The organism is Actinomadura violacea (assembly GCF_017573465.1).
Lineage (GTDB): Bacteria > Actinomycetota > Actinomycetes > Streptosporangiales > Streptosporangiaceae > Spirillospora > Spirillospora violacea.
Window position 1 is genome coordinate 168,025 of sequence record NZ_JAGEPF010000010.1, and the last position, 52,761, is coordinate 220,785.

The 52,761-nt window shown below is 73.2% G+C and carries 69 protein-coding genes, 1 tRNA gene and 1 other RNA gene (2 of these 71 cut by a window edge); 32 read left to right on the top strand and 39 right to left on the bottom strand.

Features of this window, described 5'->3' with window-relative positions; translation table 11 throughout:
* Positions 1-304 carry the start of an RNA polymerase subunit sigma-70 gene (locus tag J4709_RS17335; RefSeq protein ID WP_208241915.1) on the bottom strand. Its footprint begins 665 nt before the window's first position, so 304 of the gene's 969 nt are visible here — the first part of the coding sequence; it begins with the start codon at positions 302-304; the stop codon falls past the left edge of the window.
* 92 nt (positions 305-396) lie between these two features.
* The gene (locus J4709_RS17340) at positions 397-843 is read right to left on the bottom strand and encodes a nuclear transport factor 2 family protein (RefSeq protein ID WP_208241917.1); all 447 of its coding nucleotides are present in this window, start codon (positions 841-843) and stop codon (positions 397-399) included.
* Positions 844-1,033: 190 nt separating this feature from the next.
* On the opposite strand from J4709_RS17340, the gene J4709_RS17345 reads away from it, so the two are divergent.
* Both J4709_RS17345 and J4709_RS17350 read left to right on the top strand, forming a co-directional pair.
* On the top strand, positions 1,034-1,480 hold the full coding sequence (locus J4709_RS17345) for a group II truncated hemoglobin (protein WP_208241919.1): 447 nt from the start codon (positions 1,034-1,036) through the stop codon (positions 1,478-1,480).
* Positions 1,481-1,555: 75 nt separating this feature from the next.
* Positions 1,556-2,551 (top strand): ketopantoate reductase family protein, encoded by a 996-nt coding sequence (locus J4709_RS17350; RefSeq protein WP_208241922.1) that lies wholly within the window; start codon positions 1,556-1,558, stop codon positions 2,549-2,551.
* Here the strand turns inward: J4709_RS17350 and J4709_RS17355 are convergent.
* Entirely contained in the window at positions 2,536-3,483 is a 948-nt protein-coding gene (locus J4709_RS17355) for a DUF6891 domain-containing protein (RefSeq protein WP_208241924.1), read from the bottom strand. The two genes, J4709_RS17350 and J4709_RS17355, sit on opposite strands and share 16 nt — an antisense overlap.
* A 172-nt stretch (positions 3,484-3,655) precedes the next feature.
* Between J4709_RS17355 and glnII the strand changes: the two genes are divergently transcribed.
* The gene (gene glnII, locus J4709_RS17360; RefSeq protein WP_208241926.1) at positions 3,656-4,669 is read left to right on the top strand and encodes a glutamine synthetase; all 1,014 of its coding nucleotides are present in this window, start codon (positions 3,656-3,658) and stop codon (positions 4,667-4,669) included.
* Between the two features lie 212 nt (positions 4,670-4,881).
* Positions 4,882-5,514, top strand: a complete 633-nt coding sequence (locus J4709_RS17365; RefSeq protein ID WP_208241928.1) for a hypothetical protein — start codon at positions 4,882-4,884, stop codon at positions 5,512-5,514.
* On the opposite strand, the gene J4709_RS17370 is transcribed toward J4709_RS17365, so the two are convergent.
* From J4709_RS17370 to J4709_RS17385, 4 genes are all read right to left on the bottom strand, one after another.
* Positions 5,495-6,364, bottom strand: a complete 870-nt coding sequence (locus J4709_RS17370) for a hypothetical protein (protein WP_307801312.1) — start codon at positions 6,362-6,364, stop codon at positions 5,495-5,497. The two genes, J4709_RS17365 and J4709_RS17370, sit on opposite strands and share 20 nt — an antisense overlap.
* Positions 6,365-6,423: 59 nt before the next feature.
* Positions 6,424-6,876, bottom strand: coding sequence for a universal stress protein (locus tag J4709_RS17375; protein ID WP_208241930.1), 453 nt, complete (start codon positions 6,874-6,876; stop codon positions 6,424-6,426).
* A 34-nt stretch (positions 6,877-6,910) separates the two neighbouring features.
* A complete protein-coding gene (locus J4709_RS17380; RefSeq protein WP_232383625.1) occupies positions 6,911-8,815 on the bottom strand; it encodes a RelA/SpoT family protein in 1,905 nt (634 codons plus the stop codon).
* A gap of 189 nt (positions 8,816-9,004) precedes the next feature.
* Positions 9,005-9,283: a helix-turn-helix domain-containing protein gene (locus tag J4709_RS17385; protein WP_208241932.1), complete on the bottom strand. Its 279-nt coding sequence runs from the start codon at positions 9,281-9,283 to the stop codon at positions 9,005-9,007.
* A 105-nt stretch (positions 9,284-9,388) separates the two neighbouring features.
* Here J4709_RS17385 and J4709_RS17390 point away from each other — a divergent pair, with 105 nt between their 5' ends.
* The 9 genes from J4709_RS17390 (at position 9,389) to J4709_RS17430 (ending at position 11,682) form a co-directional block, all read left to right on the top strand.
* Positions 9,389-9,634 (top strand): helix-turn-helix domain-containing protein, encoded by a 246-nt coding sequence (locus J4709_RS17390; protein ID WP_208241934.1) that lies wholly within the window; start codon positions 9,389-9,391, stop codon positions 9,632-9,634.
* A complete protein-coding gene (locus J4709_RS17395; RefSeq protein WP_208241936.1) occupies positions 9,631-9,888 on the top strand; it encodes a hypothetical protein in 258 nt (85 codons plus the stop codon). Before J4709_RS17390 ends, J4709_RS17395 begins: the two co-directional genes overlap by 4 nt.
* On the top strand, positions 9,876-10,112 hold the full coding sequence (locus J4709_RS17400; RefSeq protein WP_208241938.1) for a hypothetical protein: 237 nt from the start codon (positions 9,876-9,878) through the stop codon (positions 10,110-10,112). The genes J4709_RS17395 and J4709_RS17400 overlap by 13 nt, the downstream gene beginning before the upstream one ends.
* A 29-nt stretch (positions 10,113-10,141) precedes the next feature.
* Positions 10,142-10,486, top strand: a complete 345-nt coding sequence (locus tag J4709_RS17405) for a hypothetical protein (protein WP_208241940.1) — start codon at positions 10,142-10,144, stop codon at positions 10,484-10,486.
* Positions 10,483-10,791, top strand: a complete 309-nt coding sequence (locus tag J4709_RS17410) for a hypothetical protein (protein ID WP_208241942.1) — start codon at positions 10,483-10,485, stop codon at positions 10,789-10,791. The genes J4709_RS17405 and J4709_RS17410 overlap by 4 nt, the downstream gene beginning before the upstream one ends.
* Positions 10,781-10,966, top strand: coding sequence for a hypothetical protein (locus J4709_RS17415; protein ID WP_208241944.1), 186 nt, complete (start codon positions 10,781-10,783; stop codon positions 10,964-10,966). Before J4709_RS17410 ends, J4709_RS17415 begins: the two co-directional genes overlap by 11 nt.
* 264 nt (positions 10,967-11,230) lie before the next feature.
* Complete coding sequence (locus tag J4709_RS17420; protein WP_208241946.1) at positions 11,231-11,398, top strand: hypothetical protein; 168 nt, start codon at positions 11,231-11,233, stop codon at positions 11,396-11,398.
* A gap of 8 nt (positions 11,399-11,406) precedes the next feature.
* Entirely contained in the window at positions 11,407-11,571 is a 165-nt protein-coding gene (locus J4709_RS17425; RefSeq protein ID WP_208241948.1) for a hypothetical protein, read from the top strand.
* A gap of 38 nt (positions 11,572-11,609) precedes the next feature.
* A tRNA-OTHER gene (locus J4709_RS17430) sits at positions 11,610-11,682 on the top strand.
* A gap of 360 nt (positions 11,683-12,042) precedes the next feature.
* Here the strand turns inward: J4709_RS17430 and J4709_RS17440 are convergent.
* From J4709_RS17440 to J4709_RS17530, 19 genes are all read right to left on the bottom strand, one after another.
* A complete protein-coding gene (locus J4709_RS17440) occupies positions 12,043-12,882 on the bottom strand; it encodes a glycoside hydrolase domain-containing protein (protein ID WP_232383626.1) in 840 nt (279 codons plus the stop codon).
* Positions 12,879-13,169: a hypothetical protein gene (locus tag J4709_RS17445; RefSeq protein WP_208241950.1), complete on the bottom strand. Its 291-nt coding sequence runs from the start codon at positions 13,167-13,169 to the stop codon at positions 12,879-12,881. Before J4709_RS17445 ends, J4709_RS17440 begins: the two co-directional genes overlap by 4 nt.
* Before the next feature lie 34 nt (positions 13,170-13,203).
* A complete protein-coding gene (locus J4709_RS17450; RefSeq protein WP_208241952.1) occupies positions 13,204-14,094 on the bottom strand; it encodes a hypothetical protein in 891 nt (296 codons plus the stop codon).
* 2 nt (positions 14,095-14,096) lie between these two features.
* On the bottom strand, positions 14,097-14,441 hold the full coding sequence (locus tag J4709_RS17455; protein WP_208241954.1) for a hypothetical protein: 345 nt from the start codon (positions 14,439-14,441) through the stop codon (positions 14,097-14,099).
* A complete protein-coding gene (locus tag J4709_RS17460) occupies positions 14,438-14,803 on the bottom strand; it encodes a hypothetical protein (protein ID WP_208241956.1) in 366 nt (121 codons plus the stop codon). The genes J4709_RS17455 and J4709_RS17460 overlap by 4 nt, the downstream gene beginning before the upstream one ends.
* Complete coding sequence (locus J4709_RS17465; RefSeq protein WP_208241958.1) at positions 14,800-15,321, bottom strand: hypothetical protein; 522 nt, start codon at positions 15,319-15,321, stop codon at positions 14,800-14,802. The genes J4709_RS17460 and J4709_RS17465 overlap by 4 nt, the downstream gene beginning before the upstream one ends.
* A gap of 10 nt (positions 15,322-15,331) precedes the next feature.
* Positions 15,332-15,898: a hypothetical protein gene (locus J4709_RS17470; protein ID WP_208241960.1), complete on the bottom strand. Its 567-nt coding sequence runs from the start codon at positions 15,896-15,898 to the stop codon at positions 15,332-15,334.
* Complete coding sequence (locus J4709_RS17475) at positions 15,898-16,512, bottom strand: NlpC/P60 family protein (protein WP_208241961.1); 615 nt, start codon at positions 16,510-16,512, stop codon at positions 15,898-15,900. The genes J4709_RS17470 and J4709_RS17475 overlap by 1 nt, the downstream gene beginning before the upstream one ends.
* Positions 16,513-16,518: 6 nt before the next feature.
* Positions 16,519-16,908 carry a hypothetical protein gene (locus tag J4709_RS17480; RefSeq protein ID WP_208241963.1) on the bottom strand — a complete coding sequence of 130 codons (390 nt, stop codon included), beginning with the start codon at positions 16,906-16,908 and terminating at the stop codon, positions 16,519-16,521.
* Between the two features lie 9 nt (positions 16,909-16,917).
* Positions 16,918-17,733: a hypothetical protein gene (locus tag J4709_RS17485; protein ID WP_208241965.1), complete on the bottom strand. Its 816-nt coding sequence runs from the start codon at positions 17,731-17,733 to the stop codon at positions 16,918-16,920.
* Positions 17,734-17,735: 2 nt separating this feature from the next.
* Positions 17,736-18,590, bottom strand: coding sequence for a hypothetical protein (locus J4709_RS17490; protein ID WP_208241967.1), 855 nt, complete (start codon positions 18,588-18,590; stop codon positions 17,736-17,738).
* Positions 18,590-18,745: a hypothetical protein gene (locus J4709_RS17495; protein WP_208241969.1), complete on the bottom strand. Its 156-nt coding sequence runs from the start codon at positions 18,743-18,745 to the stop codon at positions 18,590-18,592. Before J4709_RS17495 ends, J4709_RS17490 begins: the two co-directional genes overlap by 1 nt.
* A gap of 2 nt (positions 18,746-18,747) precedes the next feature.
* Positions 18,748-19,032: a hypothetical protein gene (locus J4709_RS17500; RefSeq protein ID WP_208241970.1), complete on the bottom strand. Its 285-nt coding sequence runs from the start codon at positions 19,030-19,032 to the stop codon at positions 18,748-18,750.
* Positions 19,033-19,147: 115 nt separating this feature from the next.
* The gene (locus J4709_RS17505; protein ID WP_208241971.1) at positions 19,148-19,504 is read right to left on the bottom strand and encodes a hypothetical protein; all 357 of its coding nucleotides are present in this window, start codon (positions 19,502-19,504) and stop codon (positions 19,148-19,150) included.
* A 2-nt stretch (positions 19,505-19,506) separates the two neighbouring features.
* Positions 19,507-20,679: a hypothetical protein gene (locus tag J4709_RS17510; RefSeq protein ID WP_208241972.1), complete on the bottom strand. Its 1,173-nt coding sequence runs from the start codon at positions 20,677-20,679 to the stop codon at positions 19,507-19,509.
* Positions 20,680-20,689: 10 nt separating this feature from the next.
* Entirely contained in the window at positions 20,690-21,127 is a 438-nt protein-coding gene (locus tag J4709_RS17515) for a hypothetical protein (protein ID WP_208241973.1), read from the bottom strand.
* 16 nt (positions 21,128-21,143) lie between these two features.
* Positions 21,144-21,878: a hypothetical protein gene (locus J4709_RS17520; protein WP_208241974.1), complete on the bottom strand. Its 735-nt coding sequence runs from the start codon at positions 21,876-21,878 to the stop codon at positions 21,144-21,146.
* Positions 21,856-22,521 (bottom strand): hypothetical protein, encoded by a 666-nt coding sequence (locus tag J4709_RS17525; protein WP_208241975.1) that lies wholly within the window; start codon positions 22,519-22,521, stop codon positions 21,856-21,858. Before J4709_RS17525 ends, J4709_RS17520 begins: the two co-directional genes overlap by 23 nt.
* On the bottom strand, positions 22,509-22,652 hold the full coding sequence (locus J4709_RS17530; RefSeq protein ID WP_208241976.1) for a hypothetical protein: 144 nt from the start codon (positions 22,650-22,652) through the stop codon (positions 22,509-22,511). The genes J4709_RS17525 and J4709_RS17530 overlap by 13 nt, the downstream gene beginning before the upstream one ends.
* A gap of 177 nt (positions 22,653-22,829) precedes the next feature.
* Here J4709_RS17530 and J4709_RS17535 point away from each other — a divergent pair, with 177 nt between their 5' ends.
* The 5 genes from J4709_RS17535 (at position 22,830) to J4709_RS17555 (ending at position 24,629) form a co-directional block, all read left to right on the top strand.
* The gene (locus J4709_RS17535; protein WP_208241978.1) at positions 22,830-23,030 is read left to right on the top strand and encodes a hypothetical protein; all 201 of its coding nucleotides are present in this window, start codon (positions 22,830-22,832) and stop codon (positions 23,028-23,030) included.
* Positions 23,030-23,443, top strand: coding sequence for a hypothetical protein (locus tag J4709_RS17540; RefSeq protein ID WP_208241979.1), 414 nt, complete (start codon positions 23,030-23,032; stop codon positions 23,441-23,443). Before J4709_RS17535 ends, J4709_RS17540 begins: the two co-directional genes overlap by 1 nt.
* 123 nt (positions 23,444-23,566) lie before the next feature.
* Complete coding sequence (locus J4709_RS17545; RefSeq protein ID WP_208241981.1) at positions 23,567-23,821, top strand: helix-turn-helix transcriptional regulator; 255 nt, start codon at positions 23,567-23,569, stop codon at positions 23,819-23,821.
* Positions 23,818-24,321, top strand: coding sequence for a hypothetical protein (locus J4709_RS17550; protein WP_208241983.1), 504 nt, complete (start codon positions 23,818-23,820; stop codon positions 24,319-24,321). Before J4709_RS17545 ends, J4709_RS17550 begins: the two co-directional genes overlap by 4 nt.
* Positions 24,318-24,629, top strand: coding sequence for a hypothetical protein (locus tag J4709_RS17555; protein WP_208241985.1), 312 nt, complete (start codon positions 24,318-24,320; stop codon positions 24,627-24,629). Before J4709_RS17550 ends, J4709_RS17555 begins: the two co-directional genes overlap by 4 nt.
* A 154-nt stretch (positions 24,630-24,783) precedes the next feature.
* On the opposite strand, the gene J4709_RS17560 is transcribed toward J4709_RS17555, so the two are convergent.
* The 4 genes from J4709_RS17560 to J4709_RS17570 form a co-directional block, all read right to left on the bottom strand.
* A complete protein-coding gene (locus J4709_RS17560; protein ID WP_208241987.1) occupies positions 24,784-24,927 on the bottom strand; it encodes a hypothetical protein in 144 nt (47 codons plus the stop codon).
* Between the two features lie 118 nt (positions 24,928-25,045).
* Complete coding sequence (locus tag J4709_RS17565; protein ID WP_208241989.1) at positions 25,046-25,243, bottom strand: hypothetical protein; 198 nt, start codon at positions 25,241-25,243, stop codon at positions 25,046-25,048.
* Positions 25,240-25,374: a hypothetical protein gene (locus tag J4709_RS54730; RefSeq protein WP_269757329.1), complete on the bottom strand. Its 135-nt coding sequence runs from the start codon at positions 25,372-25,374 to the stop codon at positions 25,240-25,242. The genes J4709_RS17565 and J4709_RS54730 overlap by 4 nt, the downstream gene beginning before the upstream one ends.
* A gap of 37 nt (positions 25,375-25,411) precedes the next feature.
* Positions 25,412-26,278 carry a tyrosine-type recombinase/integrase gene (locus J4709_RS17570; protein WP_208241998.1) on the bottom strand — a complete coding sequence of 289 codons (867 nt, stop codon included), beginning with the start codon at positions 26,276-26,278 and terminating at the stop codon, positions 25,412-25,414.
* A 241-nt stretch (positions 26,279-26,519) separates the two neighbouring features.
* On the opposite strand from J4709_RS17570, the gene J4709_RS17575 reads away from it, so the two are divergent.
* From J4709_RS17575 to J4709_RS17610, 8 genes are all read left to right on the top strand, one after another.
* Positions 26,520-27,632: a polyhydroxyalkanoate synthase family protein gene (locus J4709_RS17575; RefSeq protein WP_208242000.1), complete on the top strand. Its 1,113-nt coding sequence runs from the start codon at positions 26,520-26,522 to the stop codon at positions 27,630-27,632.
* Positions 27,633-27,856: 224 nt separating this feature from the next.
* A complete protein-coding gene (locus J4709_RS17580) occupies positions 27,857-35,338 on the top strand; it encodes a type I polyketide synthase (RefSeq protein ID WP_208242009.1) in 7,482 nt (2,493 codons plus the stop codon).
* On the top strand, positions 35,335-39,588 hold the full coding sequence (locus J4709_RS55605; RefSeq protein ID WP_208242011.1) for a beta-ketoacyl synthase N-terminal-like domain-containing protein: 4,254 nt from the start codon (positions 35,335-35,337) through the stop codon (positions 39,586-39,588). Before J4709_RS17580 ends, J4709_RS55605 begins: the two co-directional genes overlap by 4 nt.
* Positions 39,585-39,866: an acyl carrier protein gene (locus J4709_RS17590; RefSeq protein ID WP_208242013.1), complete on the top strand. Its 282-nt coding sequence runs from the start codon at positions 39,585-39,587 to the stop codon at positions 39,864-39,866. The genes J4709_RS55605 and J4709_RS17590 overlap by 4 nt, the downstream gene beginning before the upstream one ends.
* A complete protein-coding gene (locus tag J4709_RS17595; protein WP_208242015.1) occupies positions 39,859-40,680 on the top strand; it encodes an alpha/beta fold hydrolase in 822 nt (273 codons plus the stop codon). The genes J4709_RS17590 and J4709_RS17595 overlap by 8 nt, the downstream gene beginning before the upstream one ends.
* A gap of 11 nt (positions 40,681-40,691) precedes the next feature.
* Positions 40,692-41,900: a glycosyltransferase gene (locus J4709_RS17600; protein WP_232383627.1), complete on the top strand. Its 1,209-nt coding sequence runs from the start codon at positions 40,692-40,694 to the stop codon at positions 41,898-41,900.
* Positions 41,897-42,658, top strand: coding sequence for a hypothetical protein (locus J4709_RS17605; protein ID WP_208242018.1), 762 nt, complete (start codon positions 41,897-41,899; stop codon positions 42,656-42,658). The genes J4709_RS17600 and J4709_RS17605 overlap by 4 nt, the downstream gene beginning before the upstream one ends.
* Before the next feature lie 29 nt (positions 42,659-42,687).
* Positions 42,688-43,524, top strand: a complete 837-nt coding sequence (locus J4709_RS17610) for a hypothetical protein (protein ID WP_208242020.1) — start codon at positions 42,688-42,690, stop codon at positions 43,522-43,524.
* Positions 43,525-43,529: 5 nt separating this feature from the next.
* On the opposite strand, the gene J4709_RS17615 is transcribed toward J4709_RS17610, so the two are convergent.
* The 5 genes from J4709_RS17615 to J4709_RS17635 all read right to left on the bottom strand — a co-directional run bounded on the left by J4709_RS17615 (position 43,530) and on the right by J4709_RS17635 (position 46,002).
* Entirely contained in the window at positions 43,530-43,889 is a 360-nt protein-coding gene (locus J4709_RS17615; RefSeq protein ID WP_208242022.1) for a hypothetical protein, read from the bottom strand.
* A 107-nt stretch (positions 43,890-43,996) separates the two neighbouring features.
* Positions 43,997-44,272 (bottom strand): hypothetical protein, encoded by a 276-nt coding sequence (locus J4709_RS17620; protein ID WP_208242023.1) that lies wholly within the window; start codon positions 44,270-44,272, stop codon positions 43,997-43,999.
* Between the two features lie 322 nt (positions 44,273-44,594).
* A complete protein-coding gene (locus J4709_RS17625) occupies positions 44,595-45,329 on the bottom strand; it encodes a WXG100 family type VII secretion target (protein WP_208242024.1) in 735 nt (244 codons plus the stop codon).
* Positions 45,330-45,345: 16 nt separating this feature from the next.
* Complete coding sequence (locus J4709_RS17630; protein WP_208242030.1) at positions 45,346-45,615, bottom strand: YbaB/EbfC family nucleoid-associated protein; 270 nt, start codon at positions 45,613-45,615, stop codon at positions 45,346-45,348.
* A gap of 126 nt (positions 45,616-45,741) precedes the next feature.
* The gene (locus J4709_RS17635; protein ID WP_208242032.1) at positions 45,742-46,002 is read right to left on the bottom strand and encodes a YbaB/EbfC family nucleoid-associated protein; all 261 of its coding nucleotides are present in this window, start codon (positions 46,000-46,002) and stop codon (positions 45,742-45,744) included.
* 296 nt (positions 46,003-46,298) lie between these two features.
* Between J4709_RS17635 and J4709_RS17640 the strand changes: the two genes are divergently transcribed.
* Positions 46,299-46,832, top strand: coding sequence for a CGNR zinc finger domain-containing protein (locus J4709_RS17640; protein ID WP_307801316.1), 534 nt, complete (start codon positions 46,299-46,301; stop codon positions 46,830-46,832).
* A 16-nt stretch (positions 46,833-46,848) separates the two neighbouring features.
* Here the strand turns inward: J4709_RS17640 and J4709_RS17645 are convergent, their stop codons facing one another.
* From J4709_RS17645 to J4709_RS17655, 3 genes are read right to left on the bottom strand one after another with little or no spacing between them, the layout of a single operon-like run.
* Entirely contained in the window at positions 46,849-47,247 is a 399-nt protein-coding gene (locus tag J4709_RS17645) for a hypothetical protein (RefSeq protein ID WP_307801317.1), read from the bottom strand.
* Positions 47,248-47,299: 52 nt separating this feature from the next.
* Positions 47,300-47,662, bottom strand: a complete 363-nt coding sequence (locus tag J4709_RS17650; protein ID WP_208242034.1) for a DUF6191 domain-containing protein — start codon at positions 47,660-47,662, stop codon at positions 47,300-47,302.
* A 45-nt stretch (positions 47,663-47,707) separates the two neighbouring features.
* Positions 47,708-48,178, bottom strand: coding sequence for a pyridoxamine 5'-phosphate oxidase family protein (locus J4709_RS17655; protein ID WP_232383629.1), 471 nt, complete (start codon positions 48,176-48,178; stop codon positions 47,708-47,710).
* A gap of 224 nt (positions 48,179-48,402) precedes the next feature.
* Between J4709_RS17655 and J4709_RS17660 the strand changes: the two genes are divergently transcribed.
* The 4 genes from J4709_RS17660 (at position 48,403) to rnpB (ending at position 51,474) form a co-directional block, all read left to right on the top strand.
* Complete coding sequence (locus tag J4709_RS17660; RefSeq protein WP_208242043.1) at positions 48,403-49,224, top strand: Nif3-like dinuclear metal center hexameric protein; 822 nt, start codon at positions 48,403-48,405, stop codon at positions 49,222-49,224.
* Positions 49,221-49,964 (top strand): zinc ribbon domain-containing protein, encoded by a 744-nt coding sequence (locus tag J4709_RS17665; protein ID WP_208242045.1) that lies wholly within the window; start codon positions 49,221-49,223, stop codon positions 49,962-49,964. The genes J4709_RS17660 and J4709_RS17665 overlap by 4 nt, the downstream gene beginning before the upstream one ends.
* Positions 49,961-51,052, top strand: a complete 1,092-nt coding sequence (locus J4709_RS17670) for a bifunctional RNase H/acid phosphatase (RefSeq protein WP_307801318.1) — start codon at positions 49,961-49,963, stop codon at positions 51,050-51,052. Before J4709_RS17665 ends, J4709_RS17670 begins: the two co-directional genes overlap by 4 nt.
* A 30-nt stretch (positions 51,053-51,082) precedes the next feature.
* Positions 51,083-51,474, top strand: an RNA gene (gene rnpB, locus J4709_RS17675) — RNase P RNA component class A.
* A gap of 136 nt (positions 51,475-51,610) precedes the next feature.
* On the opposite strand, the gene J4709_RS17680 is transcribed toward rnpB, so the two are convergent.
* Complete coding sequence (locus tag J4709_RS17680; RefSeq protein WP_232383630.1) at positions 51,611-52,567, bottom strand: GlxA family transcriptional regulator; 957 nt, start codon at positions 52,565-52,567, stop codon at positions 51,611-51,613.
* A gap of 70 nt (positions 52,568-52,637) precedes the next feature.
* Between J4709_RS17680 and J4709_RS17685 the strand changes: the two genes are divergently transcribed.
* Positions 52,638-52,761, top strand: partial view of a cupin domain-containing protein gene (locus J4709_RS17685; protein ID WP_208242051.1) — the 5' portion only. It continues 200 nt past the right edge of the window; only the first 124 of its 324 coding nucleotides appear in the window; its start codon is at positions 52,638-52,640; its stop codon lies off the right edge, out of view.

Consider the following 52,761-nt stretch of genomic DNA (forward strand, 5'->3'; position numbering starts at 1 on the left):
CTGCCGGCTCGTCGGGGGCGAGGGGCGCCCGGTGGTCGTCGGACGGGGCGCCCAGCCCGGACGGCACCGGCCGCCGCGGCCGCGTCTCCAGCGCCGACAGGCAGGTCCGGGTGGCGATCGCGTACAGCCAGCGGCGCAGGGAGGAGCGGCCCTCGAACCGGTCGAAGGCGCGCCACGCGCGCAGGTAGGTCTCCTGGACGAGGTCCTCGGCCTCGTGGATCGAGCCGAGCATCCGGTAGCAGTGGGCGAGCAGCTCCGGCCGGAACGGCTCGGCCAGGGCGGTGAACTCCGTGTCAGATCGCATCGCGGTTCCTCCGGCGGGACGGTCGATATCAAGACCGCGTGCCGGAGGAGAATCCGACGCCCCGATGCTGTGACCTACGTCACGTCCGGTTCCTAGTGGGTGGGAGCGGGGGCGGAGCCGGTGAGGGGGGTCGTGTCCAGGTAGCGGACCTCGTACACGCGCTCGGTGAACTTCCAGCCGTCCGGGGTGCGCCGGTAGCTGTCGTGGTAGACGGCGTAGTTCAGGCCCTCGATGCCGTCGAGGGTGCGGACGACTTCGTGGATGTAGGCGCGGCCGGTCGCGGTGTCGCCGTCGATGCTGACCGCGCCCGGGTGCGTGGTCTGGACGAAGAAGTCCCAGCGGGCCTGGAGCCGCTCGCCGCCGGCGCGGATCTCCTCGCGGCCGACGAGCTCGACGGGGACGTTGGGCATCCGCAGCACGCCGTCCTCGGTGAACAGGGACGCGAGGCGGGGGCGGTCGCGCATCATCGCCGCGTCGGTGAACTCGGCGCGCAGCGCGTCGATCTCGACGCGGTCCGCAATGGCCTGGAAGTCGGTCATCGGTTCTCTCCTTCTGGTGGGTTCCTCAGCCGTATGACGAGACGGGCGGGCGAAATGTGATGCCGCCCTCTGTCTTCGATGGCCGGATTCGGACGGTGAACGGTGCGATTCCCCGGACGCCGCCGTGGACACGACGGCCGGCGGCTGCGATAAACGGCTTGTACGGGACACGGCGAGCCCTGGTGGGATCATGCGGACGCTGTACGAGCACGCGGGCGGCCACGAGGGCCTGCACCGGTTCATTGACGTCTTCTACGCCTCGCTGCTGGCCGACCCGCTGCTGCAGCCGCTGTTCGGCGAGGGACGGCCCACGCACGTCGACCATCTGACGGCGTTCACCGCCGAGACCTTCGGCGGGCCCGACACGTTCTCGCGGGAGGTCGGCTTCGCCCATCTCATCGACGTGCACCGCCATCTGAAGATCACCGAGGAGCAGCGGCGCAGGTTCGTCGAGCTGTACATGGCGGCGGCCGACGCCGTGGGCCTGCCGGACGACGCGCCGTTCCGGCAGGCGCTGCTCGAGCACGTCGAGTTCGGTACCCAGGTCGCGAAGCAGAACTCCCACGCCCAGAGCGACGACGAGCTGCACCCGCTGCGCGAGGTGCCGCACTGGGACTGGCCCTCCGGGACCTCCTGACGCCCCCGGCACGGACGGTGATCTTGACGCTTAGGGTGTGAAGGTCACGGACGTCCAGGTCGAGCGGGGTTTGTCATGCGTTACGTCATCATCGGTGCGGGGGCGATCGGCGGGGCGCTCGGCGGCCGGCTGCGGCAGGCGGGCCAGGACGCGGTGCTGGTCGCGCGAGGTGCGCAGTTCGAGGCGCTGCGCGAGCGGGGGCTGCGGCTCACCGCACCTGACGGCGTGTTCGAGTTGCCCGTGCCGGTCGTCGACGGCCCCGAGGCGCTCGAACTGGCGGAGGACGACGTGCTCGTGCTCGCGGTGAAGACCCAGGACGCGGTCGCCGCGCTGGACGCGTGGGCCGCACGTCCGGTGCTGGGCGGCGGGACGGCGGGGGAGCGCCTTCCGCTGGTCTGCGCCCAGAACGGCGTGGAGGCCGAGCGCCTCGCGCTGCGCCGGTTCCGCCGCGTCTACGGAATGTGCGTGTTCCTCCCGGCGAGCTACCTGGAACCGGGCGCCGTCACCGTCCGCTGCGCGCCCTACACCGGTGCGCTCAACCTCGGCCGGTACCCGTCGGGCGCGGACGAGACGGCCCGCACGATCGCGGACGGCCTGGAGAAGGCGAACTTCCTCGTCCCGGTGACGTCCGAGGTGATGCGCTGGAAGTACGCGAAACTGCTCGGGAACCTCGCGAACGCGGTCGAGGCGGTGTGCGGCTCGCTGGCCGGCGACGAGGCGAAGGCGCTGGTCGCGCGGGCGCGGGCGGAGGCCGTCGAGGTCCTGGACGCGGCGGGGATCGACCGCGCCACCGACGAGGAGCAGCGGGAGCTGCGGGCGGGCCGGGTCGAGGTGCGGCCCGTCGAGGGCGGCGACCCGGCCGGGGGTTCGACGTGGCAGAGCCTGCGGCGCGGCAGCACGTCGGTCGAGGCGGACTACCTCAACGGCGAGATCGTGCTCCTCGGCCGGCTGCACGGCGTCGCGACGCCGGTGAACGAGGCGCTGCTGCGGATGGCGAACGAGTTCGCGCGCTCGGGCCGGGAGCCCGGCTCGATGACGGCGGGCGAGCTGGCGGCTCAGCCGTCCCAGTGATCGACGGCGACGTCCCCCAGCAGCCCGACGGCGACGTCGCCCTCGCGGGCGAGCACCGCCAGCAGGTCCTCCACCTCCGACGGGGTGGCGTAGCGGCCGTGGGAGCAGCGGGCCTCCGCGTCGGGCCTCTCAAGCCAGAGCCGCCGGCCCTCCTCCCAGCAGACCTGCAGGACCCCGCCTGACAGCCCCTCGAAGACGGCGAAGTTGTCCTTCCACGGCGTGAGGGCCGCCAGAACGTCCTTCGCCCCTGCCAGCGTCATCGGGACGTCGTCGTCCGCGTGGCGGCCGCGGTGGTAGTCGCAGAACGTGACGTCGACGCGGTCGCCGGCCGGCGGTTCCGGCGCGGGCTCGCCGGGGCCGGCGGCCAGCCCGCCGAAGCGGCGCCGCCGCCAGGTGAGCGGCACCTCGATCCGTTCGCCGGGGTCGCCGCTCCACTGCACGTCCAGCCCATGGCGCTGCAGCGCGGCGGCGACCTCGCGGCCGATGCCGGCCTGGTCGGCCTGCATCTGCGCGTCGTTGAAGACGCCGTAGGCGATGGTCAGCCCGCCGCCGTCGACGGCGTTCTCCATGTCCTGCCGGTGGCTGAACGCGTAGCCCCGGTACGCGTGCTGCTCGCCGTCGGGCACCTCGCCGCCGATCTCGGCGATGCCGCAGTTCTGGCAGCAGCCGTGGTCGACGCGCGCCACGATCCCGGCCAGGTCGAGGTCGCGGAAGGCGCGGAGGACGCGGTCGGACGCGATCGTCTCGGGCCACGTCCGCTGGTCGGCCAGGTAGGCGGCGAACTCGTCCGCGGTGACGTCCCGCGCGACGCCGTCGGCCCCCGGCGCACCGTCCAGTGACTCGGCCGCGTCGGCGGCGATGGCCTCGTAGTCGTCTTCGCCGAGCGCCAGCAGCAGCCGCACCCGCCCGCGCACCCCGTCCCCGTCGATCATCACCCGAGTATGGCGGTCGCTTGGGGAATGCGCCTCCGTTTCCGCGCTTGACGGGCCTGTTGGGGGTGTTACATGGCGTTCACATTTGGGCAACAGGTGCGAAATGCCTGGTTGGGAGCGTGGTCGGTGCCGGGGGAGCCACAAGGCCCCGCAGTGAGCGAAGGGACCGACGTTGAGCTACAAGGCCGAGTACATCTGGATCGACGGCACCGAGCCCACCGCCCGGCTGCGGTCCAAGACCAGGATCCTGCCCGATGGCGCGGACCTGCCGGACTGGGGCTTCGACGGCTCGAGCACCAACCAGGCTCCCGGGGACAAGTCGGACTGCGTGCTCAAGCCGGTGTTCTCCTGTCCGGACCCGATCCGCGGCGGCGCCCACAGGCTCGTCCTGTGCGAGGTGTTCCTCGTCGACGGCACGCCGCACAAGACGAACACGCGCGCCGAACTGCGCCCGGTCGCGGAGCAGTACGCCGACCAGGACTCCTGGTACGGCATCGAGCAGGAGTACACCTTCTTCAAGGACGGCCGCCCGCTCGGCTTCCCCGAGCGCGGGTACCCGGCTCCGCAGGGCTTCTACTACTGCGGTGTCGGTTCGGACGAGGTGTTCGGCCGCGAGATCGTCGAGCGGCACATGGACGCCTGCCTGGACGCCGGCCTGAAGATCTCCGGCATCAACGCCGAGGTCATGCCCGGCCAGTGGGAGTTCCAGATCGGCCCGGCCGGCCCGCTCGAGGTCGGCGACCACATGTGGGTCGCGCGGTGGCTGCTGTACCGCATCGCCGAGGAGTTCGACGTCTCCGCGACGCTCGACCCGAAGCCCGTCGAGGGCGACTGGAACGGCGCCGGCGCGCACACCAACTTCTCCACCAAGGCGATGCGCGAGGGCTACGACGCCATCATCACCGCCTGCGAGGCCCTCGCAGAGCGCGCGCAGGAGCACGTCAAGGGCTATGGCGCCGACATTGAGCGCCGCCTTACCGGCATGCACGAGACGTCCCCGTGGAGCGAGTTCAGCTACGGCGTGTCGGACCGCGGCGCGTCCGTCCGCATCCCGTGGCAGGTCGAGGTGGACAAGAAGGGCTACATCGAGGACCGCCGCCCGAACGCCAACGTCGACCCGTACGTGGTGGCCCGGCTCATCACCGGCACCTGCTGCGCGGCGCTGGAGAAGGCCGGCCAGGTCTGACGCGGCGACCGGACCGAGCAGGACCCCTGGGGCACGCCCCGGGGGTCCTTGCGTTTCCGGGAACGACGAAAAGGGCCGCGGGGCATCGCTAACGCGATGAACGACGGTATGGCCGGTGACGGGGCCAAACATCTGCAAATTGTTGTGCTTGGGAGAGTTCCCCCTATCGGTGCCGGGTAGCACCTACATCGTTCGCACCGGGGGGAGGGAACATGCCCGACACGCCTTTCGGGCGCTACCCCGGCGGCCTGCCGGGCAGGCACGCCGGCCGTCCTGCGCCACGCCCGTACGAGCGGTCGTTCCGGTGTCCCTCCACGGCGCGGCGGCGCCGGGTCGAGGCTCCGGCGAGGAGGTACCAGGAGTTCGTCGCCCTGCACGAGGAGATCTCGGCCGGGTCGGCGATCCCGCTGCGCCCGCTGTGGTGGGCGGGGACGGCGGCGGCGATGGCCGCCGGCGGCATGGCGTTCGCGGCGGTGATGGGGCTGCGCGGCGTGTTCGGGCTGGAGGTGCCGGTGTTCGCGGGCGGGCACACCGCGGCGGGACCGGCGGCGACGAGCTACGCGCTGTGCGCGATGGCCGGCACGATCCAGGCGACCGCGCTGATGCACCTGCTGCTGGCCACGGCGGCGCGCCCCGTCCGGGCGTTCGCGTGGATCGGCGGGCTCGCCGTGGTGCTGCTGACGATCCTGCCGCTGCTGCTGAACGGCCCGTTCGACGCGGCCGTCGCGACCGCCTGCGTCAACCTCATCGGCGGGACGTCGGTGGTCGTGCTGCTCGCAGGGGTGGTGGCCGCCAGCTCGCGGCCGTTCTGGCCGGACCGGCCGTTCAGGCGCGGCCGACCGTGATGGTCAGCGGCTCCGGCGCGGCCGAGGACGCGACGCGGACGTGCCGGAACCGCCGCCACACCTGCACGTCCACCGGGTCCCCGGGGGCGAGGACGCCGAGCTCGCGGTGCATGCCGGAGAAGCCGATGCACAGCGCGACGTCCCACGTTCCGCGCGGCAGCGGGTCGTCGACGAACGCGCGGGTGACCGGCAGCGCGGCCCGGTAGCCGAGCCGCTCGTCCGACTCCTCCAGCGCGGCGATGACCTCGAAGGTGTCGCGGGTGCGCCGCTCGGTGAGGATCAGCGTCCCGGAGACCGGCATGCTGATCCAGCGCCGGTCGATGTGCCCGGTGATGACGACCTCCTCGCGGCGCTCGTCCCAGGCGACGCCGTCCGCGGCCGTGGTGCCGGCGACGTGCGAGCGGCCGCCGACGTCGATGGACAGCGTCCCGCGCCCGCCGAAGTAGGCGGCGACGGTCACCGCACCGGGCAGGAACCGCCGCTGCGGCGAGGTGTCCAGGCCGGGCGCCCGCTCGGGGCCGAGCTCGAAGACCCGCCCCTCCGGCGGCGACCCGATCGCGAGGTCGACGTCCCACAGCCCGCCGGGCAGCGGCTCGCCGCGCTCGACGGCCGCGACGTCCACCAGCGCCTCGAAGGTGATCAGGCCGTCGTCCGCGGCGGCGGACGCGGGCAGCCGCAGCAGCCCGCCGCCGTCGCGCTCGCGCAGCACCAGCTCCATCTCCGGGACCGCCGGCAGCTCGCCGTCGCGCCTGATCGCGCCGGCGACGCGGAGCGCGGACCCCGACCAGCCGACGTCCGTCAGGTACGGCTCCGCCATCGTCGCCCCCGCCTCGTCCTCCGCACGGTTCACCGGACCACTTCCCCCGCCGCCGCCGTCCAACCTGCCCGCCCCGCCGACCCGCGGCCGGGTCACGGGACGACGGTGACCGGCCAGCGGCCCGTGCGGACCAGCTTCACCGCGACGGAGCCGACCAGCCGGTGCCCGGCCTGCGCGGACGCGCCGACGATCACCGCGTCGGCGCGGGACGCGTCGGCGACGCGGGAGATCACGCTGAACGGGTCGCCCTGCTCGGCGACGAACTCGTAGCGGACGTCGGCGCGCTCGGCGGCACGTTCCAGCTCGCGCCGCAGGTCCCCGGCGACGGCCTCGCCCGCCTCCCGCATCACCGCGGCGCCGCCGGCGGTGAGGGTGGACAGCGCCGCGATCGGCGCGACGTGCACGATGACCAGCCGCGCCCCGCTGCGGCGCGCGAGGCCCCACGCGTACGCGGCGGCGTGCAGGGACGTCTCCGACCCGTCGACGCCCGCCACGATCACCTTCGGCCCGTCCACGCCGTACTCGAACGGTCCCTCGCCGGTCATGCGATCATCACGCGGACCAGGGTAGTCGGGAATGTCAGAGTCGGGTGAAGCGGGCCACCAGGTCGTCGAGGCCGAGCGCGCCGGCCTCCAGCGCGCCGTACATCTGGTCGATCTCGCCGTAGCCGAGGTCGCGGGCGACGGCGAGGGAGTCGCCGCGCGCCTCCGCCGCGAGCAGGTCGAGCTGGCGCTGCGCCAGGGCCCGCACGAGGGTGCGGCGCCCCGCGTCCGCGGCCTCCTCCGCGCGCCGCAGCGCGAGGCTCCGCCGGATGTGCATGCGCGCCGGGACCGTCACGGCGAAGTCCAGCCAGTCCTGTGACGGGGAGCCCGCCGGGTCGGTGAGCACCTCCACCACGTTGCCGCTGCGGACCTGCACCGACATCGGCGCGAGCCGCCCGTTGACGACGGCGCCGATGCAGCGGTCGCCGGTGCCGGCGTCCAGCGCGTAGGCGAAGTCGAGGGCGGTCGCGCCCTCCGGCAGCGGCACGGCGCGGCCGTCCGGGGTGAACGCGGCGAGGTGCCCGGCGGCGAGGTCGGCGCGCAGCCCGTCCAGGAAGTCGGCGGACGGCGCGTTGGACTGCCAGGCCAGCAGCCGGCTCAGCCACGCCAGGTCGCGGCGGCCCGCCACGGCGTCGGCGGTGGCGGCGTCGTCGCGGGCCTGCCGGATGTGCGCGACGATGCCGTACTCGGCGACCGGGTGCATCGCCTCGCTGCGCACGATCACGTCGAACGGGTCGCCGTCCGGGCTGATGACCCGGGTGTGCAGCGACCGGTACATGTTGTCCTTCGGCATCGCGATGTGGTCGCGGACCTGCCCGGCGACCGGGTGCAGCGCGGCGTGCACCGCGCCGAGCGCGATGTAGCAGTCGCGTTCCTCGCCGTCGACCAGCAGCAGGAGCCGCGCCGCCTCGCAGGGCCGCAGCCCGGCGAGGTCGCCGCCGTACGTCACGTGCACCGCGTACAGGTGCGACGGCCTGATCCGGACCCGCGCGCGGACGCCGTGCTCGGCGAGCGCGGCGCGGATCCGCGCGACCGCGGGCGCGAACGCCGGCCCGGCCAGCCGCAGCGCGGCCCGGACGGCGCGCTCGGTCGCGGCGTGCGCTTCGGGGGCGCGCGCGGCGAACGCCAGGTCGTCCATCTCGCGCTTCAGCACGTGGATGCCGAGCCGCTCGGCGAACGGGACGAGCAGCTCCTGCGACGCCTTGGCGTACGGCGCGCGCTTGTGCGCGGGCCGGTAGCGCAGGGTCCGCAGGTTGTGCAGCCGGTCCGACAGCTTGATGACCAGGACGCGCAGGTCGGCCGCCGCGGCGAGCACGATCTTGCGGAACGTCTCGGCCTCGGCGCGCTCGCCCCACCGGGCGCCGTCCAGCTTCGTCACGCCGTCGACGAGGACGGCGACCTCCTCGCCGAAGTCGGCGCGCAGCTCGCCGAGCGTGTAGGGGGTGTCCTCGACGGTGTCGTGCAGCAGCGCGGCGACGAGGGTGGTGGTGTCCATCCCCATCCCGGCGAGGATCATCGCGACGGCCAGCGGATGGGTGATGTAGGGCGCGCCCGACTTGCGGAGCTGGCCGCGGTGCAGGCGTTCGGCGACCTCGTAGCCGCGCAGCAGCTCCGCCTCGTCGCCGCCCGGGCACGCGGACCGGTGCACGGCGAGCAGCGGCGCGACGGCGGGGCGGACGGTCCCGTCCGCGGCGGCGGACCGGGTGCGGCGCAGCGGCAGCCGGATCGGCCCGCGCGGTGCGCGCGGCGCGGTGCCCGGCCCCCGCGCCGGGGCGCCGGGGGCGCGCCGGATCGGCGGGAGCCCGAGCCGGCCGCGCACCGGGGCGCGGGCGCCGGGGGGCGCGGCGCCGGCCTCCGGCGCGGCCTCGGTGGAGACCGTGCCCGCCGGGACCGTACCCGTGGAGGCCGTGCCTGTGGAGTTCACCGGATCGAGGGTCGTCATCGCGCACCCGCCCTGCCGCCCGCCCCGGTAGCGCCCCTGCTACTGGGTGTAACCGACATTATGCGCGACGTCGCGGCGGTGGCGCGAGACCGGGGCGTCCGCGTCGCGCCGGCGCCGCCGGACGGCCGCTGGAGCGTGCCACCGCCGGGCCGGCCCGCACGCCCATTACGGACCCGCCGCGGCGCCCTGTCAAGGCGAATTAACAGACACCGAATCTGCACCCTTCCTCGACGGAGCGTAACCGGAATCCAGGGGCGCGATGAACGTCGAGATCGGGACATTCAGCACGGCGGCAATGGCGGCGAGATCGTTCACGTCCAGCGGTGTCTTTCCGGTCAGCCGGCGGGACATGTAGTGCTCGGTCCAGCCCATCGTCAGCGCCGCCCGGCGGCCACTGATCCTGCGCCTCGCGAGCTGGGCGCGCACCTCCGCCGCAACACTCTCGTGCGGCTGTTCCGTGTGGCTCATAGCGGTGAGCGTATGACGTCCTGCGACCGATGCCTAGCGCTGGACGCGAGATTTAGTTCACGGAGAGGGTTGTGTGACCCTCGCGCTTAGCGCTAGCTTCTGCGCATGGTCGAACAGAACGAGGTCATCGACGACCAGTTCATCGCGTACAAGGTGCGCTACCGGCTGAGCCAGCAGAAGGTCACGCAGGTGGCGCTCGCCAAGGAACTGGGCGTCAGCGAGTTCTACGTCTCGCGGCGCGTCCGCGGCGAGGTCCCGTTCAGCGCCGTGGAGCTGGGCAAGGTGGCGGTCTTCTTGCGCGTGGAGATCGCCTACTTCTTCCCGCCGATCTTGAGCGAGCGTGCGTCGTGAGCGGGGGCCACGACGTGCCCGCGGGCTGGGAGCACGGGCGGCCGGTGATCCCGCCGGACCCGGCCGCCGGCGCGTGCGCGGACTGCGCCGGATGCCCGGTGTGCGTGCGGATGGTCGCGGCGCAGGGCTGCTGCTGCGACCGGCCGCGGGTCCAGCTGCCGGAGGAGTTCCTGACGTCCCGCCGCGGCGTGCGCGTCGGGAACGTGCTCGAGACCGACGGCGCCCCGGACGACGACGAGTGGTGGACGCAGTGAGCTGGCTCGACTGGGTCCCGGCGGCGTGCACGTGGATCGGCCTGCTGATCATCGCGCGCGTCTGGCACGTGCAGGACCGCCGCTTGCGCCGCATGGACCACGAGTTGATCGAGGTGTGGTCGTTGCTCGCGCTGATGCGCCGCGACCAGCAGAAGCGGGACGCCCCGGCGGGTATCCGGGGCGTCCCCCACAACGAGAACCCCTCGGAAGGGGCGACCCCATGATGGCAGAACAGACGAACACCCCGCCGACCATGCGTCAGCGTGTGATGGCGGACGGGATCCGGCCCGGGCAGGTCGCCGCGATCATGGCGCTGCGCGACCTCGCCGAGCGCGAAGACCTCCCGGTGGCGTCGTGGGCGATCGACTCCTGGAGGTCCGAGGACGCGGCGACGCCCACGCTGAACGGCTTCGTGAACCGGCCGGGCGACGAGGAGGCGGCGCGGGAGGCGATCGAGGTGTGGGCGGCGCGGTTCGGTGTCGAGGTGACCGTGCGGCGGCCGCAGACCCACGGCGGACCCACCACGCTCATGGTGAGCTTCATGCACGGCGTCGTGCCGGTCGCCATCGCGGCGAGCGTGCAGGGGCGGGCGCGGTGAGCGCCGACCAGGCGGCGGCCGCGATGTTCGGCGCCGGGATCACCCTGCTGGTGATGGCGGCCGCGGTGGTGTGGGCCGTGGCGCACGTTTACCAGGGTGCGCACGCCGCGCGGCTCGACCGCGAGCGGCGCGACGCGGCCCGGGCCCGCGCCTACCACCGGCTCAGCCCGGACGAGCGCCGGATCTGGCGGACGGGCGAGCACCCGGCCGCGGCCGCGCCGCCGCCCGGGGCGGTGCCGTTCCGGGGCGGTGAGGGGGCGTCCCGGGACGGCGCCGGGAGCTGGAGGACGGCCCATGCTGCGTGACGTGCTGATCTTCGTCGCCGCGCTGATCATCTCGTTCGTGGTGTTCTCGCTGTTCACCGTGCTCGTGCTGATAGCCGCGGCGCGGATGGAGCGGCGCCGGGAGCGCCGGGCGGGCGGCGAGCTGCTCGGCGGCGGCTGGTGGGACGTCGAGGACTCCCGGCCGGACGGCCGATGAAGCGGGCCGCCGGCGCGTTGAATCGCGGCGCGCGCCGGCGGCCGCGGCCCGGGCCGGTAGAGGGCCGGCCCGGGCCGCATTCCAAGACTGCCCGCCCGCGTCATTCCGGCACCAGATCTCCCGTCACGGAGCGCGGGCGGGCTCATCGATGAGGGGCGACATGGAGTGGTTCAGGCGGCGCCGGGTGCCGATCGGGCTCGGCGCGCTGCTGGTGACGATGTGGGGCGCGGCGATCGTCGTGTCCCTGGTGAAGTGAGAGACGAGATGGACGAGAACGAGGCGTTCGAGCGGTACGGCTACCGCGACCCCCACAACGAGCAGTGCGACTACTGCACGTGCTGCAGCCGGGCGCAGTGCTCGTCCGGCCACACGGACGTCTACTGCCCCGAGAACAGCGTCGGGGAGTCCCTCTGCCCGTGCACGTGCGACTAAGGAGCGACATGAAGGCGTACGAGCCGCGGCACGCGCGGCCCGAGCCCGAGCCGGAGCCGGTGAACGTCTGCCCGTTCTGCGAGGACCACCCGGGCTTCGACGACCCGGTGAGCGGGACGGAGTGCCGCCTCTGCGGTGGGAAGGGCTGGCTGCCGCTGCAGCCGGCCGACTGAGCCGGGCGGCCGTCGCCCCCGCTCGGCGGCCACCCTACGCCTGCGTAGCTCAAACGGGAGAGCACCTCCGGGGGGTCGGAGGAGATCCGGGTTCGAGTCCCGGCGCAGGCACGCACACATCACCACGTCGTGCCCGGTGCTGGTTCCCCCTCCACCGGGCCCGCGCGACGGCTGCAACGTCGCGCGGGCGGACAGATAGGGGGCCCTCGTAAGCGAGCCTGCACGAGGGGCGGGCCATCGCCGGCTGATCACCGGCTGATGATCATTAGCGGCAGCCGTGCGGCCATCGAGCCGGACGGCCGGTAGCCGTGGGCGGGTTAGAAAGCGCTTGTGGGTGAAACCCGACCGAGCGAAGCGAGGGAGGGGCCCTCGCCCTGTCCACAGCCCAGGATGCCGCGCCGCAAGATCGTTCGCTATGCAACCGTCCAAATGTGGCTTATGGGACAGGACCCCGTGACGTCGACCGGCGTACTACTGGACGCGCAGGAGCACGGGCCAGGTCGCCGGCCCCACGATCCCGTCCGCGGTGACGTGGCCCCACGCCTGGACGGCCTTGACGGCGGCCGCCGTCGCGGGCCCGAACCGCCCATCGATGGCGACCTCGGGGTGAGAGCGGGCCTGCAGGAGTCCCTGGACGGTCTCGACGGCCTCGCCGTCGTCGCCGGGCTTCACGGTCGGGAGCGCGTGCATGAGGGTCTCCATCCATGTCGGGAGCGCGGCGCCGTCGCCGGCGAGGCGCCATTGCCCGTAGTCCGCGGCCGTCGCGCGGTCGAAGTCGAGGTCGATCCCGGCGATGCGCTCGCCGTTGTCGTACTGCTGCAGCTGCGCGCGCCGGTCCCAGCGGCCGCCCGACCAGGCGTAGGTCTGCCACGCCCAGCGGGCCGCGCCGGCGTCCAGCGCGCGGGAGACGGGCCAGTAGCCGCCGTAGATGCCGACGCGGGCGGCGCCGATCACCGACGCGGCGCCGCGCAGGTAGGCGTTGATCGCGGCCTGCTGGCCGGGCTCGGCGTCGAAGTCGACGGCGAAGTAGATAGGCCGGTCACCGGGCATGCCGCACGCGTGCGCCTGCAGGGCGGCGGCGGCCGCGTCCGCGGCGCCCGCGGCGCGTCCGGCGAGCGCCCGGGTCGCGGTCGATTCCCACACCACGACGATCGCGAGCCCGGCCGCCGAGAGCTCGCGGGCCTCGCCCGCGGTCAGGTTCTTGCCGGTGGTGTCGTGCGAGAGGTACCGGCATGCGAACCGCTTGCCGGCGCGGACGAGCGCGGCCGCGCCCGGCCGGCCCCACGCGTAGTCGACGCCCTCGATGGTCATGACGCTCCCGGGTGGTTGATGATGTGGTCACGGAACCGCTCGGACATGGCGTTCTGGCGCGTCTCGATGCGGTTCACGGCGTCGCGCAGGCTGCCCCCGTGGTTGGGGAGCATCTCGGCGTGCACGCCCTCCAGCGGTGCTTTGATCTGCTCGCGCAGCCAGGTCTTCAGGGGCCGCATGACCCAGCGCAGGACGACCCAGCGCATCACGATGCCGATCGCGGTCAGCGCGGCCGCGAGGTAGCCCAGGTAGATCAGCGCGCTGCCGACGTGCCGTAGATCGATCATGGTTGTCCCTCGTGTCACTCGTGCCACTCGTGCATCAGAACCCGGCGATTGGCCATCTGCAGGGGTCGAGGCTCACCCAGGTCGTTCCGGTGTCGGGGACCTGGATCACCACGTGGCCGTCCGAATGGACGCTGATCTGGCTGTGCTTCCCGCCGGTCCCGGGCGAGCACCAGACGTGATTGAAGGCCGGCCACAGGTTGGAGGGCAGCGCGAAGATCACGGTGCCGTTCGTGGTGGTGCCGCCGGACACGACGCCGGACAGCCCGGCCGTCCCGTCGGCGTACTCGACGAACGCCGCGGGCTGGTAGTTGTTCCCGAAGTTCGTCCAGCCGTTCTGGAACGACGCGGCGGGGACCGGGAAGAGCGCGCCGCGCTTGGCGTACTCGCCGGCCGGGAGCGAGATCCCGGCGTTCGCGGTCAGGGTTACGTTCGTGACGACGCCCGTGTCGTCGGCCGTGAGGACGTTGTTCCCGGCGGTGGGGTCGACCGTCAGGCCGCCGTTGATGTCGACGTCCCCGAAGAACCCGGCGGACGGCGCGACGCCGGGCGAGCTGTCGCCGGACACCAGGAACAGCTGCGCCGGGTCCTGGCCGACGCCGGCGGGCGTGGAGATCTCCAGCGCCGCGTAGGCCGTGCCGGGGCCGGCCGACAGCGCGCGGATGTAGCCGTCGTCGGGGTAGGTCGTCGAGTCCGAGTTGAACACGATGGCGGGCCCGTCGATCGGCGCCGGCGCGTTGTAGATCTTGGTGTACTGGGTGGCGGTGCCGACGTCGACCGAGCCGCGGACGGCCACGTCGTTGAACTCGGCGCTGCCGTCCTTGTTCACCGTCCATCCCTCGCTTGCCGGGACGTAGTTCGGCGAGCGCATCGCCTTGCGGATCAGCGCTTCCGCACCGCCGATGATCGCGTTCGCGAAGCCGCTCATGATCACACGTCCTTCGTTCCGGTGACGGTCAGGGTCGCCGTGGCGGCCGCGTCGCCGCCGGCCCAGGTCGCGAAGACCTTCCACCCGACCCGGATGAGCGTGGCGGCCGCGCGGTCGGTGGCGTCTCCGGAGCTCCCGGAGTAGGTGCCGTCGATGTAGTTCGGCTGCGTGGCGGAGTCGCCGACGAAGATCTGACATTCCGCCTCGTTGATCTTGCTGGAGACCTTCACGGAGATGACGTCCGGGTGCCAGCTCTCGCGCGCCGAGATGGGCCCGATGCTCGCCGTGCCGGCGCCGGTCGGGTCGAGGACGACGACCGCGGTCTCGTTCAGTGGGACCGACGTCATGGCCCCTCGATGATCGCGATGACGTCGACCACGGTCGGCAGGGTCGTCGCCGTCGCCCACACCTCATCGGTGGTCGGGAGGTACTGCGCCTCGAACGAGCTGGCGGAGATCTTGTATGTGCCGTTCCCGTTGGCCTGCGCGTCGGCCTGCGACGCGCCGATCGACACCGGGTTCTGCTCGGGGCGGATCCACGCGTGGATCCGGTTGATGTTGTTCGGGAGGATCTGCTGGACGGGGTCGTTCGCGGTGAGAACGAACGACCGCAGCGACACGCCGCGGCGCCGCGGGTTGATGGCCGGATCCGTCAGCGGCACATCGGATCCGGTCAGATGCACTTTCAGCGGCTCGATTTCCTCGGTCATGCTGCAGCCACCATTCCCGCCGTCTTGGCGATCTTCGTTGCTATGGGAATCGCGTTGGTGATGCGGGCCAGGCCGACCGCGATCAGGATGATGCCGAGCGCCACCTCTCCGACGCGAATCCAGATGTTCGCCTGGAAAAGCGGTTTCAGGACGTCGTAGGTGACGTTCAGGCCCGCGGCGGTCGCGGCCAGGGTCCCTTCGGGCAGGTTCCCGACGCGGGACGCTGCCGGGCCCAGCGCGCCGCCGATCGCGCCGGTCACGGGGGACAGCAGACCTTGCGCCGCGAGGGCCTGGACGTCGCGGTCTCCCAGGGCGCCCGCGATGGTCGAGGCGTCGCCCGGGCTGATCGCGCGGATCTGCGCCAGGTCGCCGGACACCGTGCCGTTGACGGTGAACCCGGCCGATACCCAGTCCTGCGCGGTCTTCTGCGCAAGGGCCGGGTTCTTCGCCGCTACGCGGTTCAGTGCGGCGGTCGCCGCGGCGTACTTCTTCTGCGCGGCGGAATTGGTCGGCGCCATTCCCTTCCCCCTAATACCAGTGGTGAGCCTGCCAGAACGCCCAGGCTTTCACCGGGTCGCCGTACCTGGATTTGATGTAGTTGCACATCCAAAGGGCCTGCGCGCCGGCGTCGCCGGAGTTGGCCGCTTTCGCCTGCGCGTCGGACAGGCCGTTCCCGCCGTACTCGTTGCCGAGCGTCCCGGCCGTCGCCGACCCGTTGCCGTGCCCGAGCGCCTGCGCCAGGCCGAGCGCGCCCGAGCTCGGGTTCTTCGCGCGAGGGTTGAACCCGGCCTCGTGCGTCTCGATCTGCGCGAGGGCCTGCCACTGGTCGCCGGTCCATCCGAAGCTCGCCGCGGTCGCCTGCAGGGTGGCTTGCGCGCTGCCGCCCTGGACGATCTGGCCGCCGCCGCCGTCGGTCGAGCCGCCGGCGGCCGCGGCCGCGCTCGTCGGCGTCCCGATCGCGGCGGTCTGGGGGAGGTCGGCCGGGCTCTTGCCCTGCACGATCGACTGCACGGCCTGCGGGACGGAGATCCCCTTGACGCCCGCGTAGGTGAAGATCGATCCGGCGGCGATCGCGGCCAGGCCCGGGCCGTCCATCACGCACCGACCCGCCGGTAGACGGGCTCGGTGTGGAAGTACCGGGTGGTGCCGTCGATCGAGCTCAGACCCGTCCCGGTGGCCGTCGACCTGGCGTTGATCATGTTCTTGTTGTTGATCGCGATGCCGATGTGGTCGGGCCAGACGATCAGGTCGCCGGCGGCGACGTCGGCGCGGCCGATCGACCGGCCGAACCCCTGGTACTCGCGGGTGGTCGGGCCGTGCGCGTGCGGCGGGAACCCGGGGTCGCCCCACTTCCCGCCCGGGAGCGGCTGGCCCAGGTCGTGCCCGAGCACGTAGGAGACGAACGAGCTGCAATCCCAGTTGCCGGGCTTATCGGCCGGGCCGCCGTAGTGGTAGCCCTGGCCGTTGTACTTCAGCCCGTCGTTGGCGATCGCCTGCCCGGTGGCGGTGCCGCCGGCGACCGCGGTACTGCCGGTCGCCGGCGGCGTGCTCACCGGCGCGTCGATCCCGTACTTCTGCGGGAGGTTCGCCGGGCTCTTGCCCTGAACGATCGACTGCACGGCGTCCGGGATGGACAGGCCCTTGACGCCCGCGTAGGTGAACACGCTGCCGGTCGCGATCGCGCCCAGGGCGACCAGGTTGACCGGCATGACCGGTCAGCCCGTCGCGCCGGTGGCGCCCTGCAGGTCGAGCGGCACCACGTTCTCGGCGGGCTGGTAGGCGCTCGCCGCGGGCGGTTGGATCTGCCCGGTCTCCGGGTGCTGCATGATCGCGTGCCGGTAGTGCGCCTCCATCGCGATGATCGCGGCGCCGCCCAGGATGACCAGGTTCGGGTCCCGGGCGAGCAGCGCCAGACCGCCGACCAGGATCAGCGACGTGTAGCCGGCCTTCTTCCTCGACGTCTCCAGCACCGGGTGGTTGGCGTCGGTCGCGGCGACGCTGGACACCGGCCCGACGTCCAGCTGGTAGGTGGCGTACACCATGCCGGCGACGGTCGCGCCCAGGATCAGCGACCCTTCGGGCTTCAGCACGCTCTTGAACGTCATGGCGCGTCCTCACTTCTTCGTCTTGATGCTGATGCCGGTCTTCGGCCCGGTGACCTCCTGGCCGTTGACGATCCGGAACGGCTGCACTTCGAGGCGGTGAACCTTGTTCGGTGCCAGGTTCCACACGTGCTCATTGGTGTAGACGTTGTTGGTCTTGCGGATCCCGTCGGCGTAGATGATGTAGCCCGCCACCTGCGGAACCGGGTTCCACGTCAGGTCCACGTGCTCGACGTACGCGACGCCCTTCAGGCCCGTCACGGCGGCCGGCGGGCCGGTCGGCGTCGTCACCGGCGGCGGCTCGGTCGACGTCTTGTACGACGGCGGGTAGCCGGTCGGGCCGTTCTGCGGCGGGTACCCGGTGAACGCGATCGCCTGATTGACGATGCCGACCTGGTCGGGCGTGAGCGGCTGCCCGGTGATGTACTTCCCGAGCGCGTTCCCGACCGTGTTCGCGTCCGCCTGCACCGTGTTGACCAGGTAATCTTCCGCCGCCTGCGACCACTGCGCGTTCGTGGTGTACCCGTTGGTGGTGGAGACCGTCGAGACGTTCGAGCCGTTCCCGCCGTACCCGCCGGAACCCAGGTAGGTGCCCTGGCTGCCCAGCGCCGCGGTGTCCTCCGCCGACCCGTACACGTAGCCGGTCGCCGGGTCGATCGCGTCGCCGCTCCCGGAGGTGTCCGCCGAGCCGCTCGTCGACGAGCTGGGGGCGTTCCGGGACCGATACCACGCGACTGCGACAACGAGCACGGCCGCGCCGCCGAGCATGTACGCCGTGCTCTTCTTCGTCGGGCCCAGGCCCGGGATGTTGACCGTTCCGGCTGCCATCGTCACCACCAGCTCACGGGCGCCGGGTCGCCGCCCGGGCCGTAGTCGGGCGCGAGGTACGGTTCCGGCGGCGCCTGATACTCGGTCGCGTCGTCCTGCAGGACGGCGCCCTGGACGCCGTAGGAGGTCGCGAGATCCTGCCCGGTGAACGGGCTCACCTCGCCGACCGGCGGGCGGGCCGGCCCGGGCTGGCTCTTGACCATCGGGCGGCCGCCGGGCTTCATCCACATGTAGTTGCCCGGGATGCTGCCGGTCGAGATCCGGCGGTGCGCGTGCGCGGCGTCGAACCCGAACGCGTTCTGGCGCGCGAACGACGTCACGCGGTCGGTGGTGCCGTAGCCGCCCGCCGAGCTCTTCTGCTGGTCGCCGCCCGCCTCCTGGATCGAGCTGCCGGGGGTGACCGTCCAGATCTCCGTCCAGCGGTCCTGCAGGGCCGCGATGACCGTGCGGATCCCGACGGAGGCGCCGGTGTCGCTCGCATGGATGTCGCGGGACTGGACGAGCTGCCGCGCGGTCGCGTCCGGCCCGACGTCCTGCTCGACGCCCTTCGGCCAGGGCGCCGCGTGCGTGATCGGCGTCCGGTCGAACTCCGGGTCCTGGTTCGCGGTGCCGTGCGGCGCCGGCCAGCCCTGCGCCTGGCCGACCATCTGCGCTTCGGCGCCGAACGGGCCCTTCGGGGAGACGACCCCGGCCAGGACCTCCCACGGGTAGCCGGTCGCGGCCAGCGGCGCCACGAGCTCCTGGCCGTGCCGGACGTCGACCGGGTCGCCGAGCCGCTGTTCCGGGCTCGCTTCGGGCTGCAGGGTGATCGACCCCAGGACGGGCGAGAGCCCCTGCAGTCCCTGGGGCGCGGCCATCAGCGCTTCCCGCCGCTGATGATGTCGGACTCCGTGCCGCCCACGATGTTCCGGATCGCCTGGCCGGCCTTGTAGACCCCGTTCGGGTTGCTCACCACCAGGTAGAGCGCGCCCAGCCCGATCAGGCCGGACAGCCACTTCTGAACGACGCTCATCGTCAGTACCCCATCACTTTCAGGACGTTGTCGAGCGGCGGCTTGGCGTTCCCGTACGGCACGATGATCACCGCGGCGACCGTCAGCCCGGCCAGGCCGACCGCGAAGGACGGCGCGAGCTTCTCCAGCCCGGCCAGGGCCAGCGCGAGAATCGCGGTCGCCGGGAACAGGCGCCAGTTCAGCGTCTTCCAGGGCGCCTGCCCGCCGGCGAGCGGCGCGAAAATCGCGTCATTCGCGACCGCGATTCCGCCGGCCGCGATGACCAGACCCGCCGCGCGCGACTCCATCGGTCAGACGGTCGGGAGCTTGGACAGCACGGGCAGGGACCGCACGCGGTCGGCCAGGACGACGCCGGCCAGGAACAGCACGGCGTACACCATGGTGGACTTCGACATGATCAGCTCACCCTTCGTGGATCGCGACGACGCGCGTCAGCTTGTCCGGGCCGCCGTTCGCCCCGGGCTCGGAGTAGTGGGTGCCGCCGGCGTACCCGGCGACGACCCGGCCGTCCGCCAGGTGCGCGTAATGCGTCGGCCCGGACACCCGGAACGGCTTGCCGCGGTCGTAGACCATGAGGCTCGACGCGGTCGACCCGCGCGGCGCGTCGGGGCGCTCCCACACCGGGACCTCCCTGCGCTTCTCCAGCGGCTCGTCCGCCTGGCGCTTGGCCGCCTGCAGGGCGGCCGTGTCGATCTCGCCGGGCGCGCGCTCCGGAGCGGGCGCGTCCGGGCGCGTCTCCTGCTCGGTCTCGTCGGACATGATCAGCTACCTCCCGCGATGAGCGCGTAACGGTTCTTCGACGGCGTCGCGAGCCAGTTGACCTGCGCGTAGACCGTCACCGCGGCCCCGAACGACCCCTGGAGACGCAGCAGGGTGTTCACCTGCGTGTCGAGGTACTTGAACCGCACCTCGGCGCCGGGCGCGTTGGTGAAGTCGCGGGTGAAGTACATCGGGAAGACGCCGTTCTCCCGGCCCAGCGCCGTGTCGGGCGTCGCCGACGTCAGCCCGAAGTCCCGGCCGAGCTTGGACAGGTAGGCGTTCTTGCCCAGGTTCTTCAGCTGCACGTTGCCGATGAGCAGCTGGAACGGGTCGGGCCAGTTCGCGTCCCCGGCGGAACGCGACGTCGTCATGATCTTGTAGACGATGTTGCGGATCGGGAACCCGATGCCGTTGGTCAGGTCGTAGTAGGCGTTGCCGGCGGGCTCGGTGTCGCTCTCGGACTTCCAGTACTGCAGGGTGCCCGGGAGCGGCGGCGTCTGCGCGAACGCCCGGCCGGACGGCGCGGCGGCCGCGGGCTCGGTGTACGAGCTCGGGTAGCCGCGGAGCCGAAGCGTCCCCTGGACGCTGGGCACCTGGTTGTAGGTGTTGGCCTGGGAGTCGATGTAGATCTCGATCTTCCAGCCCGGCTTGGACTCGTTCTGGACGGTGCCGAGCGCGTCCCGCGCGACCACTTCGAGCGGCATGAACAGAACGAAGTGGAACGACCCGGCGGTGGCGCCGGTGCCGGTCGTCGCCGAGTAGGTGATGTCCGCGCGGGGGTCGCCGACGTTGAAGTAGCCCCCGAACTTGTTCATCACCATCCAGTCGTAGCCCGTGTACTGCTGGACGACCTCGCCGCCCAGGTCGTACAGAGTGCACTTCTGGATGACCGAGAACGGGTTGTCGTTCGAGTACGACACGGAGTTCGTCGCCTGGCCGGTGACCGTCATCGTGAAGTCGAACCAGACGCCGCGCAGCCAGCCGGTCGGCGAGATGTTCCACAGCGGCATCTGCTGCTGGCTGGTGTTCTGCGTCACCTGCTGGTCGTAGTCCTGGACGTCCGACTCGTAGACGCCCACGGGGAACGGCCAGGCGGCCGGGGGCGGCGCCTGGCCGCCGCCGCTCTTGCCGGGAGCCGGCTTGGTCGCCGTGCTCGCCGCTGTGGGAGTGGTCACGCGCGTCTCCTCACGCTCGCGGAAGGATCAGGTTCGAGGGGGCACACCGGCCGAGCAGCGCGCCGACCTGCGCGCGCTGGTCCTCCACCGTCACGCGCGGGATCAGCTCGCGGCCGCCGGCGCGGTGGTCCGGATCGGCCAGCCGCATCCCGGCGTCATACGCCGTCCGGTTCGTGGCCAGGAACGACGCAGCCTCGCACGCGCTCATCGAGCACGGCGCGATGCATACGAACGCGTACCACTGCTCGTTGTGGTGCTGGTGGCGGACGGCGTCCCGGCGGGTGGCGTAGAGCTCCCCGTCGGAGTCGCCATCCTGCAGCCGCACCGCGAACCACTGCCCGATCGCGTCGTCGCCGATCGCCGCCCGGTGAAGGTTGTAGGTGTCGGCCACCCTCTTCGCCGCGTCCGAATGCGGCTCGCCCGTCTTCGGGCAGTTCAGGTCATGCACATTCCCATTAGAACCCCTACGGGCCCAGAATGGCCATTTCCCCAGCGGCATTTATGTAAAGGAACTCGTAGCGCTCAAGCGTCAGAACATGCCGTTCTATTTCCTGCGGGTCAATTCCTCCCGCAAGTTGCCCGTAGCGTTCCCGGTTCTTTTTGTCGTTGTCTGGCGCCAAAAAGAAATGCGAGGGACAGTTGAACACGAAACCGGGTAGCGGCGCCTTCTGTGTCCCGCTTGGCTTCTGTGTCGCCATCCACGCACCACAGCCCACACCGCCACCACGCGTCAGCACGGCCAGGAGCTCGTCCGTCAGCCCGAGCTCGCCGACGATGCCGTAGATCTCGTCCAGCATCAGGATCGAGTTGCCTCGCTTGTACCCGTCGAGGATGCCCGCGCGGAACTCCTGCTGGAGCCGCGGGTTGTCCACGTCCGGATCCATCGTGTGCCGCGGCCACAGCGTGTACCCGGCCGGGCGGTTCCACGGCGTCGGCGCCGGCGGCCAGTGCGCGACCTCGCGGAACCCCAGGTGCTCCGACCAGCGCGAGACGGTGCGATCGCCGGGCTTCATGCAGAACGCGACCGCGCGCGGGTCGCGCTTCGGGTCGCCTTTCAACGTCGAGGCGAGCAGCTGGAACAGCAGCCAGCTCTTGCCGGCGCGCTGCGTCGGCCCGAACGCCACGACGTGTTCGCCGGGCTTGTACGTCCAGTACTTGCGCAGGAACGTGCCGCGGTCAAGCCGCAGGACTCTGGACATTCGCGGCCACCAGCATCTCCATGTGCGCGCGGACGTCCGCGCTGAACGCGGCCGCGGCCGCCGTCGCCTGCTCGTCGACGGGCGCGCGCCAGACCTGCGAGGTCGCCATGGCGAACGGCACCACCGCGATCACCGCGGGCAGGACCCATCCGGCCGAGCCGCTCGTGAGCGACTCGACACCCCGCCTGATCACGGCGTTGTTGCACGCGGCCAGGTCGACGGCCTTCGCGACGCCGGCGGCGTGCTGGTCGATCACCTGGCCCTGCAGCCGCAGCCGGACGCCCAGATCGCCCGGCACCGGGACGATGGCGGAGGTGAGCGCGAGCGCCTGCAGGCTCTCGGCGATCGCCCCGGCGTACGTGCCGGGCGCGGGCGCGGCCGCCGCCGGCGAGGCCTTCGCCGACCGCCTCGGCGCGCCGCGGCCGCCGCCGCGCGGCGCCTTCGCCGTCCGCGTCCGGGAGTGCCGCGCGTCGTCGGGCGACGGCGCGGGCGCGGCCGCCTGGCCGTCGTCGTCGACGTCGCGCGGCGCCGGCGCCGGCGCGGGCGGCTCGTCCGCCGCGGGCGCGGCCATCGACTTGGCGAACCGGCGTTCGACGTCGTCCGCTGCGAGTTCCGTTCCGTCCGGGGTCTTCAGCTTCGGCACAACGCCACTCCGATCGCGACCAGGCCCAGAACCACGGCGCAAATCGCGACCGCGGCGACCGCTATCAGACCCGACGAAACACGTTCGCCAACGCGTTCGATCGTGTCGCGGGTGTTCTTCAGCGGGTTCACGTATCTACCATAACTTCAGGACCCGAAAAAGCGAGGTGGGCAATGCCGCGAGGACCGGCTAGGAACTGGACCCAGGTGGCGGCGCACACGCAACAGGCGTTGCCATTTGTCCGGGCAGCGCTGGAATACGGCCACGATGTGGAACTTCAGATAACAGAAGTCGCAGAAGGCGAAGCAATGGAGTTGCGGCGCGGGTTGTTCAACGCGGCGAAGCTGCACGGCGTGTCTCTGCACTGCAACGCCGCACGGCAGAAGGACGGGACGTTCACGCTCACCTACGCCGTGCATTCCAAGACGGCCGGGCGGGCGCACGTGATGAACAAGCACGGCGAGGACCGTACGCGCTGGCCGTACGACCCGCGCGGGAAGGGGAAGTGATGGACCGGCACACCCACGGGCCGAACGGCGAGTACATCCCGCTGGACGCCGACGCCGTCGAGACGGCGGAGGTCGCCGAGGCGGCCACGGAGGTCGCCGAGACGACCGCGGCCGCGGACGTCGAGGTTGCGAAGGTCGAGGCCGAGCGCGACGTCGAGCTCGCGAAGATCGACGTCGAGCGCGAGGAGATCTGGCAGGAAGGACGCGTGTCCAGGCTCGAAGGGGAGATCGCGGGGATGCGCGAGGTCCTCGACCGGATCGCGCCGCCCGAGCCCGAGCCGGTCGAGCCGCCGGCGCCGGTCGTCGTCGAGCCGGAGCCCGAGCCCGAGCCCGAGCCGGTCGCGCCGGCGCCCGAGCCCGCGCCGGAGCCGAAGGGCAAGAAGAAGGCCGGGTTCTGGGACGGCTACCAGTAACAGCGCGCGCCCAGGCGCGTATATGGGGCCTTTTTCCGCCGGCCGGGCTAAATTAGCCCGGCAAATTGCCCCGGCCCGATATTCACGCACATACGCACGCGTCACGCCCGAAAGGGGCAGATCATGAAAGAATCCAAGCCCTCTGACTACTACACCGCGCGGGAGGTCGCCGACCGCATGGGCGTGAGCAAGATGACCATCTACCGCATGGCCCGCTCGGGCGACCTGCCGGGCGCCATCCCCTTCGGACCCAGGCTCATCAGGATCCACAAGGTCACCTTCGACCTGTACCTCGCCGAGCAGCAGGGACCGCCCGCCGGCGACGTCGACCAGGTCCACTTCCAGATGGACAACGAAGAGAGCGAGACCCTGCGATGAGCCCGCTGAAGGTCACCGTCCAGGACGACGACAACGGCCAGATCACCATCATCGCCGGCGGCATCATCCGGACGTTCCAGACCGGCCCCCGCGAGGTCGTCACCGTCGCCGACGAGGCCCAGGAGCTCGCCGGCGACGTCGGCGACGTCGCCGCGGCGGCCGCCGAGCCGGACAGGCCCGGGCACTGCGACGGATGCGGCAACGACGACGGGCCCTCCTGGTGCCCGGGCGTCGCCGCCGTGGCCGCCGCCGAGCCCCCCCGGCCGCGCAGGTACCCGTGCACGGAGTGCGGCCGCGGCCTCTCCGAGTCCCGTGCGATCAAGGGCTACAACTGCCCCGAGCACGTCGACCACGTCCTGATGCGCGCCCGGACCGCGCACGACGCCTTCGCCAAGATGATCGGCCTCCAGACCGATGCCGACTTCGATCGGCTCACGGACAAACAGCGTGCGGCCTGGCGCGCGGCGGCCGCCGCGGTGATCGAAGACATCTCCGGGTGAACGAGCCCGAGCTCGAACGGGAGGTGCGGCGCCTCCTGGTCGAGCACGGGCTCATGCTGCGCGCGTTCCACGTGCCCGACGCGCGCGGCATGACCCGCGGCCTACCGGACTGGATCATCATCGGCCGGACGGTCCTGTGGCGCGAGCTCAAGAGCGCGCACGGCGGCGTCCGGCCCGAGCAATGGGCGATCGGCGACGCACTCCTGGCCGCCGGCGAGGACTGGTCGATCTGGCGCCCGGCCGATCTGGCGTCCGGCCGGATCCTCGCCGAGCTGCAGCGCGCGGCCGCCCCGTACAAACGCCTGTAGCCTGCGTGGTGAGGGCGCACAACCCCCGGGCGAACGCGCACCCGCCCGGGGCGCCAGTGCGGTCCGCCGGAGGTGCACCGAAGGCGTGGCGAACCCGGCCGGGGGGACCCTCCCACAGCCTCATTTCAGATCGCGTTTTTGAACGCGTCCCAGGTCAGGGGCCGGTACGGCGCCGGAGGTTCCTGACCTGGCGCGTCAGCGTCTCGACGCGGTACGCCAGGTAGACGCACATGCCGGCCAGGGACACGAACACGGTTCCGATCACGATCCACATCGCGGCCAGCTCGCCCTCAATCACGCCGTCTCCCGTCAGCCCAGTCGCCCCGATGCATGGGAGGGCCCCCGAACGCGGGGCGGTGGTTCGGGGGCCCTCGGTGCGGGCGCCGCGCGCGCCGGTGTCCGCGCGGCCGCCCGGTCTACAGGGTGGGCGGGAGGTTCGGCGGGCAGGACGTCCGCCCGGTGCCGCCGCACGCGCGGCACTTCCGCGGCGACATGGCGGTGATGACCTGCGCGCTCTCGTCCAGCGCCGTCCCGGCGACGAGCGCCATGGTCGGCTGGTCGACGAACCCGCCGTCACACCACCGGCACGGGTAGGTCTGCGCGCTCTCGCTCACCGGCTGATCACCCCTGATCCTCGGCAGCCCTTGCAGTTCTCGGTCACGTAGACGGTCTTGCCCTTGGAGTCGGTCCGGGCGACCTGCTGCGTTCCCGATCCTCCGCAGGACGGGCACTCGACGTACGGCATTTCTACCCCTTCGGTTGATCCATTACCAGCGGTTCTTTCACGCGCCCGAATCGTCCCGGACAATGCGCAGGGTGGCGCGTGGCTGGACGGCGTCGACCAGCGCGGCCGCGCGCGGGTTGGAATGCGCGGCATACAGGGCGGTGGTCGAGATGTCCGCGTGTCCCATGACCTCCTGTAGCTCCCGGATTTCTCCGGTCGCCTGGTATCCGACGGTCCCGAATCGGTGTCTGAGCTGGTGCATCGTCTCGTCCAGGCCGCAGTCGCGCAGGTGGAGATTGCCGTACCGGGTGACGCTGCCGGGGGGCGTGTGTCCGATCAGTCCGTCGAGCCGCGGGAAGATCCATCCCCGTCGCGGTAGACCGAATAGCTTCAATTCGGTCCAGACATATTGCGACATTGGGACGGCCCTTTCTTTGTCTCCTTTCCCGTGGACGATCATGTACGGCCGGGACACGCGCTCGAAGATGCAGTCGCGCCGCAGCGTCGCGATCTCGCAGCAGCGCAGGCCCGCGTACCCGGCCAGGACGAGCCAGGCCCGGACGCGGCCGAACGCGTGCAGGATCGCCATCTGCAGATCGTCGTCGCCGATCGGGCGCGGCAGCCGGCGGCCGAGCCGCGGGATGGGCATCGTGAGCGCCGGGTTGCTGGGGATCCGGCCGGCCGCGGCGAGCCAGGCGTAGAAGACCCGGACGCCGGCGACGTAGGACACGACGCTGATGTCCGCGACGGTCAGGGCAGCGCGCCACGCCTCCAGGTCCGATGGAGTCGCGTCCAGCAGCGAGCGCGGCGTGAGCTGCTGCGCGATGTCGAGGAGGCGGCCGCGGTAGAGGCGGCGCGTGTGCGGGCTTCGGCCCTGCAACGACAGGTGCTTGTCGAACTCATCGATGACGGGCTCATGGATCAACTTGCCCCCCTTTGGGTGCGTTGTCCCCTACTGTCCGTCATGTTGCAACTTTCGGCCTGTCCCTTGCAACGGTCCAGGTCAGGCCGCAACCGGCCACAGATAAGGCGAATTAACACGAGCTTCATGCGGCGGAGATTTCCCGGCCGCGCTGACCAGTGTATTAATGCGGTGAAGGGCGACGGGCCGCCTTTGGTCAATGGGCTCGCGCCGTGCGCTGTCAGGACGGTTGGATAATGGCGAAATGATCCTCTCCCCGCGAGGCGCGCGCGACGCCGCCGGCAATGCGTTCCAGCTCGTGCGGCACGGCCGGCTCGCCGATCTGCGTCCGATGCCGGCCGATCCGGTGGAGGGCGGCGCGGCCCGCGGGGTGCGCCGCTACCGGCCGCCGGAGGGGGTGGTCCCCGCCGGGCCGCCGGTGCTGTTCGTGCCGCCGCCGGCCGCACCGGCCCGCTGCTACGACCTGCGCCGCGGGTGCAGCCTCGCCGAGCACGTGGTGCGCGCCGGACGGCGCAGCTACCTGCTCGACGGCGACCCCGCCGGCCGGGCGGGGCAGGACGCCGGCCTGCGCGAATGGGTCCGCGACCTGCTGCCCGGCGCGATCCGCGCGGTCAGCCGGGACGCGGGCGGGCAGCCCGTCCAGCTCGTCGGCTGGTCGCTCGGCGGGGTCGTGGCGCTGCTGGCCGCCGCCGACGACCCGGGCCTGCCGATCGCGTCCATCGCCGCGATCGCCGCGCCGGTCGACGTCCGCGCGGCGCGGCTCCCGGCGCGGCTCCCGGTGCCGCGCCTTCCCGTGCCGAACCCGTGGGCCGGGCTCGCCCGCGCCGCCGCGGGCGCGTTCGCCCCGCCGCTCGGCGGCGTCCCCGGCGCGCTGCTGAAACGGATCCGCCGCACCGGAATCGACGCCCATCTGCTCCGCCCCTATCGGACGCTCGCGCACCTCGACAATGCCGATTTCCTCGCTCAGATCGAAGCCGTCGATCAATTCACCGACCATCTGGCCGGACGCGCCGCGCGGCGCATTCACCGCGCCCTTTTCCAGGACAACGCGCTGGCCGGAGGCGGCCTGGACATCGACGGCCGGCGGGTCGAACTGCGCCGGGTCGGCGTGCCGGTTCTGGCCATCGCCGGGCGCGGCGACGGCGTCGCGCCGGTCCGGTCCGTCCTGCCGCTGATCCGGCTGCTGCCGGGCGCGCCGAAGGTGCGGTTCGAGGTCGCGTCCGGCGGCCACCTCGACGTGCTGACCGGGCGGTCCGCGCGCGCGACCACCTGGGCGCACCTGGACCGCTGGCTGGACGAGGGGACCGTCCGGCACGGGATCCGCCGCCAGCGCCGCGCCCCCGCCGTGACCGGGTAGGCGGGCCTCCGGCTGACCGCCCGGTCACGGGCCCGGCGGGTCTTACGCAGGCCAAGGAAGCGTCCAAAGTCCTTTGCGGTGCCGCCATCACGGCGCCCCCGGGTGTGTCGCCTCCGCACTCGCCCCCTCACTGACCGTAGTCTTGCCGACCGTTGTTGTGAGCGAGGGGCACCAGCCGCACGGCCGCCGGGTCGGGCCGCGCGGAACGGGTCGGGGGGCAGTGCATGGCCGCGGACAGGGACACGGCGGCGGACGGGACCGGGCCGCGGGCCGTCCAGGACGGTCCGGAGCGGCGGACGTCCGCGACCGGGCCGGGGACCGAGATCGTCGGCGTCACGCCGTTCGGCCGCCCCGCCCCGCACCTCGCGGTGGCCGTCGCGCGGGCCGGCGGGCACGGCGTGCTCGACCTCGGCACCGAGCGCGAGCCGGCGCTGGCCGCGCTCGCCGACGTGCGCCGCTGGTGGTCGGGCCGGTTCGGGGTGCGCGTCCCGGCGGGCTGCCGCGTCCGCCCGCAGGAGCTCCCGGACGCCGTCGGCACGGTCGTGTTCGACGCCCCGGCGCTGCTCGCCGACGACTCGCTGGACATCGCCGGGTTCGCGCGCGGGCGCCGGCTGCTGGTCGAGGTCGTCGACGCCGCCGAGGCCGCCGCGGTGCTGCCGGTCGCCGGCGGCTTCCCCGGGACGCGCGGGACCGCGCTCATCGCCCGGGGCCGCGAGGCGGGCGGCCGGGTCGGCGACCTCACCACGTTCGTGCTGCTGCAGCGGCTGCTCGCGGACGAGGCCGTGGACGTCCCCGTGCTCGCGGCGGGCGGCATCGGCCCGCGCACCGCCGCCGCGGCCGTCGCCGGGGGAGCCGCGGGCGTCGTGCTGGACGTGCAGCTCGCGCTCGTCCGGGAGATGGACCTGCCCGCCGACGTCGCCGCCGCGCTCACCGCGATGGACGGCTCGGAGACCCGCGTCGTGCACGGCCACCGCGTCTACACGCGCCCCGACCTGCCCGACATCGCGCTCGCCGACCTCACCGCGGCGGAGGTCAACGCGCGGCTCGGCGCGACCGGGCTGCGGTCGCGGCTGCTGCCCGCCGGGCAGGACGCGCCGCTCGCCGCCGCGCTCGCCGCCCGGCACCGCACCGCCGGCGGGGTCGTCCAGGCGGTCCGCGAGGGGATCGCCGAGCATCTGCGGGCCGCCGTGCAGGCCGCGCCGCTGGCGTCCCGGCAGACCCCGGACGGCCCCGAGTACCCGGTCGTCCAGGGGCCGATGACGCAGGTCAGCGACCGTTCGGTGTTCGCCGCGGCGGTCGCGCAGGAGGGCGGCGTGCCGTTCCTGGCGCTCGCGCTGATGGACGGCGACCGGGTGCGGCGGCTGCTGCGCGAGACCGCCGACCGGCTCGCCGGCCGGCCGTGGGGCGTCGGCGTGCTCGGGTTCGCGCCGCCGGAGGTCCGCGAGGCGCAGCTCGACGCGGTCCGCGAGGCCGCGCCCCCGTACGCGATCGTCTCCGGCGGACGGCCCGCGCAGGCCGCGTCGCTGGAGGACGCCGGCGTCAGCGCCTACCTGCACGTCCCGTCGCCGGACCTGCTGGAGCGGTTCCTCGCCGAGGGCGTGCGCAAGTTCGTCTTCGAGGGGCAGGAGTGCGGCGGGCACGTCGGCCCGCGCGCGAGCTTCCCGCTGTGGGAGGCGCAGGCCGAGCGGCTCATGGCGTTCGGCGGCGACCCCGCCGAGCTGTCGGTGATGTTCGCCGGCGGCATCCACGACGCGCGGTCCGCCGCGATGGTCGCCGCGCTCGCCGGCCCGCTCGCCGAGCGCGGCGCCGACGTCCGCGTCCTCATGGGCACCGCCTACCTGTTCACCGCCGAGGCCGTCGCGGCGGGCGCGATCCTGCCCGGCTTCCAGAAGGCCGCCGTCGACTGCGGCGGGACGGCGCTGCTGGAGACCTCGCCCGGCCACGCGACCCGCTGCGCCCGCACCCCCTACGTCGAGCAGTTCACCGAGACGCGCCGCGAGCTGGAGGCCGCCGGGACGCCCCGGCAGGACATGTGGCGGCAGCTCGAACGCCTCAACCTCGGGCGGCTGCGCATCGCCAGCAAGGGCCTGCGCCGCTCCACCCCCGTCGGCCCGGACGAGCAGCGCGCCGAGGGCCTCTACATGATCGGCGACGTCGCGGCGCTGCGCACCTCCACCACCAGCGTCGCCGCCCTGCACGAAGAGGTCACCGACGGCGCCACCGCCCTGCTCGCCGCGCGCGCCGCCGCCCTCGGCATCGCCGGGGACCGGGCCGCCGCGTCCGCCGCCGCCCGCCCCGCCGACATCGCGATCATCGGCGTCGGCTGCGTGTTCCCCGGCGCCCGCGACGCCAACGCCTACTGGGCGAACATCGTCGGCGGCGTCGACTCCGTCACCGAGGTCCCCGCCGAACGCTGGGACCCGGCCGTGCACTACGACCCGTCCGAGCCCGGCAAGACCCCCTCGAAATGGGGCGGGTTCCTGCCGGACGTCCCGTTCGACGCACTCGCCTACGGCATCCCGCCCAACGCGCTCGGCAGCGTCGAGCCGATCCAGCTCCTCGCCCTGGAGGTCGCGGCGCGCGCGCTGAAGGACGCCGGCTACGACGACCGCCCGTTCGACCGGTCCCGCACCTCGGTGTTCTTCGGCGCCGAAGGCGGCAACGAGCTCGCCACCGCCTACGGCCTGCGCGCCGCTCTCCCGTCCTACTACGGCGAGGTCCCGCCCGGCCTGGACGGGCAGCTCCCCGAACCCACCGAGGACTCCTTCCCCGGCGTCCTCACCAACGTCATCGCCGGGCGCATCGCCAACCGCCTCGACCTCGGCGGCGCCAACTACACCGTCGACGCCGCCTGCGCCGCGTCGCTCGCCGCCCTCGACGCCGCCTGCAAGGAACTCGCCGCGGGCGGCAGCGACATGGTGCTGTGCGGCGGCGCCGACGTGCACAACGGCATCCAGGACTACCTGATGTTCTCCGCCGTCCGCGCGCTGTCGCCGTCGGGCCGCTGCGCCCCCTTCGACGCCGCCGCCGACGGCATCGCGCTCGGCGAGGGCGTCGCCTGCGTCGTCCTCAAGCGCCTCGCCGACGCCGAACGCGACGGCGACCGCGTCTACGCCGTCGTCAAGTCCGTCGCCGGGTCCAGCGACGGCCGCTCCCTCGGCCTCACCGCGCCCCGCGCCGAAGGGCAGCGGCTCGCCCTCGACCGCGCCTACGAGCGCGCCGGCGTACGCCCGTCCGACGTCGGGCTCGTCGAGGCGCACGGCACCGGAACCGAGGTCGGCGACCGCACCGAGCTCGCCACCCTCACCGCCGCGTTCTCCGCCGCCGCGCCCGGCTCCGTCGCGCTCGGCTCCGTCAAGTCGCAGATCGGCCACACCAAGTGCGCCGCCGGGCTCGCCGGGCTCATCAAGACCGCGTTCGCCCTGCACACCGGCGTCCTGCCGGGCACCCTGCACCTCACCAGCCCGAACCCCGCGTGGAAGCCCGACGGGCCGTTCGCGTTCGGGACGAGCGTCCGGCCCTGGGCCGCCCGCCCCGGCGACCGGTACGCCGGCGTCAGCGGCTTCGGGTTCGGCGGCGCCAACTTCCACGCCGTCCTCGCCGGCTACGACGGCGGCCCCGAACCGGTGTCCGGCCTCGCCGAATGGCCCGCCGAGCTGCTCCTGATCCGCGGCGCCGACCGCACCGCCGCCCGCGCCGAGATCGCCCGGCTCCGCCGGCTGCTGGACGCCCCGTCCGCCCGGCTCCGCGACATCGCCCGGACCTGCGCGTCCACCGAAGGACGCGTCCAGGCCGCCGTCGTCGCCACCGGCCTCGACGACCTGCGCGGCAAGCTCGCCGCCGCCGCCGAGTTCCGCACCGCACCCGGCGTGCACGTCCGCACGTCCGCCCACCCCGGGCAGGTCGCGTTCCTGTTCCCCGGCCAGGGCAGCCAGCGGCCCGGCATGCTCGCCGGCCTCTTCGCCGCCTTCCCCCGCCTGCAGCGCCTCCTCCGCCTCGCCGGCGGACGCTACGCGCCCGCCATGTTCCCGCCCGCCGCGTTCGGCCCCGACGACGCCCGCCGGCAGCGCGAGGCGCTCACCGACACCCGCGTCGCGCAGCCCGTCCTCGGCATCGCCGGCCTCGCCGTGCACCGCCTGCTCACCGCCGTCGGCGTGCACCCCGACCTCGCCGCCGGGCACAGCTACGGCGAGCTCGTCGCGCTCTGCGCCGCCGGCGTCTTCGACGACACCGACATGATCGAGCTCAGCGCCGCCCGCGCCGAGGCCATCCTCGCCGCCGCGGGCGCCGACCCCGGCGCCATGGCCGCCGTCGCCGCACCGCTCCGCCAGGTCCGGGACGCCGTCTCCGGCGTCTCCGAGATCGTCGTCGCCAACCACAACGCGCCCGACCAGGTCGTCGTGTCAGGCACCACCGCCGGCGTCGCCCGCGCCCTCGCCGTCCTCGCCGAACGCGGCCTCGCCGCCGAGCGCATCCCGGTCGCCTGCGCCTTCCACAGCCCCCTCGTCGCCGCCGCGTCCGGCACCCTCCGCGCCGCCCTCACCGGCCGCGACCTGCGCTCGCCCGCCTTCCCCGTCTGGTCCAACACCACCGCGGCGCCCTACGACAGCGACCCCGCCGACCTCGCCGCCACCCTCGCCGGGCAGATCGCCGCGCCCGTCCGGTTCGTCGAGCAGATCGAGGCGATGTACGAGGCGGGCGCCCGCACCTTCGTCGAGGCCGGGCCCGGACGCGTCCTCACCGGCCTCACCCGCCGCATCCTCGGCGACCGCCCGCACACCGCCGTCGCCTGCGACGCCGGCGACGGCGGCTCCGTCGAACGCCTCCTGCACGCCCTCGCCGAGCTCGCCGCCGCCGGCGTCGCCGTCGACCCGCTGCCGCTGTTCGCCGGCCGCGACGCCCGCGTCCTCGACCCCGCGTCCGCCCCCGCCGCGCCCGGCTGGATCGTCAACGGCCACCTCGTCCGCACCGCCGACGGCGGCTACCCGGCGGGCGCGCTCCGCCCGGCCGAACGCGTCCCCGCCGCGGCGTCGCCCGCCCGCCCGGCCGGTTCCGACGCCGCCGTCCTGGAGTACCTGCGCGCCGGCCGCGAGCTGATCGCCGCGCAGCGCGAGGTCATCCTCCGGCACCTCGGCGCCGCGCCCGCCGCCCCGTCCGCTCCGGCGCCCGTCCCCGCGCCGCGTCCCGTCCTGCCCGGCGAGACGCTGCCGGCCCTGCCCGCCGCCGCCGAGCCGCATCGTGACGTCCACGCCACCGTCCTCGCGGTGATCAGCGCCCGCACCGGCTACCCCGAGTCCATGCTGGAGGCCGACCTCGACCTCGAGGCGGACCTGTCCATCGACTCCATCAAGCGCACCGTCATCATCGGCGAGGTCACCGAGCGCGTCGGCCTCACCGCCCCGGACGCCCTCATCGAGCAGCTCACCCGCATCACCACCATCGGTGGGATCGTCGACTGGCTCCGCACCCGCCTCCCGTCGGCGCAGGACCCGCAGCGCCCCGCCGTCCCGCCGCAGGCGTCCCCGCGCCCGGGCCCGTCCACCCACGTGGGCGGCCCCCCGGCGCCCCGCCGTCGCCACGAATCCGCACCCGCCGACCAGCAGGGCGACGCCCCAAAGCCCGCATCGGCCGGCAAGCAGAGCGGAACGAGCCCCGAGCAGCCGCCGACCGGAGACGCGGCCGCAGCGCGCACGGCGAACGCGTCGCCGAGTGCGGGCGCTCGGTCCGGGGGCGCAGGACGTCCCGACCGGGAAGCGCCGTCGGACGCCGAGGAAACGCGCGCTGCGATGCCCGCCTCGAACCGCAAGACCGAAGGCGACGGCGGACGAGCCGAAGCACGTCCGGCGACGTCCGTCGCCGAGCAGCCGCCGAGGCCGTCCCGCGGGTCTGGAGGCGGCGAGCAACCGGCTCCGGAAGCGGGCGCTGCGAGCGATGCCGGACGGTCCGACGCGCACCCGGCGGCGTCCAGTGATGCGGTGTCGCGTAATGCGGCGCGCGTGTCCTCGGGCGAGGGGGATGAGGAACTGCGCGGCACGGGGGCGGTGAAGCCTGCGGACGACACCCCTGCCGCGGAGCCGGAGGCGGCCGGGCGGGGCGCGGTGCCTTCGGCCCGGGTTCCGGACGGCGAGGACGCGGCGGCCGTGGAGGTCGTGCGGCTCGCCGGGGACGGGGCCGCCGCGCTCGGCGGGGAGGACGCGCAGCAGGACGCGGCCGCGCCGGCCGGGCGGGACCGTGAGACCACCGGGGCGCGGCGGGTGCTGGCCGGGCGGGTGCGGCCGTCGGGGGAGCGGGCCCGGCGGGTCGTCCGGCAGGTGGTGCGGACGGCGGACCTGGAGGCGCTGCCGGTCCCGGCCGACACCGGGACGGCGTTCGACGGGCGGACGTTCGTGGTGGTGGACGACGGGTGCGGTGTCGCGCTGGAGCTGGCGGACCTGCTGGAGCGCTACGGGGCGCGGGTGCGGACGCCGATGGACGTGGACGGGCCGTGCGACGGGCTGGTGCATCTGGCGGCGCTGCGGCCGGGGGCGACGGCGGTGCTGCCGGACGCGTACGCGGGGATCCGGGACGCGCTGGCGGGCGGGCTGCGGTGGCTGGTCGTGGCGAGCGGCGCGGGCGGGACGTTCGGGCGGGCGTTCGACGGCGGCGGGATCGGGGATCCGGGGCCGGGCGCGGGGCTGCGCGGGCTGGCGGCGACGGTCGCGCAGGAGTATCCGGACGCGCTGGTCAGGGCGGTGGACGTGGACACCAAGGACACGCCGCGGGCGATCGCGTCGCGGCTGCTGGCCGAGCTGCTGGACGCGCGGGGCCCGGTGGTGGTCGGGCATGAGGGCGACCTGCGGCGCACGACGCGCCTGGTGTCGGCGGAGCTGCGGGGCGAGGCGCGGGTGCCGCTGGACGCGGACGGGGTCGTCCTGCTGACCGGGGGCGCGCGGGGCGTCACCGCGCGGACGGCGCTGGAGCTGGCGCGGACGACGGGCTGCCACATCGAGGTGATGGGGCGGACGCTGGAGCCGGTGGGGCCGCCGTCGTTCCCGGACGTCCCGGACGAGGCGGGGCTGCGGCGGGCGCTGGTGGCGCAGGGCGGGCGGCGGCCCGCGGAGATCGAGGCGACGGTGCGGCGGATCGTCGCGGAGCGGGAGATCCGCGCGAACCTGGACGCGCTGAAGGAGCACGCGGCGTCGGTCCGCTACCACGCGGGCGACGTGCGGGAGCCGCGGCTGGTGCGGGACGTGGTGGAGCGGGTGTACCTGCGGCACGGCCGGCTGGACGGGGTGGTCCACGGCGCGGGCGTCGTGGAGGACCGGCTCGTCCGGGACAAGGAGCCGCAGTCGTTCGAGCGGGTGTACCGGACGAAGGTGGACGGCGCGTCGGCGCTGGCGGCGGCGGTGCGGCCCGATGTGGGGTTCTTCGTCGTGTTCGGCAGCGTCGCGGGCGTCCACGGGAACCGGGGGCAGGCGGACTACGCGGCGGCGAACGAGGCGTGCGACACGCTCGCGCACGTGTGGCGGACGCGGCTGCGCGGCCGGGTGCTGGTCGCGGACTGGGGTCCGTGGGCGGGCGGCGGGATGGTGTCGCCGGAGCTGGCCCGCGAGTACGGCCGGCGCGGCATCGGGCTGATCGATCCGGACGCGGGGGTGGCGGCGCTGCTGCGGGAGATCGCGCACGGGGACGAGACGCAGGCCGTGTTCACCGGGACGGTCCGGTGACGGGGGAGCCGATCGCGATCGTGGGCGCGGGGGCGGTGTTCCCCGGCGCCGGTTCGGCGGCGGAGCTGTGGCGCAACGTCCTGGCGGGCGTCGACGCGATCACCGACGTGCCGCCGGGCCGCTGGGACCCGGCGCTGTACTACGACCCGGACGCCTACGGGCGGGCGCCGGAGTGCGACCGGTTCTACTGCCGGCGCGGCGGGTTCGTGGACGAGTTCGCGACGTTCGATCCGGCCCGGTTCGGGATCATGCCGGCGTCGGTGCCGGGGATGGAGCCGGACCAGCTGATGGCGCTGCGGGCGGCGGCGGAGGCGATCGCGGACGCGGGCGGCGACGAGCGGCTGCCGGACCGGGCGCGGATCGGGGTGGTGATCGGCCGGGGCGGCTACATCACCCCGGGGGTGGCGCGGTTCGACCAGCGGGTTCGGACGTCGCACCAGGTGGCGGGGGTGCTGGCGGAGCTGGTGCCGGAGCTCGGCGCGGACCGGCTGGAGGAGATCCGGCGGGCGTTCTGCGCGCGGGTGGGGCCGGACGGCCCGGACGCGTCGGTGGGGCTGGTGCCGAGTTTCGCGGCGGCGCGGATCGCGAACCGGTTCGATCTGCGCGGTCCGGCGTACACGGTGGACGCGGCGTGCGCGTCGTCGCTGCTGGCGGTGGAGCACGCGGTGCGGGCGCTGCGCAGCGGCGAGGCGGACGCGATGCTGGCGGGCGCGGTGCACCACGCGCATCACGCGACGGTGTGGAGCGTGTTCAGCCAGCTGCGGGCGCTGAGCCCGACCGAGACGATCCGGCCGTTCGACCGGGCGGCGGACGGGACGCTGCTGGCGGAGGGCACCGGGGTGGTGCTGCTGCGGCGGCTGCGGGACGCGGTGCGGGCGGGCGACCGGGTCCACGCGGTGATCGTCGGGACGGGGTCGTCCAGCGACGGGCGGGCGGCGGGGATCATGAGCCCGCTGGTGGACGGCCAGGTGCTGGCGGTGGAGCGGGCGTGGAAGGACGCGGGCCTGGATCCGCGGGCGCCGGGCGCGCTGGGGCTGGTGGAGGCGCACGGGACGGCGACGCCGGCGGGGGACGAGGCGGAGCTGGCGACGATGCGCCGGGTGTTCGGGACCGGCGGCGCGCCGGTCGGGCTCGGCACGGTGAAGTCGATGATCGGGCACGCGATGCCGGCGGCGGGGATGGCGGGGCTGATCAAGGCGGCGTGCGCGCTGCGCGACGGGGTGTTGCCGCCGACGCTGCACGTGGACGATCCGCATCCGGCGCTGGACGGCGGGCGGCTGCGGGTCGTCCGGGAGGCGGCGGAGTGGGGCCGGCCGGCGGACGGGCCGCGCCGCGCGGTGGTGAACGCGTTCGGGTTCGGGGGCGCGAACGCGCACGTGATCCTGGAGGAGCCGCCGGCGGCGCGGAGGCGCGGGCGCCGCAGGCTGGACGCGCCGAGGCCGGACGAGGAGGGCGTGCTCAGGCTGGCCGCGCGGACGAGCGACGAGCTGGCGGCGCTGCTCGCGGTGCCCGACGAGGAGCTGTTCGCGCGCGTCGGCGAGAACCCGCCCGACCTGCCGTGCCGGCTCGCGATCGTGGGGCCGACCTCGCGGCGGCTGGACCTGGCGCGCGCGGTCGCCCAGCGGGGGACGCCGTGGCGGGGCCGCAGCGACGTGTGGTTCACGCCGCGGCCGCTGCTGGCGGAGGGCGGCCGGCTGGCGTTCCTGTTCCCGGGCTTCGAGCCGGCGTTCGAGCCGCGCGTGGACGACGTCGCCGAGCACTTCGGGCTGCCGAGGCCGGAGCCGACGGGCCGCACCGACCTGCTCGGCCACGCCGCGGACGTGATCGCGGTGGGCCGGCTGCTCGCCGCCGCGCTCGCCGAGCTCGGCGTCGAACCGGACGTCGCGGCCGGGCACAGCCTCGGCGAGTGGACCGCGATGATCGTCGCGGGGATGTACGAGGCGGACGCCGTGGACGCGTTCGTGCGGGCGCTCGACCGCGACGGCCTGGACGTGCCGGACGTGGTGTACGGGGCGCTCGGCTGCGGCGCCGACCGGGCGCAGGAGGCGATCGCCGGGCGGCCCGGCCTGTACGTCAGCCACGACAACTGCCCGCACCAGTCGGTGGTCTGCGGGCCGTCCGGCGACGTCCGCGAGGTGCTGGAGCGGCTGGCGGCGGAGGGCGTCCTCGGCCGGGAGCTGCCGTTCCGCACCGGGTTCCACACGCCGCTGGCGGAGGCGTACGAGAAGCAGGTGCAGCTGTCGTTCGAGGCGCTCGCGATCCGCGAGCCGCGGTTCCCGCTGTGGTCGGGGACGACCGCCGCGCCGTTCCCGGCCGGCGAGGACGCGGTCCGCGAGCTGGTCGTGCGGCACCTGCTGGAGCCGGTGCGGTTCAGCGAGCTGGTCGAGCAGCTGTACGGGACGGCGCACGTGCGGGCGTTCGTGCAGGTCGGCCCGGGGAGCCTGACGGGTTTCGTCGGCGACCGGCTCGGCGCCCGCGAGCACCTGGCGATGGCGGTGAACGTGCCGAAGCGCGACGGCATGGCGCAGCTGCGGCGGGTCGTCGCGGCGCTGTGGGCGGAGGGGTACGGGGCGTCGCCGGCGCCGCCGTCGTCGGCGGGCATGCGGCTGGACCTCGGCACGCCGCTGGTCAGGCTGGACGGCGCGGTGCCGCCGGTGCGCACCGGGATCGGCGCGCTGCCGTCGCTGCCGTCCGACGACCCGGTGCTGGCCGAGCTGGAGGCGCTGCTGAACGACGCGGCGTCCGGCGCGCAGACGGTCCTGGAGGCGCTCGGCGGCGGCGCGGCGCCCGCACCGTCGGCGGGTCCGGCCGGCCCGGTGGACGAGCTGGTGATCTCGCGGGTGTTCTCGCTGGAGGCGATGCCCTACCTCGCGGACCACTGCGTGTTCCCGCAGCCCGCCGGCTGGCCGGACATGTCGGACCGGTTCCCGATCGTGCCGCTGGCGACGCTGCTGGAGGTGATGGCGGCGACCGCGCGGGAACTGCTGCCGGACACGGTTGTGGTCGGGTTCGAGAGCGTCCGCGCCGTCCGGTGGGTGGTGGCGGCCCCGCCGACCGGCGCCGACATCCGCGCCCACCTCGTCGGCGGCGAAGGCGGGGGAGGCCCGCGCCGGGTCAAGGTCGTCATCCCCGGCCACACCGACGGGACGGTCCTGCTCGCCGACCGGCACAGCGCGCCGCCCGCCCCGGACCGCACCCCGCTGACCGGGGAGGGCCCGCCCGTCGTCACCGCGGAGCGGCTCTACGAGGAACGCTGGATGTTCCACGGCCCGCTGTTCCGCGGCGTCACCGAGGTGATCGCGCTCGCGGAGGACGGCGTGCGCGGCGTCCTGACGTCCCTACCCACACCCGGCGCGCTCATCGACAGCGCCGGGCAGCTGTGCGGCCACTGGATCCAGGTGTACGGCGAGAAGGACCAGACCGTCTTCCCCGTGGGGATCGACCGCGTCTCCATGTACGGCCCGCTGCCGTCCGCAGGAGAACGCCTCGAAACCACCGTCTGGGCAGAGTCCCTTACCGAGACCACCCTGCGCTGCTCCGTCGAGATGGTCCGCGAAGACGGCGCCCTATGGGCACGCATAGACGGCTGGACCACGCACCGCTTCTACACCGACGAAGCACTGTGGCGGATGAAGTTCACCCCCGAAGTGTCCGGAATGGGGGAACCGCAGGACGGCGGCTGGTGCCTCGCCCGCAAGCGCTGGGACGGCACCGCCTCCCGCGACCTGGTGATGCGCCAGTACCTGTGCGCCGCCGAACGCGCCGAGTACGAGCGGCTCCCCGGCTTCGCGCAGGGACCGTGGCTGCTCGGACGCGTCGCCGCGAAGGACGCCGTCCGCGACTGGCTGTGGCGCAGCGGCCACGGCCCCCTGTTCCCCGCCGAGCTGACCGTCAGCGACGGGACGGGCGACCGCCCGGTCGTCACCGGGCCCTTCGACCACCACCTGGCCGTGTCCATCGCCTGCGACGCCGAGCTCGGCGTCGCGCTGGCACGGCCCGCCGGCGAGCCCGCGGGCATCGGCCTGGCGCCCGGCGGCGCGGACGCCCGCGTCCGCGCCGCCCGGCAGGCCGTCCTGCGGGCCCTCCCCGCCGGCCACCCCGAACCCGCCGTCACCGCCGCCGACGCCGAGCACCTGCTGGTCACCGGCGGCGGGCCCGTCACGGCGGCCCGGACGCGCGAGCTCGACGGACACGTCGTGGCCTGGACGGTCACGGCGCGCGGCACCGACACGGAGGAGAGCCGAACATGAGCGACGACGCCCTGACCCAGGTCGTCCGGATGCTGGCCGAGGTCGTCGGGGAGGACTTCCTGCTCGACGTGGAGATCGGCCGCGACACCACCTTCAACGACGACCTCGGGCTGGAGAGCATCGAGTTCGTCGCCCTCGCCGACCGGCTGCGCGACCACTACGGCGACGGCGTCGACCTCGCCGCGTTCATCGCGGGCATGGACATCGACGAGATCATGGACCTGACGGTCGGCGACCTGGTGGACCACATCGCCGCCACGGAGGCCGCGCATGCCTGACGTCACCGCCCGCGGCGTCCGCTTCCACGTGCAGGCCATCGGGCCGCCCGACCCCGGCAGGCCCGTCGTGGTGTTCCTGCACGGGCTCGTCCTGGACAACCTGTCGAGCTTCTACTACACGATCGCCGGGCCCGTCGCCGACGCCGGCGCCCACGCCGTCCTGTACGACCTGCGCGGGCACGGCCGCTCCGAGCCGACCCCGGACGGCTACGGCGCCGACGACGCCGTCGCCGACCTGTTCGGCATCCTCGACGCGCTCGGCCACCACCGCGTCCACCTCGTCGCCAACAGCTTCGGCGGGGTCGTCGCGCTGAAGGCCGCGCTGGCCCGCCCCGACCGGATCGCCGGGATGGTGCTCATCGAGGCGTACGGTCCCGGCGAGGACGCCGGCTGGGTCGAGGGCCTGCTCAACACGCTGACCGCGTCCGCGCTCGGCCTGGAGTACGACCGGCTCGCCGACCAGCTCCTCGCCGCCGGATGGCGCAAGACCGGCCGGCAGATCGCCGCCGCCGACGCCCTCATCAACCGCACCACCCTGCTCGACGACCTGGCCCGCACCGAGCCCGTCCGCCCCGCCGAGCTGGCCGCCGTCCGCTGCCCCGTGCTCGCCGTGTACGGGCAGCACTCCGACGTCGCCGAGGCCGGGCGGCTGCTGCTGCGCACCGTCCCCGGCTGCACCCTGCACGTCATGGCCGGCCACGCCCACACCGTGCTGCGGGAGGGCACCGCCGAACTCCTGGAGGTCATGTTGCCCTGGCTGGCCCACCACGCGGGCACCCGCGTCCCCGTCACCGCCGCCGGAGGTGCCCGGTGAAGGGCCGCCGCATGCAGGTCCCGTCGCTGCTCGGCGCCCCCGGCATCCCGCGCGCCGAGACGCCGAAGCGCCGCTTCCTGTTCGCCGTCCCGCCGCTCGCCGGGCACGTCAACCCGACCGTCGCGGTCGGGACGGAACTCGTCCGGCGCGGCCACACCGTCGCCTGGACCGGCCACCGCCCCACCCTCGAACCGCTGCTGCGCGCCGGCGCGCGGATCTTCTCCGCCGAGGACGACGCGTTCGCCGCCCGGCTCGCCGAGGCCCGCGAGGAGTGGCTGCGGCTGCGCGGCCCCGCCGCCCTGCGGTTCCTGTGGGAGGAGTTCATCGTCCCGCTCGGCCACGCGATGATGCCCGGCGTCCGGACCGCCCTCGACCGGTTCCGGCCGGACGTGGTGGTCAGCGACCAGATCGTGCTCGCCGCGCCCGTCGCCGCCCGGCTCCGCGAGATCCCGTGGGCGACGTCCGCGACGACCTCCGCCGAGTTCACCCGGCCGCTCGCCGGGATGCCGCTGGTCGAGGAGTGGGTCCGCGACCAGATCGGCGACTTCCAGCTCGACCACGGCATCGAGGACCTCTTGGACCTGCGGTTCTCCGACCACCTCGTGCTGATCTTCTCCACCGGCGCGCTCGTCGGCGACACCTCGGTCTTCCCCGACCACTTCGCGTTCGTCGGCCCCGCCCTCGACCGTCCGGCGGGCGCCGCGTTCCCGTGGGAGTGGCTGGACGGGCGGCCCGCCGTCCTGGTGTCGCTCGGCACCCTCAACGGGCCCGCCGGCGAGCGGTTCTACCGGGTCGCCGCCGACGCCGTCCGCGACCTGGACGTCCAGGCCGTCTTCGTCGCGCCGCCCGGGATCGTCGACGGCACGCCGCCCAACGTCCTCGTCCGGCCGCACGTCCCGCAGCTCAGGCTGCTGCAGAAGATGTCCGCGGTCGTGTGCCACGGCGGCCACAACACCGTCTGCGAGAGCCTCGCGCAGGGGCTGCCGCTCGTCGTCGCGCCGATCCGGGACGACCAGCCGGTCATCGCCCGGCAGGTCGAGGCCGCCGGCGCCGGCGTCCAGGTCCGGTTCAGCCGGGTCCGCGCCGCCGAGCTCCGCGACGCGCTCACCACCGTCCTCACCGGGGACGCCCACCGCGCCGCCGCCGAGGCCGTCCGGGACTCCTTCGCCGCCGCCGGCGGCGCCGCCGAGGCCGCCGACCGCCTGGAGAAACTGGCGTGATCGCGGTACCCGCGCTGGTGGCGGCGGGCCTCATCGCGGACGCGATGCGGCTCCGCCGCCGCCTGGCGCGGCTCCGCCGGCTCCCGCAGCCGCGCCGCCCCGCCCCGCTGAGCTGGGAGGGCCCGCGCGAACCCGGCGGCTACGACGTGATCAGCGCCGACGGCGCGGTCATCGCCGCGGGCGTCCGGCGCGCCGCCATCGCCCACGCCCGCGACACCGGCCTGGACGTCCTCGGCCTGGTCCCCGCAGACCTCCCCGTCACCCGCGCCCTCGACATGCTCCGCCACACCCGCGACGCGGGCTTCGCGACCGTCGTCCACACCGAACTCCTCGACGACGCGTACACCGGCGACTACACCACCACCATGGCCCGCCTCCACCACTACGACGCCGACACCGGGCACGTCATCGTCCCCTGCCACCTCACCCCGCGCGCCCCCGCCTACAAGGGACGCGCCGCCTGGCTGCAAGGTCTCGGCGTCTCCCTCGCACAGGCCCTGGTGCCCTCGATCCTCGTCATGGGACTCGTCCTGGCCGCGCTGGCGTCCGATCCGCAATGGGGGCCCATCGCCGTCATCGCCTACTGCGCCGTCCCCTACCTCGTCTTCGCCGGCACCCCGCTCTCCCCCCGCGACCTGCACCGCACGGCGCTGCTGCGGCCCGTCCTCACCCCGTACACCTGGTGGCGGACCCTCGTCGAGGACGCGCCGCCCTGGAACCGCCTCACCTGGCGCGACCCGCGGAAGGACGAGATTTGATCGGCCTCGCAACGTCCCCGGAGATCCGCATGACCGCGTACGTCTTCGAACGCGTCCACGGATCCCCGCCCGCCGCGATCCACCGCGCCCTCATCGGCCTGCCCCTCCTGGACGGCCTGACGATCGCCCTCCCGTGGGGCGCCATCGTCGCCGCGGGGCCGTCCGCCGTCCCGTCCCTCTACTCGGTGAACCACCACACCGACGGCGCCGCGCCGCCCTGCGGACCCGTCCCGCACTGGGCCCGGGAGTCCGTCGCCGTCCTGAACTCCCACGCCGACCCCGCCCCCGGCACCCGCCTGGTGATCAACCGCGAGATCCCCGCCGAGACCGGCCTGCTCACCGGCGCCGAGACCGCCGCCGCCACCTTCCTCGCCCTGCGCGCCCTGCACGGCCCGCCCGCCGGCCCGCACCCCCTCACCGGCCACCCCGCCTACCGGACGGCCCTGCACGCCCGCGCCGCCCACGCCATCCTGACCACGCCCGGCACGCTCGAGCACGTCCCCTTCGATCTGGCCGCCGCGGACCTCCGCATCGTGATCATCGACCTCGGCATCCGGCACTCGTCGACCCTGCCGACCCCGGCCGGCGCCGCCGCCCGCGCCGCCGCCGCGCTCCGCACCTCGGGGCCGTCCGCCCTCGGCCCCCTCCTCACCGACGCCCACACCTTCGGCGACCCGCTGCCCGACCGCGCCCTGCGCACCGCCCTCGACGCCGGCGCCCTCGGCGGCCGCAAGATCGGCGCCTGCGTCGTCGCCCTGGCCCCCGCCGCGTCCGTCCCGAAGCTCCGCCAGGCCCTCACCGCCGACCTGACCCCCGCCCTCCCGCGCCCACCCCGCCTCCTAACAGCCCTCCCCACCCCCGCCTGAACCCGTCATCCGTAACGCGGATCGTCCAGTTCGGGCCGGTGCCCCAGCAACCCGGCCTCTTTCGCCTCCCGCAACGCCTTCCGCGCCGCCGCCTCCTCGGCCGCGGAATAGACCCCGGCGACCTGATACATCGTCTCCCGCGTCTCGATCAACGAATTCTGCGACGCCTGCAGCATCCCGGTCGCCTCTTCCTTCATCCGCGAGTAGGCCCTCTCGGCCACCTTGCCGTACTTGCTCAACGCCCCAGGGGCGAGCCATGCCCCGTCGACGCTGACCGATGCGTCGATCCACATGTTCACCGCTTCATTGATCGTGTCCCCCGCCTCGATCAGGTACTTCTTTCCCTTGACGCTGTATCCGCCCATCGATTCTCCTTGCTGTGGTGTACGGAGGTGGTTAAGAAGATCATTGACCGGCATCTCGCGAGTCGGTAGCGCCCGAGAGAATCAGGCTTTCTCGTCCGAGCTCCGTGTCAGGAGTGGAGATGCAACAGCATCTCCTTTGCGAGTGATTGTGCGGTGCCCTCCATACGCTGGTCTTTGAGGTCCGGTGAACTCGAGGCGGTGTAGTCGGCCTTGATGACCGTGTATCCCCGTCTTGCGATCACACTTATGGATTCGCGTCCCTTCTGCCAGCACGCCTCGTCGGCTGAAGTGGTCAGCTTGTAGCAGACTTCCTTGTTCTGGAACTTGCGGTAGGTCGACTTCGCGCTTTCGTACTTCTCTTCCCGAGGGGGATGCGCTGTCACTGTAACGGCCGAAACATTGAGGAGCCCGTTCAGCTTTGAGAGTTCCGTCGACAGTGGTGCCTGCCAACTGCAGGCACTGGCATCAGGTGTTCTCTTTGTTCGCGTCTTGGTGTAATTCCCTACCAGCTTGCTCGCAAGGGAATCATTGATCAGTGTGCACGCGTCGGGGGCGACCGCCCCGGTCCTGGCGAGACGTTGGTGATTTGCGGGTCCGCTCGAGCAGCCTCCGGCAAGTAACCCACTGAGGACCAGGGCGGCGACCGATCCATGCGTGGCCGCCCTTGAAGGGTTCCAGAGGCGTATCCATGCCGCAGGCGGTCTATTAGCCATAAACCCATTTGCCTTTGTCGGAGGCGATCGAAGGCATCTTGCGTGGCGCGTGAAGCTGAAGTATCTGTCCGTGCAGCGACTCCATCAACCCCGCGTCCTTGTTGCATATGTACGTTACATTTCTCTTTCTGGTGTTAACGTTCTTGATCCAGAGGGCGAGGATGCTGTGGAGCGCACTCCAGGCGGCACTGTTCGCGTCACCCTTCTGCGTCTCCAGATCTTTATGGTAGGCGATGGCTTTGTCGAGGGTGTCCATGAAGTCCTTCATGCCGTCGTTGTATTGGTCGACGACTTGGTTGTGCAGATTCACCAGGGCGTCCCCGACGGCCTGAAGGACCTTGGCGTTGTTGTCCGCAGCGGATATCGCGATCGAGTCCATGTACTGCTGGTAGGCGGTGAAGGCCCGGCCGCTCCAGTATCCGCCGAGTTGAATATAGGATGTCTTCATGGGGTCGATGGAGTCTCGATAGTGCCCTGAAGCGCGGTACCAACTCTCGGCGGCTCTGCGCACGGCTGCGGGGTCCGGTTTTATCTTCTGCAGATCTTTGTACGCCTTCAAGACCTCCGTCCCGAGCATCACTGAACTGGCGACGTCGATCAGAATGCTCGGAACGGTGGGTCCTTCTTGCGGCTGACCGAGCCCGGGAATCGCCCCGCCCGAGCCGGAACCGGAATCTCCGTTGCCGCCGCGCCGGCCGGGTCTGGGGCGTGGTCTGGGGGCGCTCATGGTGGCCTCTTTTCGGTCAGACGCGGTTGCGGCGGATGATGCGGGCGGCTTCCTGCTTGTAGTGGTCGCCTGCCTCGGTGCGGGCTGCGGCGAGGGCTTCGAGGATCCGGTTGCCCAAGGCGTTGCGGTCGGACGTCATCAGGGCATCGCGCTCGAGCGAGACATGGAGAAGGCGGCCATCGCCGTCCACCTCGATCGTGCCGAGACCTGGGCGGATCTTCTGTGTGATCCGTATATGTCGCTGCTCATTGCCCAGATTGGACAGTTGGTTCACGTAGTCGGTCACCGCACGCTCCGTTTCGAGCATGCGCCGTTCCGCTTCGGCGAGTTCAGCGAGTCGCTGATCGGCATGGGCTCGCGTTCTGGGGTCCCGAGTGGGTTTCAACGGTGCATGCTCCACAGGGTGGGTCGGCTACTCATCGCCGAACATCCGGTTGTACAGCTGTTCTTCCAGTGCGGCGGAGCGGTCTTCGGCCTCGTTGATGGCATCGACGATCGCCGCTTCGATGAGGTGGAGGCGCGACGCGCCCAGGCGATGCGAGTCGATTCCGAGGTCGAGGAGTTCGCCGCGTCCGTCGATCTCGACGGTGACCGCGCCATCGGCTTTTATGGCGGTTATTCGAGCGCGGGACAGTTGGGCTGACAGTTCCTGGAGTTCGAGAGGTAGAGGCATTGACTCATCTCATGGTTGGGGGGACCAGGAGTTGTCAGGGGAGTGTAGTGGCATGCAAGGGCCGTGCATAGACGTTTGCAGGCGCTGGCCGCTTTCTCGCGCTTGATGGAGTCATAATTTGCGGCTGAACTGCGGAAATGGCTGCTTTTGGGTTGGGTGGGTGGCTCGAGTGCGCCATCGGTGCAGCCGCCTTGAGGGGACCGGGGCCGCGCCGGGACGTTGGTGGGGTGACGCCGCGTTTGGGGGCGGCGGGGCAAGTAAGGGGTGTAGGGGGGTGCGGGGCCTACTCTTGGGGTGTGGGAGAGCGTTTGCGGTATGCGGATTACGTGGGGAACATGGCCCGGCTCGCGGTCGAGATCGCCAACGGCGACGCGCCGGGGGAGGAGCGCGGCGAGATGCTGCGCCGGCACCGGGTCGCCGAGCCGGATGCCGAGCCGGATGCCGAGGCGCTCGCCGCGCTGGTGCCCGCGCTGCGCGCCGCGGTGGAGGCCGCGGCGCAAGGGGGGCCGCTCGAACCCGTCAACGTCCTGCTGGAGCGGTACCCGCCCGTGATCCGCGTCGACGGCCACGACGGTCCGGGCACCGCGCACATGCATTTCGCGCCGAACGGGGAGGACCCCGTCACGTGGCTCGGGCGCAACTGCGCCGCGGCGCTGGCGCACGTCCTCTGCGGCGATCCCGCGGTGACCCTCGGACGCTGCCAGGCCGTCGGCTGCGGGCGCTTCTACGTCGACGACTCCCGCAACCGGACCCGGCGGTTCTGCTCCAACGCGTGCGCCAGCCGGACCACCGTCGCCGCCTACCGCGCCCGCCGCAAGGCCGCAGGCTGAGCGGGGTGGCGAGGCGTCAGAGCTTCGGGGTGAAGGGGCGGCGGTGGACGGGGTCGTCGGGTTCGGCCTGGGCGCGCAGGGCCGTCTCGACCAGCTCGATGGCCTGCAGGAGCGAGACGAGCCGGGCGCCCTCGCGGCGGTAGGCCTCCAGGACGGACTCGACGCCGTGCGGCGGGACGAGGGGCGAGAGGTCGACGCGGGCGGTGCGGAAGCCCTCGCGGGCGGCCTCGACGGACGCGTCGACGTGGTGGCGGGCCATCCGGGCCAGCGCGATCGGGTAGCGGCGCAGGACGCCGTAGCGGCGGTACTCGGGCGGGACGAGCTCCAGCAGCCAGCTCATCGCCGTGTCCTCGAAGCGGTCGGTGCCCGGTGGGTGCACCTGCGAGGGCCAGCCGGGCGGGACGTAGGTGCTCACGGATCCACGATAACCCGGAATTCGAACCTATGTTCGACCCAAACCGGACATGTCACTCGGTGGCGGGCGGCGGGGCGAGCGGGCCGTTGCGGCGGATCCGGATCTTGCCGGAGTCCAGGTCGTCGCGGGCGGAGCCGTCGCCGGCCTGCTCGTGGTCGTCCTGGCGCAGCACCTTCTGGCGCTGCTGCTCCTCCTGCTTGACCTTCTTGGACCCCTCGAACGCCGAGGCGAGGTCCTCGAACATGCCGCCGCCGAACCCGGCGCCGGTCTCGCCGTCGCCGCGGATGGCGCCCATCAGCGTCGACCGGCCGGTGCCCTCCGTGGGCCAGTCGACGGGCTCGTGGCCCTCCTGCTCGGGACGGGTGCCCATCGGGCGTCCCTTGACGCGCTTGCGGCGGCGAAACGGTGACTTCACACAGACTCCAACGCGACGAGCCTCCAGATTGATCCCGCTGGGCGTTCAGCCTCCGAACGTCCACCGGGTGGGAGAACCGGTGAAATCTCCCTGACGCAGCCCGAACGCCTTCTGTGGCCGCACCGCGACGGTCGCGTTCACCTCCGGGTCCAGGAAGTCGACACGATAGCGGGTCGCGTACTTGGAGTTGACCAGGTCGATGAAGCGCTGCAGGTCCCGCGGCTCGGTGACGACCTCCGCGCGGCCCTCCAGGACGACCGGGTTCTCGGCCTCCTCGGTGGCCACCACGACCTGCGGATTCGCCCGCAGGTTCACCATCTTGCGGGACGGCACGCTGCTGCTGAACATCAGCGCCTCGCCCGACCAGGCGCCCCACACCGGCATCGCGTGCGGCCGCCCGTCCGGCCGGACGGTGCACAGCCAGAAGTTGCGGGCGGCGCGCAGCCGCTCCACGGCCCACGACCACGGGAGCAGGCCGCTCCCCTCCGCGGGCCCCCGGATCCCGTAACCGGGCATGTGCGGACGGTCTGCGGCGGGGTCCGGCCCCGGGACGAACCCGGAGCGGGGCTCCGATGCCAGGGCGAAACCGGACGCTGGCTCCGGTGCCGAGGCGAACCCGGAAGCCGACATGGCGCTCTCCTTTCTGCGGACGTTCCCCGCCCCATCGTTTCAGACCGCGGAGTCTCCCGGTGACGCTCGGTGGCTCGTTGGGAGCGGCTCGGCGCGGTAGCCTGCGGGACGTGCGCCTATCCCATGTCATCGCGGCTCTCGAAGAGCTCTACCCGCCGTCGTGGGCGGAGTCCTGGGACGCCGTCGGCCTGGTCGTCGGCGACCCCGACCAGGAGGTCGGGCGGGTGCTGCTGGCGGTCGACCCGGTCGCCGCGGTGATCGACGAGGCGCTGGAGTGGGGCGCCGACCTGGTGGTCACGCACCATCCGCTGCTGCTGCGCGGGGTGCACTCGGTGGCCGCGACGACGCCGAAGGGCCGGCTGATCCACCGGATGATCGCGAACGGGGTGGCGCTGCACACCGCGCACACCAACGCCGACGTCGCCGATCCGGGGGTCTCGGACGCGCTGGCCCGGGCCGTGGGACTCACCGGGGAACTGCGCCCGATCGTCCCGTCCGCCGACGACCCGCGCCGCGGTCTCGGCCGCATCGGGGAGATGGACGGGCCGGTGACGCTGCGGGAGTTCGCCCGGCGGGCCGCCGCCGGGCTGCCGTCCACCGCGTGGGGGCTGCGGGCCGTGGGCGACCCGGACCGCGAGGTCCGTACCGTCGCGGTCTGCGGCGGCGCCGGCGACTCCCTCCTCGACACCGTCCGCGCGGCGGGCGTCGACGTCTACCTCACCGCCGACCTGCGGCACCATCCGGCGTCGGAGTTCGCCGAGCACGGCGGCCCCGCGCTGGTGGACGCCGCGCACTGGGCGACGGAATGGCCCTGGCTGGCCGACGCCGCCCGGCGGCTCGCCGCCGCCGCACCCGAAGCGGGCAAGTTGGAGACACGGGTGTCCACGATCGTCACCGACGCGTGGAGCCTTCACGAAGAAGGAGAACAGTGAAAGCCGCACCGCACGCCCAGCTTCGCCTGATCGACCTGCAGGACCTGGACAGCTCGATGGACCGGCTGGCGCACCGCCGCCGGACGCTGCCGGAGCTGGCGGAGATCGACCGGCTGGAGGGCCGGCTCGCCGAACTGCGCGACGCGATCGTCGCGGCCGAGACCGAGTCCGGCGACCTCGCGCGGGAGCAGAAGAAGGCCGAGCAGGACGTCGACCAGGTCCGCAGCCGCGCCGAACGCGACCAGAAGCGGCTCGACTCCGGCCAGGTCACCTCCGCCAAGGACCTCAGCGGCCTGCAGGCGGAGATCGAGTCGCTGCACCGCCGGCAGTCCGACCTCGAGGAGGTCGTGCTGGAGATCATGGAGCGGACCGAGGAGGCCGACGGCCGCGTCGCCGCGCTGCGCGCCGACCAGACCGCCGCGCAGGAGGAGCTCGCCGCGGTCGTCGCGCGCCGGGACGCCTCGCTGAAGGAGATCGACGAGGAGAGCGGCACGACCGGCACCGCCCGCACGGCCGTCGCCAAGGACGTCCCGGACGACCTGCTCGGCCTCTACGAGAAGCTGCGCGGCCAGTTCGGCGGCGTCGGCGCGGCGAAGCTGTTCCGCGGCGCCTGCCAGGGCTGCCACCTGGCGCTCAACACCGTCGACCTGAACCGGATCCGGGCCGCGGCGCAGGACGAGGTGCTGCGCTGCGAGGAGTGCCGGCGCATCCTCGTCCGCACCGAAGAGTCGGGCCTGTGAAGCTGGTCGTCGAGGCGGACGGCGGGTCCCGGGGCAACCCGGGCCCGGCCGGGTACGGCGCCCTCGTCCGCGACGCGCTGACCGGCGAGGTGCTGGCGGAGGTCGCCGAGTCGATCGGCATGGCCACCAACAACGTCGCCGAGTACCGGGGGCTGATCGCCGGGCTGACGGCCGCCGCGGGGATCGACCCGTCCGCGCGGGTCGAGGTCCGGATGGACTCCAAGCTCGTCGTGGAGCAGATGTCCGGCCGCTGGAAGATCAAGCACCCGGACATGATCCCTCTCGCGCTGCGCGCGCGCGAGGTCGCCGAGGGCCTCGGGTCCGTCTCCTACGGGTGGATCCCGCGCAACCGCAACGCGCACGCCGACCGGCTCGCCAACGAGGCCATGGACGCCGCCGCCCGCGGCGAGGAGTGGACCCGCACCGTCGAGGAGCCTCCCCAGGAGGAGGCCCCGGGCCCGCCGCCCGTCTCCTCGACCCCCACCCGCACGGTCCTCCTCCGCCACGGTGAGACGCCCCTCTCCGCCGAGAAGCGCTTCGCCGGGACCAACGACGTCCCCCTCACCGCCGCGGGCCTCGCCCAGGCCCGCGCCGCCGCCCTCGCGCTCAAGGACCGCGGCCTCGAGGCGATCGTCAGCTCGCCCCTGTCCCGCTGCCGCGACACCGCCGCCGAGATCGCCGCCGTCACCGGCCTGGACGTCCGCGTCGAGGACGGCTTCCGCGAGACCGCCTTCGGCGACTGGGAGGGCCTCACCTTCGCCGAGGCCGGCAAGGGCTGGCCCGCCGAGATGAAGGCGTGGCTCGCCGACCCGGAGGCCGCGCCGCCCGGCGGGGAGAGCTTCGCGCAGGTCTCCCGCCGCGTCCGCACCGCGCTGGACAAGCTGAAGGTCCGCAACCGGCAGCAGACGGTCCTGGTCGTCTCGCACGTCACGCCGATCAAGATGCTGGTCAAGGACGCCCTCGGCGCCCCGATGAAGGCGCTGTACCGGATGCACCTGGACGTCGCGTCCCTCACCACGATCGACTGGTACGCCGACGGCCCCGCGAGCCTGCGCTCGTTCAACGACGCTCATCACCTGGAGCACTGACCGACCCGCTACAGTTCTGTGTACGGCGGACGAGCCGGCCGGACGGCCGCGTCGGGGACCTGGTCCCCGTCGAGGAAAGTCCGGGCTCCACGGGGCAGGGTGGTCGGTAACGCCGACCCGGGGTGACCCGCGGGACAGTGCCACAGAAAGCAGACCGCCACCGGTCCGCCGGTGGTAAGGGTGAAACGGTGAGGTAAGAGCTCACCAGCGCCCACGGTGACGTGGGCGGCTCGGTAAACCCCACCCGGAGCAAGGTCAAGAAGGGGCTTCGGCCCCGCGCAGGTGCCTGAGGGCGGCCCGCCCGAGCCTGCGGGTAGACCGCTGGAGGCCGCCGGCAACGGCGGCCCGAGATGGATGGCCGTCACCCGCCGCCCCGCAAGGGACGGCGGGCACAGAACCCGGCTTACAGGCCGACTCGTCCGCCGCCCCGCCTGCCCGGCGGGGCGGTGTCTTGTTCCGCGGCCGCTCGTGGCGATCTGCTGATACGGGTCGAGCCGATCCTGCCGTCCGAGGCTTGGTGAAATCGTGGCCCGGCTGAATTCGCGAGAATCTGTGCGGCTAATGGGGACGGGCGGGTATTTCGTGAAAGGTGCGGCGGTAGGCGCCCGGGGTGGTGGCGAGGGCGTTGAGGAAACGGCGGCGGAGGTTGGTGGCCGACGAGAGGCCGACGCGGCGGGCAATGGTGTCCAAGGGGAGGTCTGAGGATTCCAGGAGGTCTTGAGCCGCGGCGATTCGTTGGGACAGCAGCCATTGGCCGGGGCTGGTGCCGAGCTGGTCGGTGAAGCGGCGCGTGAGGGTCCGGGGCGAGACGCCCGCGTGGGCGGCCATGGTTTCGAGGGACATGGGTTCGTCGAGCCGGGCGGTGACCCATTCGAGGAGCGGTGCGAGGGTGTCGTCGATGTGGGCGGGCCGGGGCGGGGTGTACTGCAACTGGCCGCCCTCGCGGTGGGGCGGCATGACCATGGTGCGGGCGACGTGCGCGGCGTAGCGGGCGCCCTGGTCGGTGCGGAGCAGGTGCATGCACAGATCGAAGCCGGCTCCGGCTCCGGCGCTGGTGGCGACGTCGCCGTGGTCCACGTAGAGGACGTCCGGGTCCAGTTGGACGCGCGGGAAGCGCTCGGCGAACTCGCCGGCCTGCGCCCAGTGGGTGGTGGCCCGTCGGCCGTCGAGGAGGCCGGCGTGCGCCAGCGCGAAGGCGCCCGAGCAGATGCTGACCACCCGGGCCCCTCGGGCGTGCGCGCGGCGCAGGGCTTCGACGACGGCGGAGGAGGGCGGCTCGCCGGTCGGCAGCCAGCCCGGGACGATCACGGTCTGGGCCTGGTCGAGCGCGTCGAGGCCGTCGGCGACGAGCATGTCGTAGCCGGCGAGGGTGGCGACCGGGCCGGGGCGTTCGGTGCACACGCCGAAGGAGTACCTGGCCGGGAGCCCCTGCCGCTCGATCCCGAACACCTGGGCCGCGCAGCCGAGCTCGAAGGTCGACTGCGGCGGGCGGACGAGTGCGACCACGCGATGCATGGCGTGAAAGTACCGCATGATGTCTTTCCAGACACTCGGCGGGCGGTGGCGCGTTCGCCAGGGTGGTGCCATGACGACAGAGCTGGGATACGCGTGGTCCTCCGTCCAGGACGCCCCTGTCCGCGACCTGTTTCCGGGGATTCGGCTGCGGCCGTTGTGGCGCGGGGACGGCGGCGCGAAGGCGTTCGTGTTGG

What these genes read in the sequence shown, in the direction of transcription:
- J4709_RS17340 (WP_208241917.1), bottom strand. Translation starts at nt 843, where the DNA reads ATGACCGACTTCCAGGCCATTGCGGACCGCGTCGAGATCGACGCGCTG.
- J4709_RS17345 (WP_208241919.1), top strand. Translation starts at nt 1,034, where the DNA reads ATGCGGACGCTGTACGAGCACGCGGGCGGCCACGAGGGCCTGCACCGG.
- J4709_RS17350 (WP_208241922.1), top strand. Translation starts at nt 1,556, where the DNA reads ATGCGTTACGTCATCATCGGTGCGGGGGCGATCGGCGGGGCGCTCGGC.
- J4709_RS17355 (WP_208241924.1), bottom strand. Translation starts at nt 3,483, where the DNA reads ATGATCGACGGGGACGGGGTGCGCGGGCGGGTGCGGCTGCTGCTGGCG.
- J4709_RS17365 (WP_208241928.1), top strand. Translation starts at nt 4,882, where the DNA reads ATGCCCGACACGCCTTTCGGGCGCTACCCCGGCGGCCTGCCGGGCAGG.
- J4709_RS17375 (WP_208241930.1), bottom strand. Translation starts at nt 6,876, where the DNA reads ATGACCGGCGAGGGACCGTTCGAGTACGGCGTGGACGGGCCGAAGGTG.
- J4709_RS17380 (WP_232383625.1), bottom strand. Translation starts at nt 8,815, where the DNA reads ATGACGACCCTCGATCCGGTGAACTCCACAGGCACGGCCTCCACGGGT.
- J4709_RS17385 (WP_208241932.1), bottom strand. Translation starts at nt 9,283, where the DNA reads ATGAGCCACACGGAACAGCCGCACGAGAGTGTTGCGGCGGAGGTGCGC.
- J4709_RS17390 (WP_208241934.1), top strand. Translation starts at nt 9,389, where the DNA reads ATGGTCGAACAGAACGAGGTCATCGACGACCAGTTCATCGCGTACAAG.
- J4709_RS17405 (WP_208241940.1), top strand. Translation starts at nt 10,142, where the DNA reads ATGCGTCAGCGTGTGATGGCGGACGGGATCCGGCCCGGGCAGGTCGCC.
- J4709_RS17415 (WP_208241944.1), top strand. Translation starts at nt 10,781, where the DNA reads ATGCTGCGTGACGTGCTGATCTTCGTCGCCGCGCTGATCATCTCGTTC.
- J4709_RS17420 (WP_208241946.1), top strand. Translation starts at nt 11,231, where the DNA reads ATGGACGAGAACGAGGCGTTCGAGCGGTACGGCTACCGCGACCCCCAC.
- J4709_RS17425 (WP_208241948.1), top strand. Translation starts at nt 11,407, where the DNA reads ATGAAGGCGTACGAGCCGCGGCACGCGCGGCCCGAGCCCGAGCCGGAG.
- J4709_RS17440 (WP_232383626.1), bottom strand. Translation starts at nt 12,882, where the DNA reads ATGACCATCGAGGGCGTCGACTACGCGTGGGGCCGGCCGGGCGCGGCC.
- J4709_RS17445 (WP_208241950.1), bottom strand. Translation starts at nt 13,169, where the DNA reads ATGATCGATCTACGGCACGTCGGCAGCGCGCTGATCTACCTGGGCTAC.
- J4709_RS17450 (WP_208241952.1), bottom strand. Translation starts at nt 14,094, where the DNA reads ATGAGCGGCTTCGCGAACGCGATCATCGGCGGTGCGGAAGCGCTGATC.
- J4709_RS17455 (WP_208241954.1), bottom strand. Translation starts at nt 14,441, where the DNA reads ATGACGTCGGTCCCACTGAACGAGACCGCGGTCGTCGTCCTCGACCCG.
- J4709_RS17460 (WP_208241956.1), bottom strand. Translation starts at nt 14,803, where the DNA reads ATGACCGAGGAAATCGAGCCGCTGAAAGTGCATCTGACCGGATCCGAT.
- J4709_RS17465 (WP_208241958.1), bottom strand. Translation starts at nt 15,321, where the DNA reads ATGGCGCCGACCAATTCCGCCGCGCAGAAGAAGTACGCCGCGGCGACC.
- J4709_RS17470 (WP_208241960.1), bottom strand. Translation starts at nt 15,898, where the DNA reads ATGGACGGCCCGGGCCTGGCCGCGATCGCCGCCGGATCGATCTTCACC.
- J4709_RS17475 (WP_208241961.1), bottom strand. Translation starts at nt 16,512, where the DNA reads ATGCCGGTCAACCTGGTCGCCCTGGGCGCGATCGCGACCGGCAGCGTG.
- J4709_RS17480 (WP_208241963.1), bottom strand. Translation starts at nt 16,908, where the DNA reads ATGACGTTCAAGAGCGTGCTGAAGCCCGAAGGGTCGCTGATCCTGGGC.
- J4709_RS17485 (WP_208241965.1), bottom strand. Translation starts at nt 17,733, where the DNA reads ATGGCAGCCGGAACGGTCAACATCCCGGGCCTGGGCCCGACGAAGAAG.
- J4709_RS17490 (WP_208241967.1), bottom strand. Translation starts at nt 18,590, where the DNA reads ATGGCCGCGCCCCAGGGACTGCAGGGGCTCTCGCCCGTCCTGGGGTCG.
- J4709_RS17495 (WP_208241969.1), bottom strand. Translation starts at nt 18,745, where the DNA reads ATGAGCGTCGTTCAGAAGTGGCTGTCCGGCCTGATCGGGCTGGGCGCG.
- J4709_RS17500 (WP_208241970.1), bottom strand. Translation starts at nt 19,032, where the DNA reads ATGGAGTCGCGCGCGGCGGGTCTGGTCATCGCGGCCGGCGGAATCGCG.
- J4709_RS17505 (WP_208241971.1), bottom strand. Translation starts at nt 19,504, where the DNA reads ATGTCCGACGAGACCGAGCAGGAGACGCGCCCGGACGCGCCCGCTCCG.
- J4709_RS17520 (WP_208241974.1), bottom strand. Translation starts at nt 21,878, where the DNA reads ATGTCCAGAGTCCTGCGGCTTGACCGCGGCACGTTCCTGCGCAAGTAC.
- J4709_RS17535 (WP_208241978.1), top strand. Translation starts at nt 22,830, where the DNA reads ATGGAGTTGCGGCGCGGGTTGTTCAACGCGGCGAAGCTGCACGGCGTG.
- J4709_RS17540 (WP_208241979.1), top strand. Translation starts at nt 23,030, where the DNA reads ATGGACCGGCACACCCACGGGCCGAACGGCGAGTACATCCCGCTGGAC.
- J4709_RS17545 (WP_208241981.1), top strand. Translation starts at nt 23,567, where the DNA reads ATGAAAGAATCCAAGCCCTCTGACTACTACACCGCGCGGGAGGTCGCC.
- J4709_RS17550 (WP_208241983.1), top strand. Translation starts at nt 23,818, where the DNA reads ATGAGCCCGCTGAAGGTCACCGTCCAGGACGACGACAACGGCCAGATC.
- J4709_RS54730 (WP_269757329.1), bottom strand. Translation starts at nt 25,374, where the DNA reads ATGCCGTACGTCGAGTGCCCGTCCTGCGGAGGATCGGGAACGCAGCAG.
- J4709_RS17575 (WP_208242000.1), top strand. Translation starts at nt 26,520, where the DNA reads ATGATCCTCTCCCCGCGAGGCGCGCGCGACGCCGCCGGCAATGCGTTC.
- J4709_RS17580 (WP_208242009.1), top strand. Translation starts at nt 27,857, where the DNA reads ATGGCCGCGGACAGGGACACGGCGGCGGACGGGACCGGGCCGCGGGCC.
- J4709_RS17590 (WP_208242013.1), top strand. Translation starts at nt 39,585, where the DNA reads ATGAGCGACGACGCCCTGACCCAGGTCGTCCGGATGCTGGCCGAGGTC.
- J4709_RS17595 (WP_208242015.1), top strand. Translation starts at nt 39,859, where the DNA reads ATGCCTGACGTCACCGCCCGCGGCGTCCGCTTCCACGTGCAGGCCATC.
- J4709_RS17600 (WP_232383627.1), top strand. Translation starts at nt 40,692, where the DNA reads ATGCAGGTCCCGTCGCTGCTCGGCGCCCCCGGCATCCCGCGCGCCGAG.
- J4709_RS17610 (WP_208242020.1), top strand. Translation starts at nt 42,688, where the DNA reads ATGACCGCGTACGTCTTCGAACGCGTCCACGGATCCCCGCCCGCCGCG.
- J4709_RS17615 (WP_208242022.1), bottom strand. Translation starts at nt 43,889, where the DNA reads ATGGGCGGATACAGCGTCAAGGGAAAGAAGTACCTGATCGAGGCGGGG.
- J4709_RS17625 (WP_208242024.1), bottom strand. Translation starts at nt 45,329, where the DNA reads ATGAGCGCCCCCAGACCACGCCCCAGACCCGGCCGGCGCGGCGGCAAC.
- J4709_RS17635 (WP_208242032.1), bottom strand. Translation starts at nt 46,002, where the DNA reads ATGCCTCTACCTCTCGAACTCCAGGAACTGTCAGCCCAACTGTCCCGC.
- J4709_RS17655 (WP_232383629.1), bottom strand. Translation starts at nt 48,178, where the DNA reads ATGCCCGGTTACGGGATCCGGGGGCCCGCGGAGGGGAGCGGCCTGCTC.
- J4709_RS17680 (WP_232383630.1), bottom strand. Translation starts at nt 52,567, where the DNA reads ATGCATCGCGTGGTCGCACTCGTCCGCCCGCCGCAGTCGACCTTCGAG.